Here is a 57,671-nt window from a genome sequence, read left to right on the forward strand (position 1 = left end):
TCGAACTCGTCGACTACGGCGTCGTGGGCGACCTCTTCACCGTCGTCCCCCAGCTCACCGACGAGATCACCGCCCGCAAGGGCTGACCCACCCCCCGCACAACCCCCCGGCCCCGGGCCGCACGGTGAACCCCACCGCGCGGCCCGGAGCCGTATCGTCACCGGCGCGCTTCGCCGCCGGGCCGTTCTTCCGGCCCTACCGCCGCTCTTCGGCCGGCCCCGACGCGGGAGCCCGGCCGACCCGGTCCTCACCGTCCTGGGCCCTGAGGCCGAACGTGGTGAACGCCGTGCGGTCGGGCAGCGGATAGAACTCCTTGCCCGTCAGCGTGTTGACGATGACGGCGGACCGCCAGGCGGCCAGGCCCAGATCGGGAGCGCCGACGCCGTGCGTGTGCCGCTCGGCGTTCTGCACGAAGACGGAACCGGTGATCTCCGGTGCGAGGACGAGTCGTTGGGCCGCGTCGATCTGCGGCCGGCCGGCGTCGTCGCGGACGATGTACGGGTCAAGCGCGGCGAGCAGCGTGTCGACGGGGCGCTCCCGGTATCCGGTGGCGAGGACGACCGCGTCGGTGACGAGCCGGCCGCGCGTCCCCTGCTGGCCGTGCTCGACGTACAGCTCGGTGCGCCCCTCCGCCGTGGTCGTGGCGCCGGTGACCTCGATGCCGGGGGTGAGCGTCACGTCGGGCCAGCCGCCGCCGAGGCTGCGCCGGTACAGCTCGTCGTGGATCTCCCCGAGCGTCTCCCCGCTGACGCCCTTGTACAACTGCCACTGCCGGGGCAGCAGCCGGTCCCGGGTGGCCTGCGGGAGCCCGTGGAAGTAGCGGGTGTAGTCGGGGGTGAACTGCTCCAGCCCGATCTTGCTGTACTCCATGGGCGCGAAGGCGGGCGTACGGGCCAGCCAGGTCAGCCCCTCCGCCCCCTCCGGCCGGGAGCGGAGCAGGTCCAGCAGGACTTCGGCGCCGGACTGGCCCGAGCCGACCACGGTGATGTGGCGGGCGGCCAGCAGCCGGTCCCGCTGGGGGAGGTAGTCCGCGGAGTGCAGCACGAGGGCGGCCGGGTCCTCGACCCACGCCCTGAGCCGATCGGGCACATGGGGCGACGTACCGACGCCGAGCGCGAGGTTGCGGGTCCGGGCGAGCCCGGTCTCCGGCGTCTCCCCGTCCGGCCCCGGCCGGGTGAACTCCACGGAGAAGAGGCCCTGTTCCGCGTCCCAGGCCACGGTGTCCACCCGGTGGCCGAAGTGGACGGAGGGAAGCTCGGTGCTCGCCCACCGCAGGTAGTCGTCGAACTCCGAGCGGTGGATGTGGAAGCGCTCGGCGAAGTAGAAGGGGAACAGTCGGCGGCGGATCTTGACGTAATTGAGGTAGGACCAGGGGCTGGTGGGCTCGACCAGGGTCACCAGGTCGGCGAGGAAGGGCACTTGGAGTGTCGCCCCGTCGATGAGGAGCCCCGGGTGCCAGCGGAAGGCGGGCCGCTGCTCGTGGAAGGCGGTGCGCAGCCCCGGTACGCCGTCGGCCAGTGCGGCGAGCGAGAGGTTGAAGGGCCCTGCGCCCACCCCCAGCAGGTCGAGGGGCGGCGTGTGCGGTCGGGGTGTCATCGGGCTCCTCCCGCAGGGGACGCCGGGGCGGCGGGGCCCCGTCCCGGGCAGGCCGTACGCATCGTCGACGTCATGGCGACAGCCTTTCCGGCGCGGGGAGTTCGGCATCTTCGGCTGCCGGGGCTTCGCTCGGGCGGCGGTCCGCCGCGGCGGTGCCCGCGGCAGGTTCCGCCCGGTCCCCTCCCCCGGCGCGGTCCGCCGGAGCCCCGTTCCCCGCCCGTTCCGCAGGCGCCCCGGCCGCGGCACGGGCCGCCGCCTCCGTGACGAGGTCTAGGAGCGGCAGCAGATCGGCGGTCGCGGCGTCCGGGTGCAGGAGGGTGGCCTTCAGCCACAGCCGGCCGCGGCCGTCCCCGTCCTCCGCGACCGCGCGGCCGAGGACGGCGCGCCCCTCGGCGAGGAGGGTGCGGCGGACGGCGGCGACCACGGCGTCGCCCGCCTCGTCGGGCAGCGTGTCGGCCGCGGCGGGGCGGAACAGCACGGTGCTGATCCCGATCTCCCCGGGGCGGCGGCGCAGCGCGGGGTGTTCGTCGACGGCCCGGCCGAACGCGTGGGCCGTGCGGACGCAGTGCTCCACCAGCGCGGCGAGTCCCCGGCGTCCGAGCGCCCGGAACGTGACGGCCATCTTCAGGGCGTCGGGGCGTCGGGTGGTGCGGATCGAGCGGCCCAGCAGGTCCGGGAGTCCGGCCTCGGTGTCGTCGTCGGCGTTGAGGTAGCCGGTGCGCAGGGCCAGCGGCGCGAGCGTCGCCGTGTCCGCGACGGTCAGCACCCCGGCGGCGACCGGTTGCCAGCCGAGTTTGTGCAGGTCGAACGTTACGGAGTCGGCACGCTCCAGCCCCGCGAGTTGCGGGGCCAGCCGCGCGCTGAACAGCAGCGGCCCCCCGTACGCGGCGTCAACGTGGAACCGGGCGCCGTGCCGTCCGGCGATCCGGGCGATCTCCGCGAGCGGGTCGATGCGCCCCTCGTCGGTGGTGCCGGCGGTGGCGACGACCAGGAGCGGAGCTCCGGCCTGGCCGGCCAGACCGGTCAGGACATGGTCGAGGGCGGCCGGGTCCATCCGGCCGTCGCGGCAGGCGACGACGGCCGGGGCGGGCAGGCCGAGCATCCAGGCGGCGCGGTGGACGCTGTGGTGGGCGTTGGCGCCGGTCACCACCCGGAGGGCGCCGGGGGCCGCTCGTTCCCGGGCGAGGAGCAGCGCGACCAGGTTGGACTCGGTGCCGCCGCTGGTGATGAGCGCGTCCGGGGCGGGGGCGGCGGGGTGGACGAGCCGGGCCAGGGCGGCCGTGGTCAGCTCCTCGATCACCCCGGCCGCGGGCGCCTGGTCCCAGGAGTCCATGGAGGGGTTCAGGGCCGCCCCGGCCAGGTCCGCCGCGACGGCCACGGCCAGCGGCGGGCAGTGCAGATGGGCGACACAGGAGGGGTCGGCGGGGTCGGCGGCCCCTTCCGCGGCGGCACGGACCACGTCCGTGAGCGCGGCCTCGGCGCCGACGCCCTCCTCGGGCAGGACCGGGGCGCAGAGGGCGCGCGTGCGGCGGGCCACCGCCTCGGGCCCTCCGGCGGGCAACGGCCCGCCCCGGGCCGGGGCGGCGTCCTCCAGCGCGTCCAGGACGATCGCGGTGAGGGCCCGCAGCCGCTCCGGCCCGTGCGCCCCGCCCGCGACCCGGCCTCCCCGTACGCCTGCCGCGCCCGGGACCGACGGCGTACCGGCGCTCACACCCCACGCTCCGCGAAGGGCGCGCCGGGGAGCGGGGGCGGGACAGGCGGCATGGCGAAGACCTTCGGTCGTAGTGCGGGCGGGTCGTACCGCGGCGGGGTCCGCGCGCCCAGGGCGACACCGGAGGCGAAAGGACCTACCCCCGGGGTTGTGCCGGTTAGGCTAACCTAACTCCGAGGGTGCGGGCGACGGGTGGCCCACCGTGTCGCAGAGGCTACTTCGCTTACCGGGCAACCGAGTTGACGGGGCCGCCCTCCCCCGCCCGGCGGAACGCGGCCGGGGGCCCGGCGGTCCGGGCCGATGGACGAGCGGGGTGGGTGCCCGCCTCCCGCCCGTACGCCCGGACGGTGGGAGCGGCCGGGGCGGCACCTCTCCCGCCCGCCCGGACCGCACCGCACCGCACCGACCGTTCCCCGCCCGTTCGGCTGCCCGTCACGCGTTTCCTGACCTCCGGTCAGGTGGGCCGTCTCGACTGTGCGGTGACGGTGACCCAGATGTAACCGAATGGCGTAGGGAGTGCGGAACCACCGAGCGTCACAAGCCGTTCTCTTGCCACTACACGGCCGCCGACCCGCGGCAGGCCGATTCGAGGAAACGGACAACGCCCTATGAAGAAGACAGTCGGGTGGGCCCAGGACGGCGACGACTGGACGATCACCGTGAACGGCACGCAGTACCGTGCGGTCGAACGACCGGCCGACGGCCGGGTCCACGACTACCTGGTGCGTGGAGCGGATCTGACCGCCGAGTGCCCGAGCCTCGGGCACGGTCTCGGAGTCATCCGGGAGCACGAGTCCCGCCGCTGACCCGCCTCGGCCGGCCCGGCGGGCCCCTCCCGCTGAGCGCGGCCCCCGCCCCCGCCCCGGCCCTCCGGCCTCGACGGCGCGGTAGGGGCCGGTGAGGTGTGCGTCGAGGACGTCCCGCCGCAGCCGGGGCGGCGCTTCCCTCTCCGCGCCCCGCCCCCGCCCTCTCCCGGGGTGAGGAAGACATCCGCCCGGCGGAGGGGCTTCACCGCGGGCGGGGGCCGGAGGGTCGGAGGTGCGAGGCCGCCGGTCAGTCGCCGCAGCTCGCCCCGCATCCGCCGCCCCCGTCGGCCCACCGGCCACCGCCGGACCCGGACGCGCCCGTGCTCCGGCGGTCGTGCCGGGGTGGCGGCGGCGGGGGCGGGGCGAGCTGCGGATAGCGGCGGTGGAGTACGGCCGTACCGTGCAGGGCGATGCCCCGCGCGAACGCGTCGGCGTCGTCGGTGGTCTCGGAGCGGGAGACGGGATGCCGCTCGACGGCCTCCCGGACCAGCCGTTCCGAGGTCCTGACGGGCGGCGCGGTGAACGACACGGCCGCGACCGCGGCGGCCGTCGTGGCGAGGACCAGGGGGACCGGATCGCCGATCGGCACGATCGCGAGCACCGCGACGACCCCCGCCCCGGCCAGGACGCGGAGGGGGAGCAGCCCTCTCCGGAACCGCGCTCGCACCGGGGGCCCGTCGAGCAGGCCGTCCCGGCACAGCGCCTCGCGTATGCCTGCCAGCTCCGCCCGGACCGCGCGCGTATCGGCCAGCGCGCGGACCGACAGCCCCTGCTGGACGTGCCCCGGCCCGCGACGGGCCTGCCGGTGCGCCCGCACCTCGGCCCTCACCGAGCGGTCCAGCGGTTTCAGCCGCGCGTCGGGGACCGGCTCGCGGGCGACGACGGCGCCGTCCCTGACGGCGAGGCCGTTGAGCGTGAGGCCGCTCCCACCGGCCAGGAGCTCCCCGAGCACGAGCAGCCGTCCCACGCTCGCCGCCACCGCTCCCGCCCCGCCGCCCCGCAGGCAGGCCAGCTCGTAGACGTCGAGCTCCCGCTCGGGGACGGGCGGGTGCGCCACGGCGGACCGCGCACGCCACGCCGTCCACCCCGCCCACACCACCGCGACGCAGTACCCACCGAGGACGAGCCAAGGGACCATGGTTACGGAGAGGCCGGAACGGCTCGTTCGGTTCCCGGTTCCCGGCGGCCCTGCCGCCGAGCCCGTCCGGAAGCGGCGGACCGGGGATGATTCCCGCCGCGACGGGCGTTGTATCCGGTGGTGTCCGGCTCGTCCGTCGAGCCGGGGACCGGCAACGGACGACAGGAGCTGGAGGCGGCGCGGTGCACGGTGAGTACAAGGTTCCCGGCGGCAAGCTGGTCGTGGTGGACCTGGACGTGGAGGGCGGGGCGCTGCGGAACGTCCGCGTCGCCGGGGACTTCTTCCTCGAACCCGACGAGGCCATCCTCGCGATCGACGCGGCGTTGGAGGGTGCCCCCGCCACCACCGACACGGCCGGGCTCGCGGCCCGGATCGAGGCGGCGCTGCCCGACTCCACGGTGATGCTCGGCCTGAGCGCGGAGGGCGTCGCCGTCGCCGTGCGCCGGGCGCTCGCGCAGGCCACGGAGTGGAGCGACTACGACTGGCAGCTGATCCACGACGCCCCGCAGTCGCCCGCGCTGCACATGGCGCTCGACGAGGTCATCACCGCCGAGGTCGCGGCGGGGCTGCGGCCGCCGACCCTGCGGGTCTGGGAGTGGGACTCCCCCGCCGTGATCATCGGCAGCTTCCAGTCGCTGCGCAACGAGGTGGACCCGGCGGGCGTCGAGCGGCACGGCGTGAGCGTGGTACGCCGGATCTCCGGCGGCGGCGCGATGTTCGCGGAGCCCAGCTCCACCATCACCTACTCGCTGGCCGTCCCGCAGTCGCTGGTCTCCGGGCTGTCGTTCGCCGACAGTTACGCCTATCTGGACGACTGGGTCCTGGAAGCCCTCGCGGACATGGGGATCAAGGCCTGGTACCAGCCGCTCAACGACATCGCCACCGAGGTCGGCAAGATCGCCGGGGCGGCGCAGAAGCGGGTGGTGGGGCCGGACGGCGGGCCCGGCGCCGTCCTGCACCACGTGACGATGGCGTACGACATCGACGCCGACAAGATGCTGGAGGTGCTCCGCATCGGCAAGGAGAAGATGTCGGACAAGGGCACCCGGTCGGCGAAGAAGCGTGTCGATCCGCTGCGGCGGCAGACCGGACTGCCCCGCCAGGCCGTGATCGAGCGCATGATCGACTCGTTCCGGCGGCGGCACGGGCTGACGGACGGCGGCGTGACGCCCGCGGAGCTGGCGCGCGCCGAGGAGCTGGTACGGACGAAGTTCGCCGCACCGCAGTGGACGGCCCGGGTGCCGTAGGACCCGCCGGAGGCCGGGTCCGCGCGGCGGCTGCCCGGCATACTGGGACGCATGGACGAGGCAGCGGGCTCCGGACTGCGGGAACGGCTCGGGAGAAGCCTGTTCGCCCGGGTGGCGGGGCCTTCCGGGCCGGAGAACCGGGCCCGTATCCACGACACCCCCGGCCCCCGGTGGTTCGGCCCGGACCGGCCGGTGCGCCGGGTCCACGGGGACGCGTCCATGTTCGTCGGAGGGCTGCGGGCCCTGCTCCTCCAGTCGCTGCACCCCCTCGCCATGGCCGCCGTCGCGGGCCACTCGGGGTTCCGGGGCGATCCGTGGGGGCGGCTCCAGCGGACCAGCACGTTCCTGGCCGTCACCACCTTCGGCACGGCCGACCACGCGCGGGAGGCGGTGGACCGGGTACGGGCCGTGCACGAGGGGGTCCGCGGGTTCTCGTCCTCCGGCGAGCCGTACCACGCGGCCGACCCGCACCTGCTGTGCTGGGTGCACATCGCGGAGGTGGACAGCTTCCTGCGCGCCCATCAGCGGTACGGAGCACGGCCGTTGGACGGCGCGGGGTGCGACGGCTACATCCACGACATGGCGACGGTCGCCCGCGCGCTCGGCGTCCCCGACCCGCCGCACGACCGCGCGGAGCTGGCCGCCCGGATCGCCGCCTACCGGCCGGAGCTGCGCGCCACCCGTGAGGCGCTGGACGCCGCCCGCTTCATCCTGTTGCGCCCGCCGCTGCCCTGGCCGGCCCGTCCCCCGTACGCGGTGCTCGCCGCCAACGCCGTGTCCACGCTGCCGCCGTGGGCCAGGGCTCCGCTGCGGCTGCCCCGGGTGCCGGGGGTCGAGGAGATCTGCGTACGGCCCGCGGGGAAGGCCCTGACCAGGACGATCCGGTGGGCGATGGCCCGGCCGCCGACGTCTGCGGAGGGCTGAACGCCGGGGTCCGGATGCCGCGGCCCGGATGCCGGGGCCCGCCGCGGGCGGGACCATGGAGGGGACCGCACGCGGGGGACCCACGGCGGGAGGCCCCGATGGCCCGCAGCGCATCGACCGACGTCCTGGTGGTGGGCGCGGGCCCGGTCGGCCTGACGCTCGCCGGGGAGCTGCGGCGGGCGGGGGTGGCGTGCCGGATCGTGGACCGGCTCCCGGCCCGGCTGCCGTACGCCAGGGCGGTGGGGATCCAGCCGCGCACCCTGGAGCTCTTCGACCGCATGGGCCTGGTGCGGGAGGTGCTGGACGCGGCCGTCCCGATGCGCGGACAGCTGACGTACGTCGACGGGGTCGAGCGCGGGCGGGTGGAGTTGGTGCTGCCGCCGGAGGTGCCGTACGGCTTCGCGGCCCTGCCGCAGTACGAGACGGAACGCGTCCTGGAGGAGTTCCTCGGGCGTTACGGCACCGGGATCGAGCGCTCCACCGCGCTGGTGGCGTTCGCCCGGGACGCCGCCGGGGTGACCAGCCGGCTCACCACCGCGTCCGGGGCCGAGGAGGAGGTGCGGTCCCGGTACCTGGTGGGGTGCGACGGGGCGCACAGCACGGTCCGCAAGGGGCTCGGGCTCTCGTTCGAGGGCGGTGCGTTCCCCGAGGAGTACATGCTCGCCGATGTGGAGGTGGGCTGGGGGCTGCCGTCCGGGTACGGGGTGCGGTCGATGCGCCGGGGCGCGGACGGCGCGGTCGACGACCTGCTGGTCTGCGTCCCGCTGCCGGGGAGGGGGCGCTACCGGATGTCGATGCCGGTGCCGCCGGAGCTGTCCGCCGTGCGGCGGGCGGGGGCGGTCGGGCCGACGGGCGGCGACGGGGCGGCGCACGGGCTCGAAGGCGGCGCGGCCCCCGGCCTCGCCGACGTCCAGAGGGTGCTGGACCGGCTGGCGCCGGAGCCGGCCACCGCGTCCGCGCTGCGCTGGTCCTCGGTGTTCCGGATCAGCCACCGGCTGGTGGACCGGTACGGGGACGGCCGGGTCTTCGTCGCCGGGGACGCGGCGCACATCCACCCGCCGACCGGCGCCCAGGGCATGAACACCGGGGTCCAGGACGCCGCCAATCTGGCGTGGAAGCTCGCGCTGGCCGTCGCAGGCGCTGCGGGGCCGCGGGTGCTCGGGAGTTACGGCGCCGAGCGCCGCCCGGTCGGCAAGGAGGTCGTCGGGCGCACGGTCCGGCACGCCGCCGAAGGCGTCCAGGCCGACCCGGAGGACCGGGGGACGCTGCTGCTGCGCGAGGCCCAGCTGCTCGTCTCCTACCGGGACAGCCCGCTGGTCGCACCGCCGCCCCGGGACGACGGCGGCGGGCCCCGGCCGGGCGACCGGGCCCCGGACTGCGGCGGCCTCACCGGAGACGTCGCCGCCTACCCGCAACGGCTGTTCGACCTGATGCGCGGGCGGGGCCACGTGCTGCTCGGGTACGGGCGCCACCCGGTCGGCGACGCGCCCCGCGATCTCGCCGCCGCAGCGCGGGAGGCGAGCCGGGGCCGGGTCGCGACGCACTGGATCGTGCCCGCCGACGCCCCGGCCGAGGTGGCGGGGGTCCCTCATCACCACGACGGCCGGGGCGAGTTCGCGCGCGCGTACGGGGCCGGGGAGGGCGCGGCGTTCCTGGTGCGGCCCGACGGCCACCTGGCCGCCTGCCTCCGTCCTCCGGTCGTGGGCGCGTTGGCGGCGGCGCTGGGGCGGGTCTTCGAGCCGTGACGCCCGGCGCGGGGCCGCGGGGCGCGGGCCGCAGACCGCAGGCCGCGGGTTCCCGTCCGTCCGGTGCGCCGTGCCGTCCCGCGGGCCCGTCTCAGTCGACCGTGACGACCACGGAGTGCCGGCCGCTCGCCCCGTCCGGGACGGTCCCGGTGCGCTTCCCGGTCTGCGTCTCGCCCGTCCCGTCCGTGGCGCGGACGGTGAGGGTGTGGCTGCCGGGGGTCGCCTTCCACGGGTAGGACCACTGGCGCCAGGTGTCGACGGTGGCCCGGTCGGCCAGTTGCGCCGGCCGCCAGGGGCCGTCGTCCACCCGGATCTCGACCTTCTCGACCCCCCGGTGCTGGGCCCAGGCCACTCCGGCGACCATGACCGTGCCGGCCGCCGGGCGGGCGAAGGGCTTGGGGGTGTCGATGCGGGACTGGGTCTTGACCGGGGCCTCGCGCGCCCACGACCGCTTCACCCAGTACGCGTCGTAGCCCTCGAACGTGGTCAGCTCGATCTCCTCGATCCACTTGCAGGCCGAGACGTACCCGTACAACCCGGGGACCAGCATGCGGACCGGGAACCCGTGGACGAAGGGCAGCGGTTCGCCGTTCATGCCGAGGGCGAGCATCGCGTCGCGGCCGTCCATGACGTCCTCGACGGGGGTGCCGAGCGTCATGCCGTCCACCGAGCGGGCGATGATCTGGTCCGCCTTCCCGCCCCGGGACGGCGGCTTGACGCCCGCCTCCTTGAGCAGGTCCGCCAGGCGGACGCCGATCCACCGGGCGTGGCCGACGTAGGGGCCGCCGACCTCGTTGGAGACGCAGCACAGGGTGATCTCGCGTTCGATCAGGGGGCGGTCCAGCAGGTCCCGATAGGTGAACTCCAGGTCGCGGCGCACGCCCGTGCCGTGGACGCGCAGCCGCCAGGTGTTCGCGTCGACCTTGGGGACCACGAGCGCGGTGTCGACCCGGTAGAAGTCCTTGTTCGGCGTGGTGAACGGGCTGAGGCCCCGGACTCCGAGCCGCGCTCCGGCGGGGATCGGCTCGGCGGGCGAGGCCGGGGCGGGCAGCCGTACGGCGCCGCGGGAGGCGACGGCGTCCTGGGCGCCCCGCCCGTTGAGCGTCCGGCCGAGGGCCCCCGCCGCCGTGGAGGCGGCGGCCGCGGCGGTGGCGGCGACCAGGAACCCGCGCCGGTCCCAGCCGCTCTCCTCGTCCGGCGGCCCGGTGGCGGCCGTGCGCGGGGTGGTGAGCCTGCCGGTGAGGACGTACAGCAGGACGGCCCCGGCGACCGCGCCCACCAGCGACGGCAACCCGTCCGCGAAGCCCGTGGAGTCCGGGCGGCCGACGGCGGCGGCCGCGCCGACCGCGCCGAGGACCAGGACGGCGGTGGAGCCGGTACGCCGGTGGCGCAGGGCGAGCAGGCCGATGGCGACGGCGAGGAGGGCGAGCGTGGCGGCGATGCCGAGCTGGAGGACGGCCTTGTCGTTCTCCCCGAAGGTGCGGATCGCCCAGTCCTTCACCTGGACGGGCGTCCGGTCGACGGCCGCCCCGCCGACCGCCGTCAGGGGGCCCGCCTCGGGTCTGACGGCGGCCGAGGCGAGCTCGGCGACGGTCAGGGCGGCGAACCCCGCGAGGAGTCCGCTCAGGGCGGCGAGAGCGTTGCGGGTCAGGGCTGTCCGGTTGGTCCTCCGGGTCCTTATTGGCCGGGGGGGCCCCCCCGGGTTGCCCCCCCCCCGGGGGGCCCCGGGCCCGCCCCCCCCCCGGGGGGGGGGGGGGCGGGCGGGGGCGGGGGGGGTCGGTGGGGCGGACGCGTCCGCCCCACCTCACGTCAGGCGAGCGACGCGATCGCCTGGTTGAACGTGGCGGACGGACGCATGATCTCGGCGGCCTTGGCCGGGTCGGGCTGGTAGTAGCCGCCGATCTCGGCCGGGGAGCCCTGCACGGCGATCAGCTCGGCGACGATGGTCTCCTCCTGCTCGGCCAGCGTCTTGGCGAGCGGCGCGAACGCCTCGGCGAGCTTGGCGTCGTCGGTCTGCCGCGCCAGCTCCTGCGCCCAGTAGAGGGCGAGGTAGAAGTGGCTGCCGCGGTTGTCGATGCCGCCGAGGCGGCGGCTCGGGGACTTGTCCTCGTTGAGGAAGGTGCCCGTCGCCCGGTCCAGGGTGTCCGCGAGGACCTGGGCCCGCGCGTTGTCCGTGGTGGTGGCCAGGTGCTCGAAGCTGACCGCGAGGGCCAGGAACTCGCCCAGGCTGTCCCAGCGGAGGTAGTTCTCCTTGACGAGCTGCTGGACGTGCTTGGGGGCCGAGCCGCCCGCGCCGGTCTCGAAGAGGCCGCCGCCGTTCATCAGCGGGACGACGGAGAGCATCTTCGCGCTGGTGCCGAGCTCCAGGATCGGGAAGAGGTCGGTGAGGTAGTCGCGCAGCACGTTGCCGGTGACGGAGATGGTGTCCTCGCCGCGGCGGATGCGCTCCAGGGAGAAGGCGGTGGCCTCGACCGGGGACTTGACGGTGATGTCCAGACCGTCGGTGTCGTGGTCGGCGAGGTACGTCTGCACCTTGGCGATCAGGTTGGCGTCGTGCGCGCGGGTCTCGTCCAGCCAGAAGACGGCCGGGACGCCGGTGGCGCGGGCACGGGTGACGGCGAGCTTGACCCAGTCCTGGATCGGGGCGTCCTTGGTCTGGCACATCCGGAAGATGTCGCCGGCGCCGACGGCCTGCTCCAGCACGACCGCGCCGCTCGCGTCGACGACGCGCACGGTGCCGGTGGCGGGGATCTCGAAGGTCTTGTCGTGGCTGCCGTACTCCTCGGCCTTCTGCGCCATCAGACCGACGTTGGGCACCGAGCCCATGGTGGCCGGGTCGAAGGCGCCGTTGGCGCGGCAGTCGTCGATGACGACCTGGTAGACGCCGGCGTAGCTGCTGTCCGGGAGGACGGCGATGGTGTCGGCCTCGTTGCCGTCCGGGCCCCACATGTGGCCCGAGGTGCGGATCATGGCGGGCATGGAGGCGTCGACGATGACGTCGCTGGGGACGTGCAGGTTGGTGATGCCCTTGTCGGAGTCGACCATGGCGAGGGCCGGGCCCTCGGCCAGCTCGGCCTCGAAGGACGCCTGGATCTCGGCGCCGACGTCCGGCAGCGAGCCGAGGCCCTTGAGGATGCCGCCCAGGCCGTCGTTGGGGGTGAGGCCGGCGGCGGCGAGCTGGTCGCCGTACTTGGCGAAGGTGTTGGGGAAGAAGGCGCGGACCGCGTGGCCGAAGATGATCGGGTCGGAGACCTTCATCATGGTGGCCTTGAGGTGCAGGGAGAACAGCACGCCCTCGGCCTTGGCGCGGGCGACCTGCGCGGTGAAGAACTCGCGCAGCGCGGCGACGCGCATGACGGCCGCGTCGACGACCTCGCCCTTGAGGACGGGTACGGATTCGCGCAGCACGGTGGTGGCGCCGTCGTCGCCGTGCAGCTCGATGCGGAGGGTGCCGTCCTCGGCGATGACCGCGGACTTCTCGGTGGAGCGGAAGTCGTCGACGCCCATGGTGGCGACGTTCGTCTTCGAGTCGGCCGACCAGGCGCCCATGCGGTGCGGGTGGGCCTTGGCGTAGTTCTTGACGGAGGCGGGGGCGCGGCGGTCGGAGTTGCCCTCCCGCAGCACCGGGTTCACGGCGCTGCCCTTGACCTTGTCGTACCGGGCGCGGACGTCCTTGTCCTCGTCGGTCTGCGGGTCGTCCGGGTAGTCCGGGAGCGCGTAGCCCTGTCCCTGGAGCTCGGCGATGGCGGCTTTGAGCTGCGGGATCGACGCCGAGATGTTCGGCAGCTTGATGATGTTCGCGCCGGGCGTCCTGGCCAGCTCGCCCAGCTCGGCGAGTGCGTCATCGATACGCTGCTCGGCCTTGAGGTGCTCCGGGAAACTGGCGATGATCCGGCCCGCGAGGGAGATGTCACGGCGCTCGACCGTGACGCCTGCGGTCGAGGCGTACGCCTCGACGACGGGCAGGAACGAGTAGGTCGCCAGGGCAGGGGCCTCGTCGGTGTGCGTATAGATGATGGTCGAGTCAGTCACCGGGTGCTCCGCTCCACGTCTGCAACATTGCTTGACATCAAGATATCTCTTCGGCGTGCGGGGCTCCACAAGACCCCCGCACGGTTTCCCCCTCCGCGCGGGGCGCGGTGACGCATGGGTCACCGAGGGTTACGGGGCCGGGGGGCGGTGCTCGTACCAGCGCAGGTCGTCCTCCAGTTGGGCGGCGAGGGCGATCAGCCGCTCCTCGGCGCGGGAGGGGCCCAGCAGCTGGGCGCCGACGGGGAGGCCGGAGCGGGTGAAGCCGGCCGGGACGTTCACACCGGGCCAGCCGAGGACGTTCCACGGCCAGGCGTACGGGCAGGCCGCGGTCATCGCGAGGTCGGTGCGCCAGGCGCTCAGGCCGTCGAACCTGCCGATCCGCGGCGGCGGGGCGGCCGTGGTCGGGGTGAGGAGCACGTCGAATCCGGAGGCGTCGAAGAGGGCCCCGATACGGCGGTGCTGGCGCACCTCGCGGGCGCGGGCGGCCCGCACCGCCCGGCCGCCGAGCCGGGTGCCGGTCCGCAGGGCGCTGCGGGTGCGCGGGTCGAGGAGCGCCGGTTCGGGGTGGCGGGCGGCGAACTCGGCGATGCCCGCGGTGGCGCGCGGCACGAAGGCGAGGCCGATCAGCCCGTACCGGGGGCGGGCCTCCTCCACGTGGTGGCCGAGCCGGGCCAGGGTCTCGGCGAGCGCGGTGACCGCCCGGCGCACCTCGGGGTCGGGTTCCGCGCCGGTGAGGGTGAGCGGGGGCCGCCAGGCGAGGGCGATGCGCAGCCGGCCGGGCTCGCGGCGGGCGGCGTCGGCGGCGCGCACGGCGGGCGGGCGGTGGAGGTCGTCGGGGTGCGGCCCGGCGGCGGCGTCCAGCAGGAGCGCGGCGTCGGCGACCGTGCGGGCGAGGGGGCCGTTCACCGTGAGGCCCTGGAAGGAGTCGCTGTGCGGGTGGACCGAGATCCGCCCGCGCTGCGGTTTGATGCCGACGAGGTGGGTCCAGGCGGCGGGGATGCGGACGGAGCCGGCGCCGTCCGAGCCGAGGGCGGCCGGGACGAGGCCGGCGGCGACGGCGGCGGCCGACCCGCCGGAGGAGCCGCCCGGGGTGTGCGCGGTGTTCCACGGGTTGCGGGTGGCGCCGAAGCCGGGCCCCTCGGTGAAGGGCCACTGGCCCAGTTCGCAGGAGTTGGTCTTGCCGACGACGACGGCTCCGGCGGCGCGCAGCCGGCGGACCGCCTCGCTGTCGGCGGCGGCGGGGGGCCGCTCCCCGTCGCAGCCGAAGTGGGTGGGCAGGCCCGCCACGTCGGTGTCGTCCTTGACGGCGACCGGGACGCCGAGGAGCGGCAGCCGTACCCCCGCCGCGAGTCTGCGGTCGGCCTCGGCGGCCTCGGCCAGGGCCGCTTCGGCGCGCAGGTGGCGGAAGGCGTTGAGGGTGGGGCGGGTGGCCTCGGCGCGGGCGAGGGCGTCGGCCACCAGGGCGGTGGAGGTGGCGGTTCCCTCGGCGAGGAGACGGACGCTCTCCGCCAGTCCGGGGAGCGGCGGCGGGACGGCCCGGCCGGGAACGCGGCCGGGATTCCGTACGGCCGGGCCGGGCCGCCCGGTGGGCTCCGCTTCGGTGGGCTCCGCTGAGGACATGGGCGTGCCGCCTCCCTCGGGTCGCGGGGCCGTCCGGTCGTCCCGGCTGTGCGCCCACGTACTTACTGGAGGGTAACGAGAGGAGGCGGCGCGCTCAACCGTTGGGCACGCACCGGCCGTTGCGCATACGGCCGGTGGGCACGGTACGGCTCTACGAGGCGCTTACGGCTCCGGCGTCACGGACGGACGTGGATCTCGCCGATTCCGGTGCCGAGGCTTCCGCAGTGGGCGGTGGACTGGCCGGACTCCCCGGGCCGGAGCGTGACGCGGTCGCCGTCGACGTCCGGCGACCAGCCGCAGACGAGGTGGACCCAGAAGACCTGGGTCCGGCTGCCGTTGTTGCGGCAGAGGGCGAAGCCCGTGTAGTCGTCGATCGCGTGCTTGCCGGTGTCGCAGGAGAGGCCGGGCGGGATCGCGGCCGGGGCGGCGGCGGTCGCGGTGGTGACCGGGAGCGCCAGCGCGGCGGCGCTCACCACGGCGGCGAGCGCCTTCGGAGCGGACCGGGAGCGGTTCCCGGCGGCCGGTCCGCCCTTGCTCGTCGTCCCCGTGAACAGGTTCATGATGGTTCTCCCTCATGGTGCGTACGTCCGTGACCCCGGGCGGGATCACCGCAGCTCTGCCCGCGGGCCGGAACCGAAATCAGCGCCGAACCTCACCCTCCGTGAACGCGCCGGGCGGCGCCCCGGCGCGCGGCGCACGCTCGGGCAGGCAGGTCACCGGGGGTCGTAGCCCCTGACCGGGGCCTTTCCGAGGAGACGACGGGAGCGGGCGCCGAGGGACCGCGAGGGCCGCCGCGGGTGCGGCGGCCCGCGCTCTCACCGTGACGAGTGGCACGCTCGCGCGGGCTGACGACGGCACCGGCACGCCGAGCGCCCAGGAGAGCGTCGAACGCCCGCCCGACGCCCCACGGGAAAGAGGGGGGCTCAGGCTCCGAGGGCCGGGATGACCTCGGCCCCGTAGGCGTCGATGGTCGTCTCCCGCGCGTCGTGCATGCCGTACAGCGCGAACTGGTCGACGCCCATGTCCCGCAGCGCCCGCAGCTTCTCGATGTGCGCCTCGACGGGTCCGAGCAGGCAGAACCGGTCGACGATCTCGTCCGGGACGAACGCCGTGTCCGGATTGCCGGTGCGGCCGTGGTGGCTGTAGTCGTAGCCGGAGCGTCCGGCGATGTACGCGGTCAGCGCCTCGGGCACCAGGCCGGAGTGCTCGCCGTAGCGGGCGACCAGCTCCGCCACGTGGTTGCCGACCATCCCGCCGAACCAGCGGCACTGCTCCCGGGCGTGGCCGAGGTCGTCCCCGACGTAGGCGGGGGCGGCGACGCAGATCGTCACGGAGTCGGGGTTCCGTCCGGCGTCGGCCGCCGCCTTCCGTACCGCCTTGATCATCCACTCGGTCAGGAAGGGGTCCGCCAGCTGGAGGATGAAGCCGTCGGCCTTCTGCCCGGCGAGCGCCAGGGCCTTGGGACCGTACGCCGCCATCCACACCGGCAGCCGCCCGTCCTTCACCCAGGGGATCCGCACCGGCTGCCCGCCGACCGATGCCTCCCGGCCCTCCGCGAGGTCCCGGATGACGTCGATGGCCTCACCGAGGCGGGCCAGCGTGTTGGGCGGGCGGCCCGCGACGCGCATCGCGGAGTCGCCGCGCCCGATGCCGCAGACGGTGCGGTTGCCGTACATGTCGTTCAGCGTGGCGAAGGTGGAGGCGGTGACCTCCCAGGTGCGGGTGCCCGGGTTGGTGACCATCGGGCCCACGGTCATCTTCTCCGTGTGCTCCAGGATGCGGCTGTAGATGACGAACGGCTCCTGCCAGAGCACCGCCGAGTCGAAGGTCCAGCCGTAGCGGAACCCGTTGCGTTCGGCGCGGCGCATCAGGCCGACGACGGCCGAGGCGGGCGGGTCGGTCTGGAGGACGAGTCCGAAGTCCATGACGGGTCTCCTCTGTCCTGGGGCTCACGTGCGCGTCGGCGCCGTCTGCGGCCCGGCGTGCGCGCTGCCGGAATCCTTCCACAGCGGGGCGCGCCGGCCCGTCTCCCGCCACGCCCGGTCGCGCGTCGTGGGCGGGGGACCATCCTGGAGCACTTCCCGGGCCGGGGGAAGACCGCCGGGCGGGGCGGCCGCGCCCCGGCTCGCGCCCGGCGGGACCGCCCCCACCGGTCAGCCGGCGGCCGCGACGACGGTGTCGCCGGGCACCAGTCCGTGGCCGTCCGGCACCGCTGTGGCGTCCTGCCCGCAGGCCACCGGGGCGTTGGCGGAGTCCACGAACACCACGCTGGGACGGAAGCCGGCGGCCTCGTGGTCCTCCACCATCGCGTAGGCGATGAGGATGACGAGGTCCCCCGGGCTGATGAGCCGGGCCGCCGCGCCGTTGATGCCGATGACCCCCGAGTCGCGCGGCCCCTCGATCACATAGGTGGTGAGCCTCGCCCCGTTGTCGATGTCGACGATGTCCACCTTCTCCCCGGGCAGGAGGTTCGCCGCCTCCATGAGGTCGGCGCTGACGGTGACGGAGCCGACGTAGTGCAGTTCGGCCTGGGTCACCGTGGCCCGGTGGATCTTCGACTTCATCATGGACCTGAACATGGGGTGCGTTCCCTCACTCCTGTGGGTTCTCTACGGATGGGACGAGCGGCCGCGCGCGGCGGGGTACGGAGACGGGGTGCGGCCGGAGGGCTCCGGCCGCACGGGCCGGTCAGCCCGCCACGCACCACTCCAGTACGGCGGCGGCGCTGTGCATCTTGTTCTCGGCCTGGTCGAAGGCGACGCTCGCCGGGCCGTCCAGGACCGCCGCCGCCACCTCCTCGCCCCGGTGCGCCGGCAGGTCGTGCAGGAACCGGGCGCCCGGGTGGCGGGACATCAGCGCCTCGTCCACCCGGTACGGCTCGAACACGTCCCGCCAGTGGGGGTCGGCCTTGCTGGTGCCGGTCGTCTGCCACCGGGTCGTGTAGACGAAGTCGGCGGCGGGCGCCTCGGCGAGGTCGTGCGTGCAGGCGAAGGCGGAGCCGGACGCCCGGGCGTACCCGGCGGCGAGCTTCCGCGTCTCCTCGGGGAGGCCGTAACCGGGGGGCGTGACCACGGTGAGGGCGGTGTCCTTGAACCGGGTGAGCGCCAGGGCGAGGGCGATCGCGGAGTTGTTGCCCTCGCCGACGTAGAGGACCCGGGCGCCGTCGACCCGCCCCGCCAGCCGCTGGACGGTGGTCAGGTCCGCCAGGGCCTGGGTGGGGTGCTCGCCCTCGCTCATCGCGTTGACGACGGCCATGCGGTCCTGTGCCGCGTAGGCGGCGATCTCCCGGTCCGGGCCCGCCGTGCGGACGACGAAGCCGTCCAGCATCCGCGACAGCACCCGGCCGGTGTCCTCCGTGGTCTCGCCGGTGTTCTCCTGGAGGTCCGCCGGGCCGTAGGCGATGACGTCCGCGCCGAGCCGCAGCGCGGCCGCCGAGAACGCCGTACGGGTCCGGGTGGACGTCTTCTTGAAGTACGTGCCGATCACCCGGCCCGTCAGCGGTTTCGGGTACGGGTCGCCCGCCGCCGAGGCCGCGGCGTAGCCGCTCGCCCTCTCCACCAGGCGGAACAGCTCCTCGTCGGTCACCGCTGTGAGCGACAGCAGATGACGTCGCTGCTGGGGCATGGGATTCTCCATCTCCTCGGTCGGGCTGGTCGGTTGGACGGGCGCCGTCCGGCACGGCCGCCGCCCGGGGCGGGGCCGTGCCGGACCCGCCTCAGGGGCGGTGGCGGTTCAGGAAGCGGCGGACCTCTTCCTTTCCGGTCTCCGGGCAGCGCAGCCCCAGGGCCGCGAGTCGCCGTTCGGTGTACGGGGCCCGGTGGTCGCGCTGGAGCACCGGGCGGGTCGGGTCGTAGTCCATGTTCGGGAAGAGCGGGAGGAGCTTCTTCAGCTCGCCGCCGCCGGGCAGTTCGGCGGCGGAGACGATCCTGGCCCGCCAGGTGAGGTAGGGCAGGGACTCCACGGGGCTGCCGGTGTGCTCGGACAGCCACTGGGCCATGTCGGCCCAGCGCGCGGGACGGCCGGAGATGATGTGGAACACCTCGGCCTCCCCGCTCGCCGCTCCGGCGGCCGCCCGCTGCTCCGCGTCGCGCCCCAGGGCGACGATCGCGGCGGCGGCGTGGTCCACCGGCGTCAGGTCGAGCTCCAGCTCGGCGATGGGGATCGCGCCGATGTGGGTGCAGGCGTCGATGGTCCGGCACACCACGTCCTCGGGGTTGGCGGCGCCGGTCCGGGTGTGCCAGGAGATCGTGCCCAGCCGGTGGACCGTGGCCGGCAGCCCCCGTCCGGCTGCCTGCCGTACCAGCGCGTCGGCCGCCCACTTGCTCTGCGAGTAGCCGTCCGTGATGCCGTCCAGGTCGTCGGTGGGGGTCTCCTCGGTGACCGTGCCGAGTTCGCCCTGTGCCACCGAGAACACCGACATGGTCGACACGTGGTGGAACGGGGTGCGGTGGCGTGCGGCGAGGCCGAGGAGTTCGCGGGTGCCGAGCACGTTGGCCGCCCGCAGCGCCGCGTACGGGTACACGGCGTTGACGGCCGCCCCGTTGTGGTAGATCGCGGCCACTCCCTCGCCGAGCGCGTCGAACGCCTCGGCGGTGAGCCCGAACCGCGGCCGTGCCAGGTCGCCGGGGACCGCCTCGACGCGTTCCGCGACCTCCGCGTCGGGCACCCCGAGCCGTTCCATCGCGGCCCTGATCCGCCGCACGCCCTCGGCCCCGTCCCCGGCGCGGACCAGGCAGCGCACCGTGCCCCGGGTGCGGTCCAGCAGCTCCCGCAGCAGGAAGACGCCGACGAATCCGGTCGCCCCCGTCAGCAGGACCGGTGCGTCCGGACCCACCGGGGCGGGTTCCGCCGCCACGGTGAACTCCGGGTCCAGGACGGCGTCCGCGCGTACCGCGTCGCGGATGTCCTCCACCTCGCCGCCCCGGAGCCGGACGGCCAGCCGGGCCGGCGTGGGGTGCTCCAGCACGTCCCGCAGCTCCAGTTCGAGGCCGCGCGCCGACGCCTCCGCCACGACGCGCAGGCTGGTCATCGAATCCCCGCCCAGCTCGTAGAAGTCGTCGTCGCGGCCGACCCGGTCCAGACCGAACACCTTGATCCAGATGTCCACGAGGCGCGCCTCGGCCGGGTTGCGGGGCCGCTCGTACGGGACGGCCAGCTCGGGCCGGGACTGCGGGGCCGGCAGCCTGCGGTGGTCGGTCTTCCCGCCGAGGGTGACGGGCAGCGCGTCCAGGAGCAGGACCGCCGAGGGCACCAGATAGCCGGGGAGCCGCTCCGCGAGGTACCGGCGCAGTTCGCCCGGCCCTGCCTCGGCCCCTTCCGCGACCACCGCGTACCCGGTGAGCCGCCGGTCGCCCGGTACGTCCTCCCGGGCGACGACCACCGCGTCCGCGACGTCGGGGTGGGTCCGCAGGACGGTCTCCACCTCACCGGGTTCGATGCGGTGGCCGGCGATCTTGAGCTGCCGGTCCGCCCGGCCCAGGAACTCCAGTTGGCCGTCCTCGCGGCGGCGCACCAGGTCGCCCGTGCGGTACAGCCGCCCCCCTTCGGCGGAGAACGGGTCGGGGACGAAGCTCGTGGCCGTGAGGTCGGGCCGTCCCAGGTAGCCCCGGGCCAGTCCCGCGCCGCCGAGGAAGAGTTCGCCGACGACGCCGCGGGCCACCGGGTTGCCGAACCGGTCCAGCACATGGGTCCGGGTGGCGTCGACGGGTTCGCCGATGGGCGCCCGGGGCGCGTCGGGGGCGAGGCCGGTGACGTCGGCGACCACGCAGCCCACCACGGTCTCGGTGGGCCCGTACTCGTTGACGAGCACCGCGTCCGGCGCCAGCCGCCGCCAGTCCCCGACGGTGTCCGGCCGCAGTTCCTCGCCGCCGATCACGAAGACGCCCACGGAGTCGATCGGGCCGCCGTCGTCGAGCCGTGCCTTGAGGAGTTCCAGGTGGGCGGGGGTGATCTTGACGAGGTCGAAGCGGACCGGCCCCTCCGCTCCCCCGCCCCGCAGCAGCTCCGCCAGCGCGTCGACGGGCCGTTCGCCGGGCAGCAGCCGTACCGCGGCCCCGGCGGTGAGCGGCACCAGCAGGTTGGTCACGGCGAGGTCGAAGGCGACCGAGCCGAGCAGGGGCACCGTGCCGCCCGGAGCCACCCGGTAGTGGCGGACCGCCCAGTCGAGGTAGTTCGCCAGGCCCCGGCGGGTGATCATCACGCCCTTGGGCACGCCGGTCGAGCCGGAGGTGTAGATGGTGTACGCGAGCCCGTCCGGGCCGGGCCCGGGGGTCGTGGCCGGGCCGGGGCGGGCTGCCCCGGGCGGTTCCGTGCCGGTGGGCTCCGCGTCCACGAGCACGGTGCGGGCGGCCAGGTCGGGGCCGAGCGCGGAGGCCAGCGAGCGCTCGGTGAGGACCAGCGCGGCCCGGCTGTCGGCGAGCACGTGGTTCCGGCGGTCGGCGGGGTGCTCCGGGTCCAGCGGTACGTACGCGCCGCCGGCCCGCAGGACCGCCAGGAGCGCGACGATCAGCTCCACCCGGTGCGTCAGCAGCACCGCGACCGTCACGTCGGGGCCGACGCCCCGGCCGCGCAGCAGCGCGGCCAGCCGGTCCACCCGTCCGTCCAGCTCGGCGTAGCTCACGGCGGTGCCGTCGGCGGTGGTCACGGCGGTCCTGCCGGGGGCGGTCCGGGCGTGCTCGGCGACCCGGTCGGCCGGGGTGGGCGCCGAGGCGGACCGCTCGTGCCCCGCGCCGCCCGCGGCCCGGGAGGCCGTGGGCGTCCCCTGCTCGTCGGGGGCGAGGAAGGCGCCGCGCGGATCGCCGTCCGGGTCGGCGGCCATCGCCTCCAGGACCCGGCGGTAGGTGTCGGCGAGGCGCTCGGCGTACGGCCGGTCCAGCACCCCGGGGCTGGTGGTCAGGATGAGATGGCCGCCGAGCGAGGTGACCGCCAGCGGGAACTCGTTGGGGCTCTCGTCGATGCTGTCCCCGAAGTCGACCAGCTCGGTGTCGACCATGTGGAAGTCGAGGTAGTTGAAGAACACGTCGATCAGCCGGCCGCCGCCCGCGCCCTGTCCCCGCCGCATCGAGGAGAGCGGGTACCTGCGGTAGGACCACACCTCCGACTCCCGGGCGTACACGTCGGACACCAGCTCGCGCCAGGTCGTCGCGGTGAGCCGGAAGGGGAACGGGACGGTGTTGAGGAACATGCCGAACAGCCGGTCCGCGCCAGGCACTTCGGGACGGGTGTCGCAGACGAGGCCGGAGTGGAAGGACCGCTCCTCCGTGAGGGTGCTCATCACCTTGAGGTGAGCGGCGTGCAGGACGCTCTTCAGCGACACCCCCGCCCGGCGGGCCAGCCCGCGCAGCCCCTCCGAGAGGTCGGCCACCGGCACCCACACCTGGTACGGGACGGACGCGTCGGCGCGGTCGCCGGGCGCCGCCCAGCTCTCGGGCAGCCGCAGCCTCTCGTACTCCTCCAGCACCCCGTGCCAGTAGTCCTGGTGCTCCACCGAGCGCAGCGTGCGGCGCTCCAGGGCGATGCAGTCGGCGTACCGCGTGGCGGGGACCGTGGAGGCGGGCAGCGGGGCGCGGTCGCGGAACGCGCGGTAGAGGTGGAGCAGTTCCATCAGCAGGGAGTGGTAGCTCCATCCTTCGAGGACGGCGTGGCACTCGGTGATCGACAGCCGCCAGCCGTCGTCGTGCAGGTGCACCCCCAGCCGCAGCAGCGGCGGTTTCGCGAGGTCGAAGACCTCGCGCCGCTCGTCGGCGATGTAGGCGCGCACGCGGCGTTCCTGCTCGTCGGCGGCGAGGCCCCGCAGATCGGCGACCGCCAGCGGCAGCGTGGCCTCCGCGTGCACCGTCTGGAGGGGCTGGGCGTACGCGGTGGGGTGCAGGGCGGTGCGCAGGACCTCGTGGCGGGCGGTCAGTTCGGCGGCGGCCGAGCGCATCGCGTCCGCGTCGAAGGGCTCGCCGTCCCGGATGCTGAACGAGGTGATGTTGTGGTAGTTGCTCAGGCTGCTGGCGAGCATCTCGATGACCATGCCCACCTGCACCTGGGACATGGGGTAGGCGTCGACCAGTCCGGCGGGCAGCCGTTCGACGTCCACCGGGTCCAGCAGGGAGAACGGTTCGACGCTCGGCAGGGGCTCGGCGGCGCCGGTCCGGCCGGAGAGCGCCTCGGCCAGTCCGGCGACCGTGCGGTGCTCGAACAGGTCGCGCACGGCGACGTCCAGGCCCTCGGCGCGCAGGGCTCCGACGACGGCGACGGCGCGCAGCGAGTCGCCGCCCGCCTCGAAGAAGTTGTCGTGCACGCCCACCCGTTCGAGGCCGAGCACGTCCCGCCACACGGCGGCGATCCGCTGCTCGCCGGGGGTGCGCGGGGGCTCGTGGTGGCCGGCCGGGACGGGCGCGGCCGCGCCGGGGTCGGGCAGCGCGGCGGGGTCGAGCTTGCCGTTGGCCGTCAGCGGGACGGTGGGGATCTCCACGTAGAGGTCGGGCACGAGGTGGCTCGGCAGCCGGCCGGCCAGCCAGGCCCTGATCGCGGCGCGGTCGATGCCGCCGGACTCCTCGGCCGCGGCGCCGGGCTCCTCGGCGGTGGGTTCCTCGGCGGCGGGCTCCTCGGCGGTGGGTTCTTCGGTGGCGGGTTCTTCGGTGGCGGTGGACCGCTCCGGGACGAGGTAGGCCGCCAGGCGCACCGTGCCGTCGTGGCCGGTGGTGGGCAGGACCACGGCGGTGCGGACGGCGGGGTGGGCGGCCAGCGCCGCCTCGATCTCGCCGGGTTCGATCCGGAACCCGCGGATCTTCACCTGCTTGTCGGCCCTGCCGATGACGTCGAGCACGCCCTCCGGGCTCCACCGGGCGAGGTCCCCGCTGCGGTACATCCGGGCGCCGGGCGGTCCGAACGGGTCGGGGACGAAGCGTTCGGCGGTGAGGTCGGGGCGGCCGAGGTAGCCGCGGGCGAGTCCGGGTCCGCCGATGTGCAGTTCGCCGACGGCTCCCGCCGGGGCGGGCGCGCCGTCCCGGTCGAGCAGGTAGACGCGCAGGTCGGACAGGCCGCGTCCGACCGTGCTCGGCGCGCCGGGGACCATCTCGCCGGGGAGGATGCGGTGGTGGGTGGCGTGCACGGTGATCTCGGTGATCCCGTACATGTTGATCAGCTCGGGCCCGGCGTCCCCGACCGCCGCGTACCACGGCAGGAGTTCGGCGGGCTCCAGCCGCTCGCCCGCGAAGACCACCGAGCGCAGCCGCAGGGCGCGCAGCCGCGCGTCGTCGGGCCCCACGGCGGCGAGCAGGGTGCGGAACGCGGAGGGGGTCTGGTTCAGGACGGTGACCCCTTCCGCCGCCATCAGGTCGATGAACTCCTCCGGGGAGCGCGTCACTTCGTACGACGGCACGACGAGCGTGCCGCCGTGGCCGAGCGCGCCCCACAGCTCCCAGACCGACACGTCGAAGGCGTAGGAGTGGAACAGCGGCCAGACGTCGGCGGGGCCGAAATCGAAGTGCTCGCGGCCGGCGGCGAAGAGACGGAGCACGTTCCCGTGGGTCATGCACACGCCCTTGGGGCGTCCGGTGGAGCCCGAGGTGTGGATGACGTACATCAGGTTGTCGCGGGTGGTGAGGGGGGCGGGGTCGGTGGCGGGGGCGGCGGCGATCAGGGCCTCGTCCGCCTCCCGGCCGAGCACGACCCGCCCGCCCCGGTAGGCGTCGGTGAAGACGCCGGCCCGCTCGTCCTCGGCGATCACCAGGCGCAGTCCGGTGTCGGCGAGGATCTGGGCGAGCCTCGGCGCCGGGTAGGAGGGGTCGAGCGGCACGTACGCTCCGCCCGCCTTCACCACGGCCAGCAGGCCGACCACCAGGTCGAGACCGCGCGGCAGGCTGACGGCGACCAGGTCGTCGGGGCCGACGCCCCGGTCGCGCAGGACGTGGGCGAGGCGGTTGGCGCGGGCGTTCAGCTCCCCGTACGTCAGGGACGCGCCCTCGAAGGAGAGCGCCCGGGCGTCGGGGGCCGCCTGGGCGTGGGCCTCGAACGCCTGGTGCATGCCGGTGAGTCCGGCCAGCCGCGGGTCCTCGGCCAGGACCCGGTCCGGGGCGGTCCCGCCCGCCCAGTCGGTCAGGACCCTTCGCCGTTCCTGGGGGGAGAGCAGCCCGGCCTCGGAGACCGGGCGGCCGGGGGCGGCCAGCAGCTCCGCCAGGACCCGGTGGTACTGCTCGGCGAGACGTTCGGCTGAGGCGGCGTCGAACAGGGCGGTGGCGTATTCGAGGAAGCCGCCGATCCGGCCGTCCGGCGCTTCGCCCAGCTGCAGGTTGAGGTCGAACTTGGCGGTGGTCCAGGCGACTTCGGCCGGTTCGACGGTGAGACCCGGCAGCTCGGGGCCGGCGTCGGCCGTGCCGCCCTGGAGGCCGAACATGATGGTGAACAGGGGGGTTCGGGACATGTCGCGCTCGGGGGCGAGCTCCTCGACCAGCTGCTCGAACGGCAGGTCCTGGTGGGCCAGGGCCTGTTCGACGGCGCGTTTGCCGGTGGCGAGCAGGTCGAGGAAGGAGGGGTCGCCCCGCCAGCGGTTGCGCAGCACCACCGTGTTGACCAGGAAGCCGACCAGGCCGCCGAGTTCGGTCCGCTCGCGTCCGGCGACCGGGGCGCCCACCGCGATGTCCCGCTGTCCGGTGCGGCGGGCGAGCAGCACCTGGAAGGCGGTCAGCAGCACGGTGAAGGCCGTGGTGTCCTGCTCGCGGGCGAGCAGCCGTACCCGGTCCGCCAGTTCGGCGGGCAGGGCGAAGCGGACGGTGGCGCCGGCGGAGTCCCTGACCTGGGGCCGGGGCCGGTCGGTGGGCAGCTCCACCGGTACCAGGCCGGCCAGTTCGGTACGCCAGTGGTCGAGTTGGGCGGCGATGCCGGGCCCGGAGAGCCGTTCGCGCTGCCAGGCGGCGAAGTCCGCGTACTGGAGCGGCGGTTCGCCGGCGGGCGGGGCGGAATCGGCGGTGGCGGAGCCGGTGCGGCGCCGGTAGGCCGTGACCAGCCGGTCGGTGAGCAGCCCCAGGGACCAGCCGTCGCAGGCGATGTGGTGGACGACCAGTACCAGCAGGTGGTCGGTCGCGGTGATCCGGGCCAGCCTCAGCCGGGCGGGCAGGTCGGTGTCGAGCCGGAAGGCGGTGCGGGCCTGCTCGTCGGCGTACTCCAGGGCGAGCTTCTCCCGCTCGCCCCCGGGCCGGTCCAGGAAGTCGGCGACGGCGAAGTCCGCCTCGGAGGGGTCCCCGATCAGCTGGGCCGGTTCGCCGTCGGCGAGGTCGTAGCGGGTGCGCAGGATCTCGTGCGCCGCGACGACCTCGTACCAGGCGTCCCGGAGCGCGTCGGCGTCCAGCGGGCCGCGCACCCGCACCGCCCACGGCACCAGGTACTCGGGGCTGCCCGGCGAGAGCCGGTCCAGGAACCAGAGCCGCTGCTGGCCGAAGGAGAGCGGCAGCGGGCGCTGCCGGTCGGCGCGCGGGATCGTGCCGCGGCGGCTGCGGCCCGCGTGCCGGCCGGCCAGCCTCTTGGCGAGGATCTCGGCCCTGAGCTCTGCCGCGTCCCGCGCACCCTGGTTCCCCATCACTTCACTCACTCCTCGTTCGTTCCGGTCGCGTGCGGGCCGTGACCGGCGGTGGCCGGACCGCCGAGCGGCGGTGCGGCGTCCAGCAGGGTGGCCTCGGCGGCCAGTTCGTCGTCCGCCAGGGCGTCGACCTCGGCGCGGACGGCCGCTTCGACGGCCGTGGCGAGGTCCGCCACGGTCGGTCCTTCGAAGACGACGCGCAGCGGCAGCTCCACGTCGAACTCCCTCTGCACTGCGCTGATCAGCCGGATGACCAGCAGGGAATTGCCGCCCAGGGCGAAGAAGCTGGTGTTCGCCCCGGGATCGGCGACCTCCAGCACCTCGGTGAAGAGGCCGGCCACCAGCTCCTCCAACGGGCCGCTGGGAGCGGTCCGTTCGCCGGGCGCGCCGGTCGCGGCGGGCTCGGGGAGCGCCGCCCGGTCGAGCTTCCCGTTGGCGTTGAGCGGGAAGGCGTCGAGCCGTACGAAGGCGCCGGGCACGAGCGCCGCGGGCAGCCTCTCCCGGCAGTGCCCGGCCAGTGCGGCCGAGGCCGGCGCCGCGGCGCCGGGGCCGTCCCCCTCCGCCAGGTAGTAGGCGACCAGGGTGCTTCCCCCTGAGGCCAGTTCGCGGACGGTCACCACGGCCTCACGGACGTCGGGGTGGCTCACGAGGGCCGATTCCACCTCGCCGGGTTCGATCCGGACGCCGTTCACCTTGACCTGGGCGTCCACCCGGCCGACGAACTCCAGCTCCCCGGAGGGGGACCGCCGCACGAGGTCGCCGGTCCGGTACAGCCGGGCGCCGGGCGGACCGTACGGGTCGGGCACGAACCGCTCGGCGGTCAGCTCCGGCCGCCCCGCGTACCCTCGCGCCAACCCCACGCCGCCGACGAGCAGTTCGCCCGGCACCCCGGTGGGTGCGAGTCGGCCCGCGCGGTCCAGCACCCGCAGCCGCAGGCCGGGTAGGGCACGGCCGATCGGCACCCGGCCGGCGCTCTGCGCGGCGTCCACCGGGTGGGCCGTGACGTCGACGGCGCACTCGGTGGGTCCGTAGGTGTTCCAGACCTCCACGGGGGCGCGTTTGCGCAGCCGGGCGACGAGTTCCGCGCTCAGCGGCTCGCCCGCCAGCCACACCTGCCGCAGGGCGGGCAGCGGAGGCCAGTCGGGGACCTCCAGCAGGACCCGCAGGACGGAGGGGACCAGCTGGAGCACGGTCGCCGCACCCTCGGACGCGGCGCGCAGCAGGGCGGCGGGGTCGCGCTCGGCGTCCGGCTCCGCCATGACGACCGTGCCGCCCGCGGCGAGCGGGGCGAACAGTTCGAGCACGGCGGCGTCGAAGCCGAACCTCGTCTTGTGCAGCACCCGGTCGCTTCCGCCCAGGCCCTGCGCGGAGACGGTGTGGGCGATCCGGTTGGCGATGGCGGCGTGCCCCACCACCACGCCCTTGGGCCGCCCGGTCGAACCGGAGGTGAACATGGTGTACGCGGCGTCCTCGCCCGCCCGGCGCACCACAGGCGCGGTGGCGGGCCGGGCGCCGATCGCCGGGGCCTGGGCGACCACGTCGATCACCGGCAGCCCGGGCACCGCGTCGGCCGGAAGGGTTCCGTCGCCGAGGATCGCGACCGCGCCCGCGTCGGCGCACTGCCCGGCCAGCCGTCGCGCCGGGTGCGCCGGGTCGAGCGGCAGGAACGCCGCACCCGCCTGCCACATCCCGAGGACGGCCGCCAGCAGGCCGCAGCCCCGGGCCAGCGCGACGCCCACCACGTCGCCCTCGCCGATCCCGGCGGCCCGCAGGTGGTGGGCGAGCCGGTTGGCGCGCGCCAGGAGTTCGCGGTAGGTCAGGTGCTCGCCCGCCCCGGTCACGGCGACGGCGTCGGGCGTCCGGGCGGCCTGCTCGGCCACCCGGTCGGGCACGGTGCGCACCGGCTCGGCGTCCGGTGCCGGGGCCAGGAGCGCGGCGCGCTCCCCGGCCGCCAGCAGTTCGAGGGCGGAGAGCCGCGTCCCGGGGTCGGAGCCGCCCCGGAGCAGCTGCACGAAGTGCCCGGTCATGGCCCGGACGGTGGAGGGGCGGAAGAGGGCGGTGGCGTACTCGACGGTGCCGTCGTAGGAGCCGTCGGGGGCGGCCCGCAGGGTCCACGTCTGGTCGAACTTCGCCGCCTGCCACAGTCCGGCGGCCCGCTCGTCCAGCTCCATGCCGCCGGCCCGGTCCGTCGCCCCGTCGGGGCCGACCACGTCGAACAGCACGGAGACCAGCGGGGTGCGGGAGAGGTCCCGGTCCGGGACCAGTTCGTCCACCAGCCGTTCGAAGGGCAGGTGCTGGTGGGCGAACGCCTCCAGTGCGCCCGCCCTGACCCGGTCCAGCAGCTCCCCCACCGAGGGGTCGCCCGACAGGTCGTTGCGCAGGACGAGCGTGTTGACGAAGAAGCCGACGAGGGAGTCGAGTTCGGGCCTGGCGCGGCCGGCCACCGGCGCTCCCACCACGATGTCCTCGCGTCCGCCGTAGCGGCCGAGCAGGACGGTGAAGAAGGCGAGCAGCGCCATGAACTCGCTGGCTCCGCGGGCCCGGCCCGCCGCGACGACCGGGCGGGCCACCTCCGCGGGAACGCGGAAGCCCACCACCGCTCCCGCGGTGTCCCGCACGGGTGGGCGCGGGTGGTCGGCGGGCAGGGCGAGATAGGGCGCCCCGGCCAGCCGCGCCCGCCAGTGGGCGAGCTCGGCCTCCATCCGCTCCCCGGTGAGCCAGTCCTGCTGCCAGGCGGCGAAGTCGGCGTACTGGACGGGCAGTCCGGGCAGGGCGGCGTCGACTCCCCGGGCCCGGGCGGTGTACAGGGCGAGCAGGTCGCCGCGGAGCACCGGCACCGACTGGCCGTCGGCCGTGATGTGGTGCAGCAGCAGCATCAGCACGTCCGACCCCCCGGGGCCCGCGCCGCGCAGCAGCGAGGCCCGCCAGGGTGCGCCCCCGTCCAGTCGGAAGCCCTGCCGGATGCGCCCGGCGAGCGTGTCCAGCACGGTCTCCCGCGTCCCGTCGAGCACCTCGAAACCGGGTCGTCCCGCCGGCTCCCGGGGCTCCGCGACGATCTGGCGGGGTTCGCCCCCGTGCCGCACGTAGCGGGTCCGCAGGATCTCGTGCCGGGCGGCGAGGTCGTCCAGCGCCTCGCGCAGGAGGGCGGGGTCGGCGGTGTGGCCGAGCGGGACGACGACCGGCAGGACGTACTCGGGGCTGTGCGGGTTGAGCTGTTCCAGGAACCAGAGCCTGCGCTGACCGTACGAGAGCGGGAGGCCGTGTTCCGCCCCCGCCCGGCGCTCGGCGGGCCGCACCGGCGGCGGGACGTCGGCGGCGGGTGCGCCCGGGGCGAGCAGGGCGGCCTGGTCGGCGAGGCGCAGTGATCCGAAGAGGGCGTGCACCGCGACGGGCGTCCCGGACCGCTCGGTCAGCCGGGCGGCGAGCCGGGCGAGCAGCAGCGAGTGGCCGCCCAGGGCGAAGAAGTCGTCCTCGGCGCCGATCGGAGGGGTGTCGCGGGAGCCGGCCGGGTCCGCCGGGCCGGTGTGCGGGGTCCGGTCGCCCAGCAGCTCGGCCCAGACCTCCGCCACCAGCCGCTCGGCCGGGGTGCGGGGCGGGACGTGGTCGTGGCCCGTCCGGTGTCCGCTCCCGGCGGCGGGCAGCGCGGCCCGGTCCACCTTGCCGTTCTCGGTGAGCGGCAGCGCGTCGAGCGGGACGAAGACGGCCGGGATCATGACGGGGGGCAGCAACGCGGCGAGCGCGGACCGCAGTTCGGCGGTCGTGGGGTTGCACCCGGGGGCGGGCGCCACATGGGCCACCAGCCGGGTGCGGCCGTCCTCGGTGCGCTCGGCCCCCACGTGGGCCGCCGCCGTCCGGGGATCGCGCAGCAGCGCGGCGGTGACCTCGGCGGGTTCGATCCGTACGCCGTTGATCTTGACCTGGTCGTCGGCGCGGCCCACGAAGCGCAGTACGCCGTCGCGGCCCCGGCGCACCAGGTCCCCGGTGCGGTAGGCCCGGGAGCCGGGCGGACCGAAGGGGTCGGGCACGAAGCGTTCGGCGGTCAGGCCGGGCCGGCCCGCATAACCCCTGGCCACGCCGGGCCCGCTGACCAGCAGCTCGCCGGGGACGGTGTCCGGGACCAGGTTGCCGTCCGGGTCGACGACGGCGACCCGCATGCCGTCGAGGGGGCGGCCGATGGGGACGGCGCCCTCGCCCTGTTCGGCGTCGTAGCGGTGGGCGGTCGCGTCGATGGAGCACTCGGTGGGCCCGTAGGTGTTCCAGATCTCCACCGGGACCTGCGCCCGCACCCGGGCGCACAGGGCGGCGTCGAGCGGTTCGCCCGCCGAGAAGAGCAGCCGCAGCGATGAGCACGCCTCCCAGCCCGGCTGCTCCACCAGCAGCCGCAGCACGGAGGGGACCACCTGGAGCACGGTGGCGCCGGTGTCGGCGACGGCGCGCAGCAGGGCCGCCGGGTCGCGCTCCGCCCCGTGGGGGGCGAGGACGACCGCGCCGCCCACGGCGAGCGGGGCGAAGACCTCCCAGCCCGCCGCGTCGAACCCGATCCGGGTCTTCTGGAGCACCCGGTCCCGCTCGGTCAGCCCGTGCGCGCGCACCGACCACCACACCCGGTTGGCGATTCCGGCGTGGCTGATCACCACGCCCTTGGGCGTGCCGGTGGAGCCGGAGGTGAACAGGACGTACGCGGCGTTGTCCGGGTCGAGGGGGTGCGCGGCGGCCGGTCCGTCGGCCGCCGGGAGCGGGCCGGCCGGGAACCCGTCGGCGTCGAGCACCAGCGTGCCGTCCGGGGCGGCCTCGGCGGCCCGGTCCCGGTGGTCCGCGCCCGTGACGAACGTTCCCGCCCCGGCCTCGGCCAGGACGGCGGCCCAGCGGGCCGGCGGGTGCTCCGGGTCGAGCGGCACATAGGGCGCGCCGGTCCGCCACACCGCGAGCAGCGCCACCACCAGGGGCAGCCCGCGCTCCAGGCAGACGCCGACCGGCCGCTCGGGCCGTCCACCGGCGGCGCGGAGCCCGGCGGCGAGGCGGCCCACGCGCTCGTCCAGCTCACGGTAGGTCCAGGTGCGCTCCCCCGCGCGCACCGCGACGGCGTCGGGGCGCTCGCGCACCTGGGCGGCGAACGCGTCGGCGAGCAGCGGCCGGTCCTCCTGCTCCGGGGGCCGGGCGGGGCGGGCGGCGTCGGGGGCGGCTGCCGGTACGGGTGCGGAGAGGGCCGCCGTCTCGGCCGCCGTCAGGGTGGGCACGGCGGTGACCGGAACGTCCGGCGCCGCACCGAGCCGGTCGAGGAGGTTGAGGTAGTGCCGGGCCAACTGCTCGACGGAGGCGGGGTCGAACAGGGCGGTGGCGTACTCCATCATCAGCTTGTGGGCGCCGTCCGCGCGCTCCACGACGTGCACGGTGAGGTCGAGCTGCGAGACGTCCTGCGAGATGGGCAGGTCGATGGCCTCCCCGAAGGACGCCCCCTTCATCCGCAGCATGTTGAAGCCCACCTGGACCAGCGGCGGTTCGCCCCGGCCGGCGCCCCGCTCGGCCTGCTGGACCAGCAGCTCGAAGGGCACGTCCTGGTGGGCGTAGCCGTCGGCGGTCGCGGTGCGCACCCGGTCGGCGAGCTGCCGGAAGGTCGGGGCGCCCGCCGTCCTGACCCGCACCGGCACCAGGTTGACGAACATGCCGACGAGGTTCTGGATCTCCGGTTCGCCGCGCCCCGCCAGGTAGGTGCCGACCAGCACGTCCCCGCGGTGGGTGTACCGCGAGAGCAGCACGCCGAGCGCGGCGAGGTGCAGGACGTACGGGGTGACCCCCTCGGCCTTGCTCAGGGCGCGCAGCCGCGCGGTGGTCCGTGCCGGGATGTCGAACTGGAGGGTACGGCCGGCCAGGTCGGGCAGGGCGGGTCGCGGCCGGTCCAGCGGCAGGGGCAGCGAGGTGGCTACCCCGGCCAGCTCCTGCTTCCAGTGGGCGAGCGAGTTCTCCAGCTTCCCGGCCGCCGTCTCGTCGCTGCGCCAGGCGGCGAAGTCGCGGTAGGAGACCGGCAGTTCGCGCCGGGAGGCGGGGTCGGCCAGCTCCATGGCGATGATGTCGAGCGAGGTGGCGTCCGCGATCAGGTGGTGGACGGCGAACAGCAGCATGGAGGTCTCGGGGTCCAGCCGCATGATCTCGGCCCGCCACAGCGGCGCCCGGTCCATCCGGTACGGACGGCGGGCGACCTCCTCCGCGTGCGCGATCGCGGCCGCCCGGGGGTCGGCCTCCGCCGAGAGGTCGGTGACCGTGACCGCCACGTCGACGGCGTCGCTCCCGTGCACCTTCATCAGGGGCACGCCGTCGTCGACCTCGACCGACATCCGCAGGCAGTCGTGCCGGGCGACGACGTCCCGCAGGTTGCGCTCGATCAGCCCGGCGTCCAGCCGCACCGGCACCGCGGCCAGCATCACGAGATGGAACACCGGCACGTCGGGAGCGAGTTGGGTGGCCAGCCAGATGCGCTCCTGGGCGCTGGAGAGCCGCACCCGGCGGTCCGGAGCGGCCGGCGGGATGCGCCGGGCGGCGGGGCGGGCGGCGCCGGCGAGCAGCCGGGACAGCAGCGCGCGCTTCACGTCGGAGAGTTCTTCGCCCGTCATCGGCCCGCTCCCGGGGTCCGGGCCGCCGCGCCGCGCAGCTCGGCGGCGACCGCGTCGGTGATGACGCGCCGGTCCTTCTCGAAGAACCCGTGGTCGCCGGGGAAGAGCCGCAGCGAGAAGTCCTTCGAGGTCTCTCCCCGCCAGTCGAGCAGGGTGGGCACGGTCGTGCTGGGGTCCTCGGTCGCGCCGAACACGCTGACCGGCAGGTCCAGTGGGGCGGCGGCGACGTACTCGTCGGTCTCGTAGACCTCGTAGTCGGCGCGCACGCTCGGCTCGAACATGTCGAAGAGACCGGGGGTGTTGAGGATGGTGTCGGGAATGATGCCGAGCGCGTCGAGGTGCTCGGCGAGGTCGGGCCGGCTCAGTTCGTGCACGCCGCTGCCGCGCAGCACCAGGGCGGGCGAGGGGCACGCGCAGGCGAACAGCGCGGTGGGCGGGCGGTTGCCGCCGTCGCGCAGCCGGCGGGCCAGCTCGAACGCGGTCAGCGCCCCCGAGCAGTAGCCGAACAGGCCGTAGGGCACGTCGAGCAGTTCGTCCAGGGCCTCTTCGAGCAGGCCGACGAGCTCGCCCATCTTGCGCACCGGCAGTTCCCTCAGCCGGCTCTCGCGTCCCGGCAGCCGCACCACGCACAGGTCCACGTCCTCGGGCAGGTCCTGGGCGAAGCCCCGGAAGGTGGCGGCGCCGCCGCCCGCGTGGGCGAAGCAGATGAGCCGGTACCGGCCGCTGCTCGCCGGGCGCAGCCTGGCTATCCAGGGGTTGGTCGAGATGGACATCAGGCCCTCCAGGGGGTGGTCCGGGCACGGGCCCGTGCCCCGCCGGTCGTCGTGTTCCGGTGTCGGGGATGGATGGGGGAATCGGGGCGGTGGCGGGGATGGATGGGGGGAATCGGGGCGGTGGCGGGGGCCGGGCGCATCAGCCCTCCTGCCGCGGGTCCGGCGGCGGCGCTCCGGCCGTCGCCTCCTCGGCGGTCGCCGGCCCGTCCGTCCGCGGCCCGCTGTCCGCCGCGTCGGCCGCCGCCGGTCCGGGCTGGGCCGGCGACGGCGACGGCGTGAGCAGCCGGCTCAGCAGGTGCACCGTCGCGTTCTCGAAGACCGTACGGACGCCGAGGCGGACGCCGAGCGAGTCCGCGACCCGGTCCACGAGCTGCATGGCGAGCAGGCTGTGGCCGCCGAGGTCGAAGAAGTCCTCGTGCGGGCCGAAGCCCTCGGTGCCGAGCAGTTCGGCCCAGATCGTCCGCAGCATCCGCTCGGTGACGGTCTCCTCCTCCCCCTCGGCCGCCGTGCCGGCCCCGGGCTGCCCGGCCGTGCCGGAGTCGCCGCGGGGGCGCGGCGGCGGCAGGGCCGACCGGTCCGCCTTGCCGCTCGTGTTCAGCGGAAGCTCGTCCAGGACGGTGAACACGGAGGGCACCAGGTGCCGGGGCAGGGTGCGGGACAGCTCCGCCCGCAGGGCCCGCTCGTCGACGACGGCCCCCTCCTCCGCCACGAGGTAGGCGGCCAGTTCGGTGCCGCCGCGGCCGCCGGGCCGCTGCCAGCCGGTGACCACCGCGTGCCGGACGCCCGGCAGCGCCGCCAGGGCCCGCTCGGCCTCGGCGGGCTCGACCCGCATGCCGCGGATCTTCAGCTGGAGGTCCGAGCGGCCGGCCAGTTCGAGCTGGCCGTCCAGTCCGCGCACGGCCCGGTCGCCGGTGCGGTAGAGCCGGCCGCCGCCCGGCGTGAACGGATCGGGCACGAACCGCTCCGCCGTCAGGTCGGGGCGGCCCAGGTAGCCGCGGGCCAGGCACGCCCCCGCGACGTAGAGGTCCCCGACGACGCCGGTCGGCACCGGCCGCAGGTTGCCGTCGAGCAGATAGGCGGTGACGTTGCTGACGGGGTCTCCGACCGGGACGGCCCTGCCGGGGACGAGTTCGGTCCCGGGGCGCCGGAAGAGGGCGTCCCACGCCTCCGACGAGCCGTACAGGTTGCCCAGTTCGCGCCCCGGCAGCCGCTCGTCGAACAGCCGCACGAGGCTGGGCGGCAGCTCCTCGCCGGAGCTCACCCACCGGGTCAGCGCCGGGAGCCGTGCGTCCAGGCCGGGGATCTCCAGCAGCGTGCGCAGCAGCGAGGGGACGACCAGCAGCCGGGTCACCCGGTGTTCGGCGAGCAGCTCGGTCAGCAGGTAGGGGTCGGCGCTCGCCTCGGGCGGGGCGATCACCGTGGGTACGCCGTGCAGCAGCCCGCCCAACAGCTCCCACAGCCCGTCCACGAACCCGGTCGGGCCCTTCTGGCAGAGGACCTCGCCCGGGGCGAAGGGCTGGGCGGAGGCCATCCAGTCGATCCGGTTGAGCAGCGAGCGCCCGGTGAGGGCGACGCCCTTGGGCACGCCCGTGGAGCCGGAGGTGTAGATGACCGCGGCCAGCGCGTCGGGGTCGGCGCCGGGCAGGGCGGTGCCCGCCGCGCCGTCCAGCGCCTCCTCCAGGGCCGCGTCCAGCGCGTCGCCCCGCGTCCCGTTCCGCGCGTCGCCGCGGCCGGGGTCCGTGTCCGCCGCATCCGCGCCCTCGTCCAGGACGAGCCGGCGCACCCGGGGCGGCAGCAGACCGGCGCCGGCCGCGTCCGTCAGGACCAGGGGGGCACCCGAGTCCTCGACCAGCCGGGCGATGCGGGCCGGGGGCGTCCCGGGGTCCAACGGGAGGTACGCCCCGCCCGCCCGCCAGACGGCGAGTGCGGCGACCGGCAGCGCCAGCCCCCGGGGCAGGCACACCCCGACCGGGGTCTCCGGCCCCACGCCCGCCGCGCGCAGCCGCAGGGCGAGCACCGCCGACGCCCGCGCCAGCTCGGCGTAGCCGAGGGTGGCGCCCTCCGCGACGAAGGCGACGGCGTCGGGGGTGCGGGCGGCCCGGCGCAGGAAGCGTTCGACCAGGCCGCCGCTCTCGAACCGCTCCTCGCGGCGCGCCTGCCCGGTGACCAGCTCGTGGTGCTCGACCGGGGTGAGCAGGCCGTGTTCGCCGACCGGGCGGTCCGGTGCGGCCAGCGCCAGGTCCAGGACCCGGCGCACGTGGTCGGCGAACCGTGCCGCGGTCCGCTCCGCGAACACGTCGGTGGCGTACTCGACGTAGCCGCTGAATCCGCCGTCGCCGTCCGGCCACACGTGGAGCGAGAGCTCGAAGGTCGCGGAGGTGGTCTCCGCGGGCAGCGACTCCACGCGCACCGTTCCGGCCCCGCCCGGCCCGCCCAGCGTTCCCGCGGTGCCGGGGACGTTCTGCATGACGAGCGCGACCCGGGCGTACGGGGTCGTGCCCGCCCGGCGGCTCGGGGCCAGCTCCTCGACCACCCGGTCGAACGGCACGTCCTGGTGGGCGAAGGCGCCGAGCGCCGCCGTGCGGCAGCGGTCCACGAGGGTGGTGAAGTCCGGGTCGCCGGAGAGGTCGACGCGCAGGGCCAGGGTGTTGACGAAGAAGCCGACCAGCTCTTCCAGTTCGGGCTGGGAGCGGTTGGCCGAGTAGGTCCCGACGACGACGTCGTCGCTCTCCCCGTACCGGCCGAGGACGACGGCGACGGCCGCCAGCAGCCCCATGAACGGGGTCGCGCCGGTCCTGGCGCAGAATGCGGAGAGGGCGCTCCCCCGCTGGGCGGGGAAGGACACGTCGAGCCGGGCCCCGGCGCCGGAGCGGCCCGCTCCGGCGGGCACGTGGTCCGCCGGCAGCCGGAGATGTTCGGGCGCGCCCTCCAGCTCGGTGCGCCAGTACTTCAGCTGGCTCTCCAGGGCCTCCCCGCAGAGCCGGTCGCGTTCCCAGACCGCGAAGTCGCCGTACTGGAGCGGGAGCGGGGGCAGGCCGGGGGCGCCGTCGGCCGCGCGCAGCTCGGCCTCGTACAGCGCGGAGAGGTCCCGCAGCAGGACGGAGGAGGACCAGCCGTCGAAGACGATGTGGTGCACCGTCATCAGCAGGACGTGCTCCTCGTCGGCGACCCGCAGCAGCTCGGTCCTGAACAGCGGGTCGGCCGCCAGGTCGAAGCGGCGCCGCCCGGCGGCCGCGATGCGTTCGGCGACCTCGGCGGGCCGCTCGTCACCGGGGAAGGCCCGGAGGTCGGTGAGCGGGCAGGACGGGCCGCCCGGCGGGTCGATGAGCTGTACGGGCTCCCCCGCCGCGTTCCCGAACCGGGTGCGCAGCGCCTCGTGCCGCGCCACCACGGCGGTCAGGGCGCGGCGCAGGGCCTCGGGGTCCAGCGCGCCGAGCAGCCGCAGCGGCCACACGATGGTGTAGTCGACGCTCTCCGGGGCCAGTTGGTGGGCGAACCACAGCCGGCGCTGGCCCAGCGAGGCGGGCAGCGGGTCGGGGCGGTCCGCGACGCGCGGCACGGACCGGACGGCGGGCGCGGGGCCGCCGGGCGCGGTGGTCCCGAAGGGGCCGGGCGCACCGGAGGCGTCGGCGGGTCCGGGGGCGTCGGCGGCGGTGTCGGTGAGTTCACGGGCCAGTCCGGCCACCGTGGGGCCCGCGAAGAAGGCGGCCAGCGACAGGTCGCCGCCGAAGGCGCGGCGGATGCGGGCGAGCAGCCGCCCGGCGAGCAGCGAGTGGCCGCCCAGGGCGAAGAAGTCGTCGTGCGCGCCCACCCGTTCCAGGCCGAGCACCTCGGCCCACAGGGCCGCGACCGCCTCCTCGACGGGGCCGCGCGGGGCGACGTACGCGCCCGCCGGGGAGGGCCGCTCCCCGCCTGCCTCGGGCAGCGCCGCCCGGTCCACCTTGCCGTTCGGGTTGAGCGGCAGCGCGTCCAGGACGAGGAGCCGCGCGGGCACCATGGAGCCGGGGAGGGCGGCGCGGCAGTGCTCCAGCAGCTCGGCGGGGTCCGGGGCGCCGCCGCCGGACGCCTCGACGTACCCGGTGAGGGTGTGCTCGGCGAGGTCGTCGGGCCGGGCCACGACGACCGCGTCGCCCACGGCGGGGTGGCGGCGCAGCACCTGCTCGATCTCGCCGAGCTCCACCCGGAAGCCCCGGACCTTCACCTGGTGGTCGGTGCGGCCGAGGAATTCCAGGAGCCCGCCCACCCGGCGCACCAGGTCGCCGGTGCGGTAGAGCCGGGCTCCCCCGGCGCCGTACGGGTGGGGCAGGAAGCGCTCGGCGGTCAGTTCGGGCCGGCCGAGGTAGCCGCGGGCCAGGCAGTCGCCGCCGATGTACAGCTCTCCGGGGATGCCGGGCGGCAGCAGCTGGAACGCGTCGTCGAGCACGAAGAGTTCGGTGTCGGGGATCGGGGCGCCGATCGGTATCCGCCCCTCGACCCCGTCCCGCGGACGCATCGGGTGGGTGCTGGCGAAGATCGCGGCCTCGGTCGGTCCGTACCCGTTGACCAGGACCGCCCGGTCGTCGAGCAGGGCGAGGGCGTCCTCGACGTGCCGGGCCGACAGCTGGTCGCCGCCGGCGATCAGCGTGCGCAGCCCGGTGAGGCCGGCGCCCGCGGTGTCCACCACGGCGTGGAAGAGGGCCGCCGTCAGCCAGCAGACGGTCACCCCCTCCTCGGCGATGAAGGCGCTGACGCGCTCCGGCATCGCCTTGTCGGGCAGGACGGCCAGCCGGAGGCCGTTGGTCAGCGCGCCGAACACCTCCAGGACCGAGACGTCGAAGGACAGGGCGAGGGCGTGCAGCATGACGTCGTGCTCGTCGAGCGTGATGAAGCGGGGGTCGTGGACGCGGGTGACCGCGGCCCGGTGGCTCACCGCGACGCCCTTGGGGCGGCCGGTGGAGCCCGAGGTGTAGATGACGTAGGCGAGGTTGTCGGCCCGTACGCCGGTGGGTGCGGGCGCGTCGGCGGGGGCGGTGGCGAGCGCGTCCTCCAGCAGGACGGGGGTGAACCGCCCGGCGGGCAGCCGGTCGAGCAGGTCGCCCTGGACGAGGACGGTGGCGGCGCCCGAGTCCTCGATCATGTACGCGAGCCGGTCGGCGGGGTTGTCGGGCTCCAGGGGCAGGTACGCGGCGCCGGCCTTGAGCACCCCGAGCACCGCCGTCACCGACCGCACCGAGCGGGGCACGCAGACGCCCACCAGCTCCTCCACGCCCACCCCGCGTCCGCGCAGCACGGTGGCGACGCGGTCGGCGGCCAGGTCCAGTTCGCGGTAGGTGAGGGACTCCTCGCCGCAGCTGACCGCGATCGCGTCCGGGGTGCGGGCGGCCCGGGCCGCGACCAGTTCGTGCAGGCAGGCGTCGCCGCGCACCGGGGCGCCCGCGTCGGCCAGGGCCGCCAGGTGCTCCTCCGCGGTGAGCAGCGCGTAGCCGCCGACCGGCCGGTCGGGGTCGGCGACCGCCTGTTCCAGCACCCGCTTCACGTGCCCGGCGAACCGCTGGGCGGTGGAGGGGGCGAAGAGGTCGGTGGCGTACTCGACGAACCCTTCGAGGCCGCCGTCCGCCGCGGGGCCCACCTGGACCGAGAGGTCGAACGCCGCCGTCCCCGGCTCGTCGTCGGCGACGGCGGGCAGCGACTCCACACCGAGCCCGCCCAGGGTCCGCTGCTCGCCGGGGCCGTTCTGCATCACCAGCGCGGCCTGGATCCAGGGGGTGGCCCCGGCGGTCCGGTGCGGGGCCAGTTCCTCGACCAGCCGGTCGAACGGCAGGTCCTGGTGGGCGAAGGCGCCGAGCGCGGTGGTGCGGCAGCGGGCGAGCAGTTCGCGGAAGCTCGGGTCGCCCGCGAGGCCGACGCGCAGGGGCAGCGGGTTCACGAAGAACCCGATCAGCTCCTCCAGTTCGGGCTGCGACCGGTTGGCCGCGAGGGTGCCGACGACGACGTCGTCGGTGGAGCCGTACCGGCCGAGGACGACCGCCATCGCGGCGAGCACGCCCATGAAGGGGGTCGCGCCCTCGTCCGCGCAGAGGGCGGCCAGGGCGCCCGCCGGGCCGGGCGGGATCGTCACGGGGCACCGGGCGCCCGCGCCGGAGCGCCCGCCGGGGCCGGGTGTGCGGTCCGCCGGGAGTCCGGCGTTCTGCGGGGCGCCGGCCAGGTGGGTGCGCCAGTGGTCGAGGTGGCGGGCGAGGGTGTCGCCGGCGAGCAGTTCGCGCTCCCACACGGCGTAGTCGCCGTACTGGATCGGCAGCGGCGCCGGTTCCGCGTCCGGGTGCGCCTCACCGCGGACGGCCGACGTGTACAGCGTGGAGAGGTCCCGCAGCAGCACCGACCAGGACCAGCCGTCGAAGACGATGTGGTGGGCGCTCAGCACCAGCACGTGCGAGGCGGCGTCCTCCCGCAGCAGTTCGGCTCCGAACAGCGGTCCGGCCGCCAGGTCGAACGGGCGGGTGGCGGCGGCGCGGATCCGGGAGCGGATCCGGGCGGCACGGTCGTCGGCGGGGAGGCCGGCGAGGTCGGTGAGGGGGCAGGCGAGCGTTCCCGGCGGGCCGATCACCTGCACCGGCTCGCCGTCCACCGCGACGAACCGGGTGCGCAGCACCTCGTGGCGGGCGGCCAGGGCGGTCAGGGCGGTGTGCAGCGCCGCGGGGTCCAGGTCGCCGGTCAGCCGCATCGGCCAGGCCACGGTGTAGTCGGTGCGCCCGGGCTTGAGCTGGTCCTCGAACCAGAGGCGGCGCTGTGCCGAGGAGACCGGGCAGAGCCGGGTTCCCGCCCCCGCCAGCCTCCTGGCCAGCAGGTCCCGCCGGTCCGCGCCGGCCTCCCCCGCGTCCGGCCCCCCGGCCGGTCCCATCGGTCCCTCGTGTGTCGCGGTCATTCCCGTCCCCCTCGTGCACGTGCTTGCTGCCCCGGCGCCGTCGGCTCCGGGGCCGTCCCCTCCACGACGCCCAGGAGGGCGGCGAGTTCGGCGTCGCTCAGGCCGGAGCCCAGGTGGGCGAGGACGCCCGTGTCCCGGCCGGCCGCCGGAACCAGCGCGGGTCCGGCCGTGTCCCGCGCCGCGGCGCGGTCGAGCGCCGCCGCGAAATCGGAGAGCACCGGCCGCTCGAACAGCAGCGGCAGCCGGACCGCCGCGCCGAACTCGCGGCGGAGCCTGCTGATCACCCGGGTGGCCAGCAGGGAGTGGCCGCCGAGCTTGAAGAAGTCGTCGTCGCGGCCGACCTCCGGGATCTCCAGCACCTCGCACCACGCCGCCGCGACCGACCGCTCCGTGGCCCCCGCCGGGGCCGCGCCGGCCGCCATCCCCGGGCGCGGCGGCGGGGCCGGCAGCGCGGACGTGTCGACCTTGTGGTGGGCGTACAGCGGGAGCTCCGCCAGCGGTACGAAGGCGGAGGGCACCAGGTACGGCGCGAGGCTCTCCCGCAGGCGGGCCACGAGCCGTTCGTCGGAGGGGAGTTCGGCGTCCTTGGCCGCGACCAGGTAGGCCACCAGGCTCGCCCGGTCGGGGTGCGGGACGACGACCGCGTCCGCGATCTCCGGGAAGCCGAGGAGGGCGGCCGCCACCTCGCCGGGCTCCACCCGGTAGCCGCGGATCTTCACCTGCCGGTCGGTGCGGCCGCGGAACTCCAGTTCGCCGTCCGGGCCCCAGCGCACGAGGTCGCCGGTGCGGTAGAGCCGCTCGCCCGCCGCGAACGGGTGCGGTACGAAGGAGAGGGCGGTGCGCACCGGATCGGAGAGGTACCCCCGGGCGAGGCCGGCCCCGCCGATGCACAGTTCGCCGACCCCGCCCGGGGCGACCGGCTCCAGGTGCGCGTCCAGGACGTGGCAGGAGGCCCCGGCGATGGTCTCGCCGAGCGGCATCCGGGTCTCCGGGTACGTCGTCGCGGTTCCGCCGGCCAGGGTCGCGATCGTCGTGGCGACGGTGGCCTCGGTCGGCCCGTACACATTGGTGAGCAGCATGCCGGGGACGGCCGCGCGCCAGGCCGCGACCTGGGCGAGGCCGGGCGCCTCGCCGCCGATGGCCATGGCCCGCAGCGTGGCGGGCGGCCGGGCCCCGGCCACCGCTTCGGCGGCGAGCTGGTGGAACCAGGCGGTCGGCAGGTGGGTGACGGTGACGCCGAGCCGCCCGCACTCGGCGAAGAAGTCCGCCGGGGTCTCCAGCATGCGGTCGGTGCGCAGCACCAGGGCCGCTCCGGCGGCGAGGGCGGGGAACAGTTCCTCCGCGCTCACGTCGAAGACCAGGTCGGTGAAGAGCAGGACCCGGTCGTCGGCGGTGAGCCGGTAGGCGGCCAGGTCGGCGGCCACGTAGTTGTCGATCCCGCCCCGGGTGACCATGACGCCCTTGGGGACGCCGGTGGAGCCGGAGGTGAACAGGGTGTACGCCAGTTCGCCGGGGTCGCAGGGGTGCCAGGCGGGCCGCGCGCCCTCGTCGTCGAGGGAGCCGGTCACGGGTGCGGCCGGCCCGGGGCACGGGGGCAGCGGGACCGGGGCGGCGCCGCCGGTCCGCGCCCCGGCGAGGTGGCGCAGGGTGGCGTGGCCGGCCAGCAGGGCGGCGGGCGCGGCGGCGGTGAGGATCGCCTCGGTACGCGCCCGGGGCTGTGCGGGGTCCAGCGGCAGATAGCTCGCACCGGCCCGGAGCACGCCGAGCAGGCCGGCCACCGCCTCGGGCGAGCGCGGCACGGGCAGGGCGACGGAGTCGCCCTGCCGGACGCCCGCGTCCCGCAGGGCGGAGGCGACGGCGGCGGTCCAGTGGTCGAGCCGGCGCCAGGTGACGACCGAGCCGTCGGCGGCCACGATCGCGGGGGCCTCGCCCCCGGCCCGCAGCCGGTCCGCGATCATCCGCGTCGTGGAGGGGGCCCGGTGCGCCGTCGCGGTGTGGTCGTGGCGTGCGAGCAGCGCCGCGCGGCGGGGGCCGGTGACGGCGGGGACGGCGCCGACCGGCAGGTGCGGGGCCTCGACGAGGGCGGTGAGCAGGGTGGCGTACGTCTGGAGGAAGCCGGTCACGGTGGACCGCTCGAACAGGTCGGTGGCGTACTCGGCGACCAGCCGCGTCCCCTCCGTGCCGCTCTCCACGGAGACCGAGAGGTCGAACAGCGCCACCCGGCGGTCCCGCACCCGCAGCGCTTCGCTGCGCACGCCGGGCAGCCGCAGCCGGTCCGCGCCGCCGGGCTGGACGTCGAACATCACCTGGAAGAGCGGGTTGTGGCCGTGGGCGCGCTCCGGGTCGACCCGGCGCACGACGTGGGCGAAGGGCAGTGCGGCGTGGGTCTGGGCCTCGGCCACCCGGGTGTGGACGGTGTCGAGGAGGTCCTCGAAGGTCCCGGCGCCGTCCACCGGGACGCGCAGCGCGAGGGTGTTGCTGAACAGGCCGATCAGCCGCTCCAGTTCGGGTCTGACGCGACCGGCGTCGACGGTGCCGATCACCAGGTCGTCGGCGCCGGTCAGCCGGTGGAGGAGGACCGCGAAGGCTGCGCAGAGCACGGTGAACCGGGTGCGCCGCAGCCGTCGGCACAGGGCGGCCGCGGCCGTCTCGGCGGCGGCGGGCAGCGCGTGCTCCACGAGGGCGCCGCGGTAGCTCCGGGCGGCGGGGCGGGGGCGGTCCGCCGGGATCTCCAGCATCGCGGGCGCGCCGGCGAGCCGCCGCTCCCAGTGGGCGGCGTGCTCCTCCCCGGCCCCGGAGGCGAGGAGGTCGTCCTGCCAGGCGCCGAAGTCCGCGTACTGCAGCGGCAGCGGCTCCAGGCGCGGCGCCCGGCCCTCGACGGCGGCGGCGTACGCCTCGGTCAGCTCGTCGAAGAGCACCCCGGCGGACCAGCCGTCGAAGACGGTGTGGTGCAGCGTCAGCAGGAAGGCGTGGTCGGTGTCCGCGAAGGAGACCAGGGCGGCACGGAGCAGCGGGCCGCGCGCCAGGTCGAAGGGGGCGCGGGCGTGCTCGGCGGCCAGCCTGAGGGCTTCCTCCGCCCGGTCCGGTTCCGCGACGTCCCGGCGGTCGGAGAGCTCCGGCGCGACGGTCGGGTCGGCGGCGATGATCTGGTGCGGTACGCCGCCGACCGGCCGGAAGGCGGTGCGCAGCACCTCGTGCCGCGCGGTCACGGCGGTGAGCGCCGAGCCCAGGGCGTCCGCCGACACCTCGCCGTGCCAGCGGAAGGCGAAGTGCACGTTGTAGAGCGCCGTGTCCTCGGCCAACTGCTCCAGCAGGAGCAGGCGGCGCTGCTCCTCGGAGGCGGGCGCCACCTCCGCCGGCTGCTGCTGCGTACTCATCCCGCTCTCTCCTGCCGGTCGGGGGGCGCCGGGTGCGGCCGGGCCGCTCGTGCCGTGGTCGGCGGGGCCGGTCACACCGGCTCCTCGTGGTCGAGCAGCGCCGGGTCGATGCGCGTGCGGGTGCGGGGCGCCAGCGGTACGGCGTCCGCGGCGCCGGCCCGTCCGGCCTTGGCGGCGACCGCCTCGACGGTGGCCCAGACGATGAGGTCGCGGACGGTGAGGTCGAGGCCGAGTTCGGCGCGCAGGGCGGCGACCAGCCGGACGGCCAGCAGGGAGTGCCCGCCGAGGTCGAAGAAGTCGTCGTGCACCCCGATCTCCGCGACGTCCAGCACCCGTTGCCAGACCGCGGCCACCGCCCGCTCGGTCCCGTCACGGGGGGCGGTGCGGGACGCCTCCGTGCCGCTCCCGGTGGGCCGCGGCTCGGGCAGGGCGTTCCGGTCGGCCTTCCCGCTGGTGGTACGGGGCAGTTCGGCCAGGACCGTGAAGGCGGCGGGGACCAGGTAGCCGGGCAGCCGTTCGCGCAGCCAGTCCCGTGCCGTGTCCACGGTGAGGGGCGGGGCCTCTTCGGCGGGTGGGGGGGTGCAGTAGGCGACGAGCCGGTTGCCCTCGGGGCCGGTCCTGGCCACCACCACGGCCTCGGCGACCGAGGGGCACGCGCGCAGCGCCTCCTCGACCTCGGCGGGCTCCACCCGGAAGCCCCGGATCTTGACCTGGTGGTCGCGCCGTCCCAGGTATTCGATGACGCCGTCGCGCCGCATGCGGGCCCGGTCGCCGGTGGCGTAGAGGCGTTCGCCGGGGTGGCCGGGGTCGGGGTCGGGCACGAACCGGGAGGCGGTGCGCGCCGGGTCCGCGTGGTAGCCGCGGGCCAGCCCGGTGCCGCCGAGGAAGATCTCGCCGGCCATGCCGGGGGCGGCCGGGCGGCCGGCGCCGTCGAGCACGACGGCCCGCACGCCCGGCAGCGGGCCGCCCACGGGCAGCACGCCCCGTTCGTCCCCGGTCGGCTGGTGGAAGGTGCTGCCGACGGTGGCCTCGGTGACCCCGTAGACGTTGAGCAGCCGGGTGGACTCCGGCAGCACGGCGCGGAAGCGGCGCAGGTCGGCGCCGCTCCACGCCTCCCCGCCGACCGCGAACAGCCGGGCCCGCGGGAGCCGTTGGCCGGTGCGTTCGGCGTGGTCGGCCAGCAGCCGCAGCACCGAGGGGAGGAACTCCGCGTAGGCGATCCGCTCGTCGCGCAGCAGGGCCAGCAGGCGGTCGGGTTCGAGCAGCGTCTCGGCGGGGCAGAGCACCAGCCGGCCGCCGGAGAGCAGCGCCCGGAAGATGTCGCCGGTGCACACGTCGAAGGCGGGCGAGGCCATCTGGAGGTGTCCGGCGGGTTCGGCCTCCGTCTCGTCGAGGCGGTACGCCCGCTGCCAGGCACGGTACTTGTCGGCCAGGCCCCGGTGGGCGACGGCGACCCCCTTGGGGCGGCCGGTGGAGCCGGAGGTGTAGATCACGTAGGCGAGTTCGGCGGGGTCGGGGCGGATGCCGGGGTCGTCGTCGGGGGCCGCGGTGATCTCCGGGGAGTCCATCGCCACCTGGTCGACCGCGTCCTCCTCTTCCCGCTCCCCGGTCCCCGGGGGGCGGCAGGAGGGGTCGGAGGCGGCGGGTCCGATCAGCAGGCGGGGCCGCGCGTCGGCCAGGATGTCCGCGATGCGGGCGGCCGGGCTGCCCGCGTCGAGCGGGAGGTAGGCGGCCCCCGCCTTCAGGACGCCGAGCACCGCCACGACGAGGTCGGGCGAGCGGGGCAGCCGGAGGGCCACCAGGTCGCCGGCGCCGATGCCGCGTGCGACGAGCATGCGGGCCACCTGGTGGGACCTGCGGTCCAGCTCCCGGTAGGTGAGGGAGCCGCCGGAGGGCAGGGTCACCGCCGTCGCCCCGGGGTTGCGGGCCACGGCCCCGGCGAACAGCTCGACCACGTCGGCGGGCGGGGCGTCGAGGGGCTCGGGCAGGGCGGCCGGGGTCGCGGGCCGCCCGGCGGGCAGCTCGGTGACCGGGCCGTCCGGCGAGCCGAGCGCGGCCTCCAGCAGCTCCTGGTACCCCCGGGCGAGGGCCTCGACGGTGTTCGGGTCGAACAGGTCCGTGCGGTACTCCCAGATGAGGGTGATCCGGCGGTCGCGCTCGGCCCGGTCGGTGCCGAGCTGGCGTTCGGCGCGGGGCACCACCAGCACCGAGAGGTCCAGCTTGGCGGTGCCGTTGTTGCGTTCGAGGTAGCTGCCCGCGACGGGGCCGAGCCGCAGTTCGGGCAGCGGGGAGTCGTCGAAGTTGAGCATCGCCTGGAACACCGGGTTGCGTCCCGGTGTGCGCGGCGGGTCCAGCTCCCTGACCAGCTCGACGAAGGGCAGTTCCTGGTTGGCCTGGGCGGCCAGGACGACCGCGCGGGTGCGCTCCACGAGGTCGGTGAAGCTCGCTCCCCCGCCGCCGGGCGGCCGTACCGGGCAGCGCAGGGCCACCGGGTTGACGAACATGCCGATCACGTCGGCGGTCCCCGGAACCCCCCGGTTGCCGAAGGCCGATCCGACGCACACCTCGTCCTGGCCGCTGTAGCGGTGCAGCAGGGCGGCGTATCCGGCGAGCATCGTGATGAAGAGGGTCACCCCGCTCTCCCGGCTGAACGCCCGCAGCCGTTCGCAGAGAGCGGCGGGGAGTTCCACGCGGTGGACCGAGCCCCGGGTGTCGTCGTGCGGGGAGCGCGCACCGTCGTGGGCCAGTTCCAGCGCGGCCGGCGCTCCGGAGAGCTGGTCGCGCCAGTAGGCCGACTGGGCGCGCATCGCGGGGCCGTTCACCGCCTCGTGCTGCCAGTGGGCGAAGTCCCGGTACTGGACGGCGGGGTCGGGCGGCAGCTCGCCGCCCTCCGCCAACGCGGTGTAGATCTGCCCGAGTTCCTTCACCAGCAGGGCGAAGGACCAGCCGTCGTGGACGAGGTGGTGCTCGACCAGGACCAGTTCGTAGCTCTGCTCGGCGAGCCGCAGCGCGGTCCAGCGGATCAGCGGAAGCCGCCCGATGTCGAACCGCTCGCCGATGTCGGCGCGTACGACCTCCTCGGCGGCGGCCTCCGGGTCGGTCTCGGACCGCAGGTCCACCAGCGGCACCCGCACGGGGTAGGGCGGGTGGATCACCTGGACCGGTTCGCCGTCGCGCAGTTCGACGGTGGTGCGGAAGATCTCGTGGCGGCGCACGATCTCGCCGAGGGTGCGCTCCAGCAGGGCCAGGTCGAGCGGGCCGTGCAGCCGCAGGGTGGTCGGCGCGTTGTAGGCGGAGCTGTCCGCCGACAGCTGTTCCACCACCCAGACCTGACGCTGCATCAGGGAGATCGGCGCGGTGACCGTGCCGGACTCGCCGTCCGCGCCGGTGGGCCGGGCCCGGGGTGTGACCGGCGGCAGGACCGGGGCGCCGTCGGCACGGGCGTCCAGGGCGGCGCTCAGCCCCAGCGGCGTGGGCGAGGCGAACAGCGCGCTCAGCGGCAGGTCGGCGGCGAGTTCGGTGCGGATGTCGGCGAGCGCGCGGGCGGCGAGCAGCGAGGTGCCGCCCAGCTCGAAGAAGTCGTCGTGGATGCCGACCTCGGGCACGTTCAGCACCCGGGACCACACCGCGCACAGCGTGCTCTGGACCTCGTCGCGGGCCGCTTCGTAGCGGCTGCCGGCATCGGCCCGGTCGGTCTCGACCGGGGGCAGCGCCGACCGGTCGATCTTGCCGCCGGAGGTGACGGGCAGCCGGTCGAGCCAGGTCCAGGCGGCGGGCACCATCCACTGCGGCAGCCGGTCGCCGAGCCAGTCCCTGATCGCGGCGACCGGCAGCCGGGAGCCCGGCTCCGCGGAGACGAGGTAGCCGACGAGGCGGTCGCCGTGGGCGGCCACGGCGGCCTGGCCGATCGCCGGGTGGGCGGCCAGCGCCGCCTCGACCTCGCCCGGTTCGATCCGGAAACCGCGCACCTTGAGCTGGTTGTCCACCCGTCCCAGGAAGGTCAGTTCGCCGTCCGGCGCGGCGGTCATCCGGTCGCCGGTGCGGTACATCCGCGCGCCCGGCGCGCCGAAGGGGTCCGGTACGAAGCGCTCCGCCGTCAGGTCGGGCCGGCCGAGGTAGCCGCGGGCCAGGGCCGTGCCGCCCACGTACAGCTCGCCCTCCGCGCCGGGGCGGGCCGGGGCCAGCCCGGCGTCCAGCAGCAGGGCGGTGCGGGGGCCGACGACCGTGCCCACCGGGACCGCCCCGGAGGCTCCACCGCCCGCCAGGTCGGCACTGGTCAGCGCCGTCATCACGGACTCGGTCGGTCCGTAGGCGTTGATCACCCCGGGTCCGCCGCCGACCGCGGCGAACGCGGCCCGCCACCGGCTCAGCGCGGCCGGCGCGAGCGCTTCGCCGCCGACGAGCACGGTGCGCACCCCGGCGAAGACCGAGGGCAGTTCGCGCGCGTCCGGGCCGCCCGCCAGCTCGGCGAAGAGCGCGGTGGGCAGGTCCGCGACGGTGACCGGGCCCCGGGCCAGCTCGGCGCGGAGTTCGGCGGGTCCCCACGGCTCGTCGCCGCGCAGCACCACCGTGGCGCCCGTGGCCAGGGCCGTGAAGATCTGCTCCACGGCGACGTCGAACGCCTCGCCCGCCATCTGCAGCACCCCGTCGCCCGCCCGGACGCCGATCCGGTCGGCCATGGCGAGGACGTGCTCGGCGGCGGCGCGGTGCTCCACCACGACGCCCTTGGGCGTGCCGGTGGAACCCGAGGTGTAGAGGATGTACGCGGCGCTCCGCGGGTCCGGCGCCGCGAGGGCGGGCCCCTGCCCGTCGGCGGACGCGCCGTCGGGGTCCGGGCCGTCCACCAGCAGGACCGGGCACGGGAGCCCGGTCAACCCCGGTCGCAGCTCCGGCACCGTCACCACCGCGGTGGCGCGGGCGTCCTCGACCTGGCCGGTCAGCCGGGCCCGCGGCAGGCCGCGCGGCAGGGCGAGGAAGGCCGCGCCCGCCTTGAGCGCCCCGAGGACCGCCACCAGGAGCGGCAGGCCCCGCCCGGTGTGCACCCCCACGACGTCGCCGGGGCCGACGCCCGCGGCGACCAGCCGGCCGGCCAGCCGCTTCGCCCCGGCGTCGAGCTCGGCGTACGTCAGGGACAGGTCGCCCACCCGTACGGCGGGCGCGGCCGGGGTCAGCCCGGTCTGCCGGTCGACGAGGGCGGACAGGGTGCACGGGATGCCAGCGGGCTCAGCCACAACTACCTCCGTTCGGGGCCGGAGCGGTTCTCCGGACCAGCGGGACGACGGACCGACGGGTGACGGACCTACAGGGCGACGGACCTACGGGGCGACGGACCGACGGGGCGACGGACCGACAGGACTCAGGGCACGACCGGGATCCGGGCGGCCGGAATCCGGACGAGCGGGTGCCGGGGCGGCGGCGCCGCCCCGGCCGGGCGCCGCCCCCGCCGGGGCGGCCCGGGTCAGCCGGCCCCCGCCGCCGCCACCGCCTCCGCCGTGCGTCGCAGCAGCGCGGCGTCGTAGTGCGCGCCGGCCATCGGGGTGAGGACGACCTCGGTGGCGCCGGCCGCGTGGTAGCGGGCGATACCGGCCCTGACCGCGTCCTCGTCGCCGACCACGCCGACGCCGTCGAGCAGGCCGTCCCCGATGCGTCCGCTGTGCACCTCGTCGGCGAAGCCGCTCGCCTCGTACATCCGCCGGTAGTTCGGCACCCGCGCGTACGTCGACAGGTACGTGCGGAGGATCTCCCGGTCGGCCGCCAGGTCGTCGGAGACCATGCCGGGGATCATCACCGTGACCGGGAAGCCCTCCGGGTCGCGGCCCGCCTGCCGGAGCCCGGCGCGGACCTGCGGCAGGGCCACGTCCCGGACGTACTGCGGGGTGCACATCCACAGCACGATCCCGTCGGCGAGCTCTCCGGCCAGCCGGCACATCCGGGGGCCGAACGCCCCCAGGTACACCGGCTGGTCGCCCCGGCGGGGCGAGCTGTACACGGAGTGCGCGCGGAAGTAGCCGCCCTCCGTGTTGACCTCGCCGTCGTGGAGCAGCCCGCGGACCGCTCCCAGGTACTCCCGCATCTCGTCGGCCGGCGGTCCGGGCTGCCGGCCGAGGCTCCACTCGGCGATCATGCGGTGGCCGGTGCCCACCGCCAGGCGGAACCGCCCGCCGGACAGCTCGTCCACGGTCGCCGCCGTCTGGGCCATCACGACCGGGGGGCGGCTGTAGTACGGCAGGACCCCCGCGGCGAGCCGGACGGTCTCGGTCGACACCGCCAGGGCGGCGAGCACGCTCGCGCTGTCCCGGAGGGTCGGCAGCTGGACCATCCACACCGAGTCGACCCCGGCCTTCTCGGCCATCCGGGCCCGGTCGAGGAGGTCGGACACCGAGATGTCCTGCCCTTCGAGCACGATCCCGGCGGTGGGAACCGGGCGCTGGGCATCCGTCATGACGCCTGGGCGCTCATCCGGTCGCGGAGGCTCTTGGGACGCATGTCGGTCCAGACCTCCTTGATGTGGGCCAGGCAGACGTCCTTGCTCCCGGTGACGCCCACCTCGCTCCAGCCGGCGGGGACCTCGCGCCCCACGGGCCAGATCGAGTACTGCTCCTCACCGTTGATCACCACGGTGTACTCGCGGTCGTCGTCATCGTCGAACATGTGCCGGTTCCTTCCTCGTTTTCCTGGGGTTCCTGGGATTCCTGGAGTTCCTGGAGTTCCTGGGGCTTGGGGGTGCGCCGGGGCTCATTCGGCGGCGAGCCTCCGGGCCGCTTCCTCGTCGGACAGTCCCCCGACCACCGCGAGCAGCAGGTTCTCGACCTCCTCGGCGAGGCCGCGCACGGTGCGGGCCTCGAAGAGGCTGGCCACCGCGATGTCGACGGAGAACCGTTCGCGGAGGCGGGCGACGAGCTGCACGGCCACCAGCGAGTTGCCGTTGAGGTCGAAGAAGTCGTCGTCGATGCCGACCACGTCGACCGCCAGGGTCTCCGCCCACATCTCGGCGATCACCCGCTGGGCGTCGGTCTCCGGCTCCACCATGGGCGTGGGGAGGTTGCGGGGACTGGCCGTCACGGTGCGCTGCGGCGCCGCGGCGAGCTGCTCGCGCAGGGCGTCGCGGGTCACCTCCCCGGCGAAGCCCATCCGCCGGGTGAAGCTGTCCGGGCAGATGATGATCTGCGGGGAGATCCCCGAGTCGAAGATGTCCCGCAGGATCGGGTAGCCGTCCTCGGCGCGGATGCCGAACTCCCGCTCGTTGACCCGCAGCAGCGCCAGCTCCAGCTGCTTGCCGACGGTCGCGGAGGAGCCGGCCGGAGCCGCCTCGCCCGCCGCCGCCGCGGAGGCGGGCGCCCCGGCGGACGCCTGGAGGGCGTCCTGCCCGTCCACCGCGATCAGGGTGAAGCCCTCCACGGCGACCAGTTCGCCGCCCTCGTCGTCGACGAGGGTGATGTGGGTGCGGACCAGGGAGCCCTTGGTGTCGTCGAGGTGCTGGATGCGGCTGTGCACCCGGGCGGGGAGCGGAGCGCGTACGACGATCCGGTCGTAGCCGAACGGGAGGTACGAGCTGTCGCTGGTGCCGATGATGTGCTGGGCGATGGAGGTCGCGCAGTCCAGCATCGCGGGGTGCACCAGGAAGTCGCCCAGGTCGGCGGCGTACCGCTGGGGCAGCTCGATGGTGGCCAGTTCGTCGAAGCGGCCGTTGTCGGCGACGTCGCTCGTCCAGTGTCCGGCGATGTTGTCCCAGCGGGGGCCGAGCCACACCAGGCCGTCGGCGCTCTCGCGGCTCTCCCGCTCGTCGGGCCGGTGGCAGTGGGTACGCCACGCCTCCAGGTCGTGCGTCGGGGCGGGCGCGCCGTCGCCGGGGCCGACCCGGGCCGTCGTGTAGTCGAGGATCTCGCCGTCGGTGTGGTCGGCGTCCCGGATGACCACCTGGTACTGCCGGTCGCCGTCCGGGATCAGCAGGATGTGGACGGTGTGGTTGGTGTCGAAGGAGAGCGGGCGCTGGAACACCAGGTTGGTGAGGGTGCAGGCAGCCGAGCCCGTGGCCTCCTGGTAGGCGGCGCGGATGGTCTCGATGAGGCTGGTGCCCGGCATGGTGGGCCGGCCGCCGACGGTGTGCTCGGCGGTCACCCAGTCGTCGGTGGACAGCTTCTTGACGAAGATGACGTTGTCGTTGCCGGACCGGATCAGCCGGCTGCCCAGCAGCGGGTGCCCGACCTCCTGGTAGCGGTCGCCCATCTCGAAGTCGAGCAGCAGGTCGGGGGCGTCCACCTGCTCCGCCATGCCGAGGCCCTGCCAGATCGGCCAGTTGACGGAGACGACGTGGCAACCGCCGCCGCGGGCGGCGCGGGCGTGGGCGTACGCGTCCATGATCGCGTTGGCGGAGACGTAGTCGCCGAGGCCGAAGTCGCCGGTGAAGATCGCGAAGGTGGAGTAGAGGACGAGGGCGTCGATGTCGTCGCCGAACACCTCCTCCAGGGTCAGGGTGCCGAACACCTTGGCGGCCATGACCCGTTCGGCGTCCTCCTGCGACCGGGCCTCCAGCATGCCGCCGCCGGTGACGCCGGCCGCGTGCAGCACCACGTCGATCCGTCCGAAGGCGGCCTCCGCCTCGGCGCGCACCGCCCGCATCTGGTCGGCATCGGTGACGTCGGCGGCGCAGACCAGCACCTCGCCGCCGAGCGCCTCGACCTCGCGGACCGAGCGGATGCGGACCGCCGTGGCGTCGGGCCTGGCCTCCGGGTCCTGGGCGAGCCGCTCGTCCTCGGCGGCGAGCAGGCCGTCCCACTCCTCGCGGGGCGGCATTCCGGACCGGCCGAGCAGGACGAGCTTGGCGGCGTGCTTCTCCGCGAGGTCCTTGGCGGTGACCAGGCCGATCCCGCCGAGGCCGCCGGTGATCAGGTAGACGGCGCCGTCGCGCAGGAACTCGGCTCCCGCGCCGACCGGCGGCAGGGACACCTCCTGGTGCTCCCACACCCAGCGGCGGCCGCCCCGGTAGACGACGCGCTCGTCGTCGCCGTGCGCGATCTCCCGGAGGATCTGGTCGACCTGGGTCCTGGGCGTGCCGCCGGAGGCGAGGTCGATCGCCCGGCAGGTGGTCCGGGTGAGCTCCTTCGGCAGGAGCTTGGCGAAGCCGAGCACCCCGGACTTGGCGGGTTCGATCCGCTCGACGCCGGTGACGGGCTCGGCGTCGCTGGTGAGCAGCACCATGTCGAGCGGGATGTCCACCACCTTGCGGGTGAGGGCGTGCACCGCGGTGAGGAGGCTGAAGAATCCGTGGTCGAGCCCGTGCCGGGCGCGCTCCTTCGCCGTGTCGCCCGGCAGGTCGCCGACCAGCCAGCCGTGGACCACGCGCAGGGCGGCGGGCTTGCCGGCGGCGGCCTCGGCGAACACCTTGACGTGGTCGCCGAGTTCACGGGGCCGTACGGTGAAGGTCCCCCGGCCGTCCTCGGAGAACTCCTCGCCGGCGCGGACGACGAGGGTGGTGGCTCCCGCCGCGCGCAGCCGCTCCACCAGTCCGGTCACGGGCGCGGTCGCGGACTCGTACACGAGCCAGGTGGCGTCGGTGTCGACGTCGGTGGTCCCGAGCAGGCTCTGCTCGCGCCAGCTCGGCAGGTAGTAGGGGCCCGTCTCGGTGTCGGCCGCGGCCGCCGCCCCGGCGTTCCGGTTCCCGCCCTGCGCGGGGGCCTCGTCGAGCCAGCAGCGGATCTTCTCGTACGGGACGGGCGGCAGCTCCACCCGGCCGCGCCGCTCGTCCTTCCAGAGCCTGCCGAGGTCGAGGTCCACACCGAGCTGCCAGGTCTGGCCGATGGCGCCGAGCAGGACGGCGACGTCGGACTGGCGCTGGCGGACGTGGCGCACGGTGGGCACGGCGAGCGCCGCCTTGTCGGCGTCGATCTGCTGCCGGGCCAGCACGGTGAGGGTGTTGCCGGGGCCGACTTCGAGCAGGGCGCGCCGCCCGCCGTCCAGCAGCAGCGGGACCGCGTCCTTGAACCGTACGGCTCCGCGGAGGTGGCGGGTCCAGTAGTCGGGGTCGACGGCGTCCTGCGGGGTGATCCAGTCGCCCGTCACGTTGGAGACGAACGGGATGGTGGGCTCGGCGCGCCGGACGGCGGCCACGAGCGCGCGGAAGTCGTCGAGGACCGGGTCCATCATCGCGGAGTGGAAGGCGTGCGAGGTGTGCAGCGGCCGGCCCTCGACGCCCTGGGCGGAGAGCAGGGACCGGATTTCCCCGATGCTGTCGTCGGGCCCCGAGACCACCGTGGCGTGCGGGGAGTTGACGGCCGCGACGCTGACGCCGTCGGGCAGCATCGGCCGCAGCCGGTCCTCGGTCAGCGGCACGGCGAGCATCGAGCCGGACGGGATCGTGGACATGAGCCGGCCGCGGTCCGCGACCAGGCGCAGCGCGTCGTCGCGGCTGAAGACCCCGGCGAGGCTCGCGGCGACGAACTCGCCGACGCTGTGGCCCACCATGGCCTCGGGGCGTACGCCCCAGCTCTCCAGGAGCTTCGCCAGGGCGTAGGAGAAGACGAACAGGGCGGGCTGGGTGACCTGGGTCTCGGTGAGCCGGGCCGCCGCCTGTTCGGCGTCGCCGCCCTCGGCGGGGTAGAGGACGTCGAGCAGGTCCCAGCCGGCGTGCTCGGCGAGGACCTTGGCGCAGGCGTCCACCTCGGCGGCGAACACCGGTTCGCGCTCGTAGAGTTCCTTGCCCATGTCGACGTACTGGGAGCCCTGGCCGGGGAACATGAAGGCGGCCGCGCGCTCGGTGCCGCGGGCCGGGATCAGGGCCGGGCTGGGCTGCGGCACCCCGGCCGCCAGCCGGTCGGCGGCGGTCTCGGCGCCGTCGGCGACGAGGAAGCCGCGGACCGCGCGCTGCTCCCGGCCGACGGCGAGGGTGTAGGCGGCGTCGGCCAGCCGGTCGCCGCGCTCCTGGAGGTGCCCGCCGAGCGCGACGGCGCTGGACTCCAGGGCGGTGGGGGTCCGCGCGGAGAGCACGATGAGCTGGTGGCCGCGGGCGGGGGTGGAGAGCGCGGGCTGGGCGGGCGGCTCCTCCAGCACGATGTGCGCGTTGGTGCCGCCGACGCCGAACGAGCTGAGTCCGGCCCGCAGCGGCCCGCTGTCGCTGACCCAGGGCGAGAGCTCGGTGTTGACGTAGAGGGGCGACTTCTCGAAGTCGATCTGCGGGTTGGGCTCGTCGAAGTTGAGGCTGGCGGGCAGCACGCGGTGCCGCATCGCCATCAGGGTCTTGATCAGGCCGACGACCCCGGCCGCCGCGCCCAGGTGGCCGACGTTGGTTTTCACCGACCCGATGGCGCAGTACTGCTTGCGGTCGGTGAATTCACGGAATGCGCGGCTGAGTGCGTTGACCTCGATGGGGTCGCCGACGAAGGTGCCGGTGCCGTGCGCCTCGACATAACTGACCGTGGAGGGATCGACTCCGGACCTGTTCCACGCGTCCATCACCGCGGCGTACTGGCCGTCCGCGCTGGGCGCCGAGAATGCGCGCTTGCGGGAGCCGTCGTTGTTGATGGCGGTGGACCTGATGACGCCGAGAATGTTGTCGCGGTCCTCCAGCGCCGTTTCGACCGGCTTGAGCAGTACCGCACCGGATCCGCTGCCGAAAATGGTGCCGCGGGCTTTCGCGTCGAAGGCGCGGACGCGGGCGTCCGGCGAGTACATACCGCCCTCGGAGTACTCGTAGCCGGAAATCTTGGGGAGGAATTCCTCGACGCCGCCGGCGAGCGCCATCTCGCATTCGCCGTCGCGCAGCGCCTGGCAGGCCAGGTGCAGGGCGACCAGCGAGGTGGAGCAGGCCGTGAGGCAGGTCAGGGCGGGGCCTTCGAGCCCGAGCCGGTAGGAGACGCCGGTGGCGACGTAGTCGCTGATGTTGGCGATGTTGGCGGTGAGGCCGCCGAGCAGGTTGTACGCGTCGGGGTCGGGCTTCACGTGCAGGTCGAGGTAGTTGTTGACGCCGACCCCGCCGTAGACGCCGATGCGTCCGGCGAACCGGTTCGGGGCGTAGCCGGCGGACTGGAGCGAGCCGTCGCACGCCTCCAGGAAGGCGCGGTGCTGCGGATCGAGGACCTCGGCCTCGCGCACGGTCATGCCGAAGTAGCCGGGGTCGAAGAGTTCGGTGTCGGGCGAGAGCGGGGCCGCCTTGATGTAGTTGGGGTCCGCTATCTGCTTCGGGCTGACACCGGCCGCCAGCAACTCCTCGTCGCTGAAGTACGTAATGGATTCGACACCGGCGACGAGGTTCTGCCAGAGCTCTTCGACACCGCGCGCGCCGGGAAACTTCCCCGCCATTCCGATCACGGCGATGTGGCCGCTTCTTCTGTTCTCCACGGTTCCCCCTTCAGAAAATCCGAACAAGGAATGGTGGAGAAACGCCTCCGTACCCATCGGCGCGATTGCCTAACCATTCCGTAGGGTTCCAGCGTGGGTTCGCCACCCGGCGACCACAAGTGCTGCCGGGTGAGCTGGCGAAAAGTGGACAGCGCGTTGACGGGACCGCTCCCGCTGCCATGTCCTGAACCGATGCAGGGCAAATTCCGCAGCGGGAAGCAGGCCACGTGAGCCCTACGGCACCCTCACCCACCACCGGCGGGCCGAAGCCGCGCGTACGGTTCGGCCTCGGGTTCACCGCCGTATGCGGCGGGATGTTCCTGGCCAACCTGGCCTCGGGGATCAGCTCGGTGGCCTTTCCCTGGCTCGCCACCTCGGTCACCGACGACGCGCTGCTCATCTCCGCTACGGTGATGCTGCTGGAGCTGCCGTGGCTCCTGGCGAGCCTGCCGGCCGGCGTCCTCATCGACCGGGCGAACCACCGGTGGACCCTGGGGCTGAGCCATCTGTTCCGGGCCCTGGTGGCGTTCGGCATCGCCCTGGTCCTGGCGGCCGGGCCGGCCCCGCTGGCGCTGATCTACGTCGCGGCGTTCCTGATCGGCTCGGTGACGGTGCTGAACGAGAACACCAGCCAGGTGGTGGTGCCCTCGCTGGTGCCCCCCTCCCTGCTGGAGCGGGCCAACGGTCTGCTGGTGATGACCGACACCGTGGGGGGCCTGTTCCTCGGCCCCTGGATCGGGGGTCTGCTGCTGGGCGCCTCGATGATCCTGCCGTTCGTCTTCGAGGGCGGGCTGTTCGCCCTCGCCGCGGCCCTGATGATCTTCGTGGTGCTCGCCCCGCGCGACCGCGACCGGCCCCGGCGCACCATGCGTTCGGAGATGGCCGAGGGGCTGCGCTACTTCTGGAGCCACACCCAACTGCGCACCCTGGGCATCTTCCTGGGCCTGCTCAACCTGAGCAGCGCGCTGGCCGTCTCCACCCAGGTGCTGTTCGCGCAGACCGTCCTCGGGCTGGACGCCACCCGCTTCGGGCTGCTGTTCCTGGCCGGCGGGGTCGGCGCGATGCTCGGGGCCTGGCTGACGAGCACGCTGGAGCGGCGCTTCGGCGCCCGGCGCGTGCTGCTGATCAGCCTGGCGGGGAACGCGGTCACCAGCCTGGCCATCGGGCTGGCGAGCAACGCCCTGGTCGTGGCGTTCGCCATCGCGGGCGGCGGCATGCTCTCCACCGTGTGGAACGTGCTGACGGTCAGCTACCGCCAGCGGATCGTCCCGGCGGAGATGCTCGGCCGGGTCAACAG

Annotated in this window: 24 protein-coding genes (1 of these 24 running past the window's edge); 5 read left to right on the forward strand and 19 right to left on the reverse strand. The window is 75.3% G+C overall.

Translation table 11 applies throughout. The features are described from left to right. Nucleotides 1-195 precede the first annotated feature (195 nt). Together ACH4K1_RS26775 and ACH4K1_RS26780 are read right to left on the reverse strand one after the other, a co-directional pair. Nucleotides 196-1,596, reverse strand: coding sequence for a lysine N(6)-hydroxylase/L-ornithine N(5)-oxygenase family protein (locus tag ACH4K1_RS26775; RefSeq protein WP_398092123.1), 1,401 nt, complete (start codon nucleotides 1,594-1,596; stop codon nucleotides 196-198). A 70-nt stretch (nucleotides 1,597-1,666) separates the two neighbouring features. Beyond that, a complete protein-coding gene (locus ACH4K1_RS26780; RefSeq protein ID WP_398092125.1) occupies nucleotides 1,667-3,307 on the reverse strand; it encodes a pyridoxal phosphate-dependent decarboxylase family protein in 1,641 nt (546 codons plus the stop codon). Nucleotides 3,308-3,915: 608 nt separating this feature from the next. Between ACH4K1_RS26780 and ACH4K1_RS26785 the strand changes: the two genes are divergently transcribed. Next, complete coding sequence (locus ACH4K1_RS26785; RefSeq protein WP_073766784.1) at nucleotides 3,916-4,113, forward strand: hypothetical protein; 198 nt, start codon at nucleotides 3,916-3,918, stop codon at nucleotides 4,111-4,113. A gap of 247 nt (nucleotides 4,114-4,360) precedes the next feature. Here the strand turns inward: ACH4K1_RS26785 and ACH4K1_RS26790 are convergent, their stop codons facing one another. Beyond that, complete coding sequence (locus ACH4K1_RS26790; RefSeq protein WP_398092126.1) at nucleotides 4,361-5,251, reverse strand: TIGR04222 domain-containing membrane protein; 891 nt, start codon at nucleotides 5,249-5,251, stop codon at nucleotides 4,361-4,363. A 182-nt stretch (nucleotides 5,252-5,433) separates the two neighbouring features. On the opposite strand from ACH4K1_RS26790, the gene ACH4K1_RS26795 reads away from it, so the two are divergent. From ACH4K1_RS26795 to ACH4K1_RS26805, 3 genes are all read left to right on the forward strand, one after another. After that, nucleotides 5,434-6,498, forward strand: a complete 1,065-nt coding sequence (locus ACH4K1_RS26795; protein ID WP_398092128.1) for a biotin/lipoate A/B protein ligase family protein — start codon at nucleotides 5,434-5,436, stop codon at nucleotides 6,496-6,498. A gap of 51 nt (nucleotides 6,499-6,549) precedes the next feature. Beyond that, nucleotides 6,550-7,422 carry an oxygenase MpaB family protein gene (locus ACH4K1_RS26800; protein WP_398092129.1) on the forward strand — a complete coding sequence of 291 codons (873 nt, stop codon included), beginning with the start codon at nucleotides 6,550-6,552 and terminating at the stop codon, nucleotides 7,420-7,422. A 98-nt stretch (nucleotides 7,423-7,520) separates the two neighbouring features. Continuing rightward, nucleotides 7,521-9,167 (forward strand): FAD-dependent monooxygenase, encoded by a 1,647-nt coding sequence (locus ACH4K1_RS26805; RefSeq protein ID WP_398092131.1) that lies wholly within the window; start codon nucleotides 7,521-7,523, stop codon nucleotides 9,165-9,167. A 91-nt stretch (nucleotides 9,168-9,258) separates the two neighbouring features. On the opposite strand, the gene ACH4K1_RS26810 is transcribed toward ACH4K1_RS26805, so the two are convergent. The 16 genes from ACH4K1_RS26810 to ACH4K1_RS26885 form a co-directional block, all read right to left on the reverse strand. Beyond that, complete coding sequence (locus ACH4K1_RS26810) at nucleotides 9,259-10,848, reverse strand: molybdopterin-dependent oxidoreductase (RefSeq protein WP_398092222.1); 1,590 nt, start codon at nucleotides 10,846-10,848, stop codon at nucleotides 9,259-9,261. A 128-nt stretch (nucleotides 10,849-10,976) separates the two neighbouring features. Continuing rightward, the gene (locus ACH4K1_RS26815; protein WP_398092133.1) at nucleotides 10,977-13,199 is read right to left on the reverse strand and encodes an NADP-dependent isocitrate dehydrogenase; all 2,223 of its coding nucleotides are present in this window, start codon (nucleotides 13,197-13,199) and stop codon (nucleotides 10,977-10,979) included. 129 nt (nucleotides 13,200-13,328) lie between these two features. Then, a complete protein-coding gene (locus ACH4K1_RS26820) occupies nucleotides 13,329-14,819 on the reverse strand; it encodes an amidase (RefSeq protein ID WP_398092135.1) in 1,491 nt (496 codons plus the stop codon). A 176-nt stretch (nucleotides 14,820-14,995) separates the two neighbouring features. Next, the gene (locus tag ACH4K1_RS26825) at nucleotides 14,996-15,379 is read right to left on the reverse strand and encodes a hypothetical protein (protein WP_398092136.1); all 384 of its coding nucleotides are present in this window, start codon (nucleotides 15,377-15,379) and stop codon (nucleotides 14,996-14,998) included. A gap of 363 nt (nucleotides 15,380-15,742) precedes the next feature. After that, complete coding sequence (locus ACH4K1_RS26830; RefSeq protein ID WP_398092137.1) at nucleotides 15,743-16,744, reverse strand: TIGR03842 family LLM class F420-dependent oxidoreductase; 1,002 nt, start codon at nucleotides 16,742-16,744, stop codon at nucleotides 15,743-15,745. A gap of 228 nt (nucleotides 16,745-16,972) precedes the next feature. Next, nucleotides 16,973-17,398: an aspartate 1-decarboxylase gene (gene panD, locus ACH4K1_RS26835; protein WP_398092139.1), complete on the reverse strand. Its 426-nt coding sequence runs from the start codon at nucleotides 17,396-17,398 to the stop codon at nucleotides 16,973-16,975. Between the two features lie 109 nt (nucleotides 17,399-17,507). Then, on the reverse strand, nucleotides 17,508-18,443 hold the full coding sequence (locus ACH4K1_RS26840; RefSeq protein WP_398092141.1) for an ornithine carbamoyltransferase: 936 nt from the start codon (nucleotides 18,441-18,443) through the stop codon (nucleotides 17,508-17,510). A 91-nt stretch (nucleotides 18,444-18,534) separates the two neighbouring features. Further along, nucleotides 18,535-26,382: an amino acid adenylation domain-containing protein gene (locus ACH4K1_RS26845; RefSeq protein ID WP_398092143.1), complete on the reverse strand. Its 7,848-nt coding sequence runs from the start codon at nucleotides 26,380-26,382 to the stop codon at nucleotides 18,535-18,537. Between the two features lie 8 nt (nucleotides 26,383-26,390). Next, on the reverse strand, nucleotides 26,391-32,990 hold the full coding sequence (locus tag ACH4K1_RS26850) for an amino acid adenylation domain-containing protein (RefSeq protein WP_398092144.1): 6,600 nt from the start codon (nucleotides 32,988-32,990) through the stop codon (nucleotides 26,391-26,393). After that, nucleotides 32,987-33,763, reverse strand: coding sequence for a thioesterase II family protein (locus tag ACH4K1_RS26855; protein ID WP_398092146.1), 777 nt, complete (start codon nucleotides 33,761-33,763; stop codon nucleotides 32,987-32,989). Before ACH4K1_RS26855 ends, ACH4K1_RS26850 begins: the two co-directional genes overlap by 4 nt. Before the next feature lie 139 nt (nucleotides 33,764-33,902). Continuing rightward, nucleotides 33,903-40,664 carry an amino acid adenylation domain-containing protein gene (locus ACH4K1_RS26860; protein ID WP_398092148.1) on the reverse strand — a complete coding sequence of 2,254 codons (6,762 nt, stop codon included), beginning with the start codon at nucleotides 40,662-40,664 and terminating at the stop codon, nucleotides 33,903-33,905. Then, entirely contained in the window at nucleotides 40,661-44,041 is a 3,381-nt protein-coding gene (locus ACH4K1_RS26865; protein ID WP_398092149.1) for an amino acid adenylation domain-containing protein, read from the reverse strand. Before ACH4K1_RS26865 ends, ACH4K1_RS26860 begins: the two co-directional genes overlap by 4 nt. Nucleotides 44,042-44,112: 71 nt before the next feature. Beyond that, nucleotides 44,113-49,272 carry an amino acid adenylation domain-containing protein gene (locus ACH4K1_RS26870; RefSeq protein WP_398092150.1) on the reverse strand — a complete coding sequence of 1,720 codons (5,160 nt, stop codon included), beginning with the start codon at nucleotides 49,270-49,272 and terminating at the stop codon, nucleotides 44,113-44,115. Between the two features lie 227 nt (nucleotides 49,273-49,499). Beyond that, nucleotides 49,500-50,483 carry an LLM class flavin-dependent oxidoreductase gene (locus tag ACH4K1_RS26875; RefSeq protein WP_398092152.1) on the reverse strand — a complete coding sequence of 328 codons (984 nt, stop codon included), beginning with the start codon at nucleotides 50,481-50,483 and terminating at the stop codon, nucleotides 49,500-49,502. Next, nucleotides 50,480-50,692 (reverse strand): MbtH family NRPS accessory protein, encoded by a 213-nt coding sequence (locus tag ACH4K1_RS26880; RefSeq protein WP_228989076.1) that lies wholly within the window; start codon nucleotides 50,690-50,692, stop codon nucleotides 50,480-50,482. Before ACH4K1_RS26880 ends, ACH4K1_RS26875 begins: the two co-directional genes overlap by 4 nt. An 84-nt stretch (nucleotides 50,693-50,776) precedes the next feature. Continuing rightward, entirely contained in the window at nucleotides 50,777-56,374 is a 5,598-nt protein-coding gene (locus tag ACH4K1_RS26885; RefSeq protein WP_398092153.1) for an SDR family NAD(P)-dependent oxidoreductase, read from the reverse strand. Nucleotides 56,375-56,601: 227 nt separating this feature from the next. Between ACH4K1_RS26885 and ACH4K1_RS26890 the strand changes: the two genes are divergently transcribed. Continuing rightward, nucleotides 56,602-57,671: the 5' portion of an MFS transporter gene (locus tag ACH4K1_RS26890; protein ID WP_398092154.1), read on the forward strand. The gene runs 226 nt beyond the window's last position; the window shows 1,070 of its 1,296 coding nt (coding positions 1-1,070); its start codon is at nucleotides 56,602-56,604; its stop codon lies off the right edge, out of view.

The organism is Streptomyces sp. NPDC017448 (assembly GCF_044330565.1).
GTDB lineage: Bacteria > Actinomycetota > Actinomycetes > Streptomycetales > Streptomycetaceae > Streptomyces.

Coding starts and splice junctions, on each gene's coding strand:
- ACH4K1_RS26860 (WP_398092148.1), bottom strand. CDS start 40,664: ATGACCGCGACACACGAGGGACCGATGGGACCGGCCGGGGGGCCGGAC.
- ACH4K1_RS26775 (WP_398092123.1), bottom strand. CDS start 1,596: ATGACACCCCGACCGCACACGCCGCCCCTCGACCTGCTGGGGGTGGGC.
- ACH4K1_RS26800 (WP_398092129.1), top strand. CDS start 6,550: ATGGACGAGGCAGCGGGCTCCGGACTGCGGGAACGGCTCGGGAGAAGC.
- panD (WP_398092139.1), bottom strand. CDS start 17,398: ATGTTCAGGTCCATGATGAAGTCGAAGATCCACCGGGCCACGGTGACC.
- ACH4K1_RS26880 (WP_228989076.1), bottom strand. CDS start 50,692: ATGTTCGACGATGACGACGACCGCGAGTACACCGTGGTGATCAACGGT.
- ACH4K1_RS26830 (WP_398092137.1), bottom strand. CDS start 16,744: ATGGACTTCGGACTCGTCCTCCAGACCGACCCGCCCGCCTCGGCCGTC.
- ACH4K1_RS26875 (WP_398092152.1), bottom strand. CDS start 50,483: ATGACGGATGCCCAGCGCCCGGTTCCCACCGCCGGGATCGTGCTCGAA.
- ACH4K1_RS26855 (WP_398092146.1), bottom strand. CDS start 33,763: ATGTCCATCTCGACCAACCCCTGGATAGCCAGGCTGCGCCCGGCGAGC.
- ACH4K1_RS26820 (WP_398092135.1), bottom strand. CDS start 14,819: ATGTCCTCAGCGGAGCCCACCGAAGCGGAGCCCACCGGGCGGCCCGGC.
- ACH4K1_RS26845 (WP_398092143.1), bottom strand. CDS start 26,382: ATGGGGAACCAGGGTGCGCGGGACGCGGCAGAGCTCAGGGCCGAGATC.
- ACH4K1_RS26850 (WP_398092144.1), bottom strand. CDS start 32,990: ATGACGGGCGAAGAACTCTCCGACGTGAAGCGCGCGCTGCTGTCCCGG.
- ACH4K1_RS26825 (WP_398092136.1), bottom strand. CDS start 15,379: ATGAACCTGTTCACGGGGACGACGAGCAAGGGCGGACCGGCCGCCGGG.
- ACH4K1_RS26790 (WP_398092126.1), bottom strand. CDS start 5,251: ATGGTCCCTTGGCTCGTCCTCGGTGGGTACTGCGTCGCGGTGGTGTGG.
- ACH4K1_RS26805 (WP_398092131.1), top strand. CDS start 7,521: ATGGCCCGCAGCGCATCGACCGACGTCCTGGTGGTGGGCGCGGGCCCG.
- ACH4K1_RS26840 (WP_398092141.1), bottom strand. CDS start 18,443: ATGCCCCAGCAGCGACGTCATCTGCTGTCGCTCACAGCGGTGACCGAC.
- ACH4K1_RS26865 (WP_398092149.1), bottom strand. CDS start 44,041: ATGAGTACGCAGCAGCAGCCGGCGGAGGTGGCGCCCGCCTCCGAGGAG.
- ACH4K1_RS26785 (WP_073766784.1), top strand. CDS start 3,916: ATGAAGAAGACAGTCGGGTGGGCCCAGGACGGCGACGACTGGACGATC.